Genomic DNA, 57,289 nt, shown 5'->3' on the forward strand with positions numbered 1-57,289 from the left:
CGGTGGGCTCCTTAACTACTGATCGGTGCGTGGTGAGGGTGGAAGTCAGACAGCGGTCTTCTCGGGCTCGGCCTGCTCTCCGTCCGCGAGAGCGGCAAGGAACCTCTCGGCGTCGAGGGCGGCGGCACAGCCCGTACCGGCCGCGGTGATTGCCTGGCGGTAGGTGTGGTCGACCACATCGCCGGCACCGAACACTCCGGTGAGGTTCGTACGCGTCGAAGGCGCGTCGACCTTCAGGTAGCCCTCTCCGTCCAGCTCCAGCTGGCTCTTGAAGAGCTCCGTGCGAGGGTCGTGCCCGATCGCGATGAACAGGCCGGTCACCGCCAGGTCCGAGAGTTCGCCGGTCTTGACGTTCCGCAGCTTCAGACCCGAGAGCTTCTGGTCGCCCTGGACCTCTGCGACCTCGCTGTCCCAGACGAACGAGATCTTCGGGTCGGCGATGGCACGCTCCTGCATCGCCTTCGAGGCCCTCAGGGTGTCGCGGCGGTGGACGACCGTGACGGACTTGGCGAACCGGGAGAGGAAGGTGGCCTCCTCCATCGCCGTGTCACCGCCGCCGATGACGGCGATGTCCTGGTCCTTGAAGAAGAAGCCGTCACATGTGGCACACCAGGAGACACCGCGGCCGGTGAAGGCATCCTCGTTCGGCAGGCCGAGCTTACGGTGCTGCGATCCAGTGGCGACGATGACGGCCTTCGCCTTGTGGACCGTTCCTGCGGTGTCCGTGACGGTCTTGATCTCTCCGGTCAGGTCGACGGCGACCACGTCGTCGGGAATGAGCTCTGCCCCGAAGCGCTCTGCCTGGGCGCGCATGTTGTCCATGAGCTCGGGGCCCATGATGCCGTCCTGGAAGCCGGGGAAGTTTTCGACATCGGTGGTGTTCATCAGCGCACCACCGGCGGTCACGGCGCCCTCGAACACCAAGGGCTTCAGCGACGCACGAGCGGTGTAGAGGGCTGCCGTGTAGCCGGCCGGCCCCGAACCGATGATGATCACATTACGGACGTCGCTCACGGCTTGTTTCCTCGTCTCTGGGCTGTGTCATCCGACCGGTGGGAGCTTCTGTCGGAACTCTCACCTCACCCAACGGATTTTAAGGGGCGAGCATTCCCGCTGTGCCTGAGCACACCGATGGAACTGACGGACGTGGTTCCCGGGCGGGCGCGGGCAGGCGCATACCGTACGAGATACCGCTCAGGACGGATACGGAGCGTCGACTGTCAGCCGCGGGTGTAGGAGTTCTTCAGCAGAATCTTCGCCGTGGTGGCCGAGGACGGATTGCCGACGCAGGTGGCGTCGACGATGTAGGCGGTCACACGGGTGTCGTCGGAGGGGTTGGGAAGCACCACCAGGAGAGCTTCTCGCCCTTTGTAGATGCCCTGTTCTGTGGCGAGTGCGGCGTCATCGCGGCCGATTCCCTCGCGGACGCATGCCGGGACCGTGGGTTGCTGGAAAACCCTGGGGCTGGCGGCTTCGGGCTCCGATTCCATTTCCAAGGTCTGCGGCATGCGGGAGGACGCGCCCTTCCGCTGGTTCTGCGCGAGGAGATCGGAGACCTGCTTCCCCAGCTCACTTTCGGTGAAGGTGTCCGAGGCCGTCTGCTGAACGACACCCGGGCCCGTCTCGTCGTTCTGGGACGTCAGGAACAGTGTGCCGAGTCCCAGAGTCGCAACGGTGAGCACGGTTCCCAGCACAGCCGCCTTGCGGCGGCCGCGTTGCATACGGTCCTTACGACCTGGACCGGTGGTGGAAGGGCGTGGGCGCCCTGAGGGGCGGCCCGTCGACGTCGATGTTTCACGTGAAACATGCGCACGGTCCTCATCGGACGGGGAAGGGGAGAGGCCGACCAGCTCTGTGGCCTTCTCGGACCCCGGTGCCCTGGCATGCAGGAGTGCTTCCGCGGCGAGCGCGGCATCGATACGGCGTGCCACTTCGGCAGGCGTACGGGGTGGACCCGGCACCGTGCCAAGCAGTCCCCTGATCTCCTCCAGTGACGCATGGACGTCTGCGCAGAGGTCGCACTCGTCCATGTGTCGGCGCACAGCGGCGGTTCGAGCGGGTGACAGGAGTCCCTCGGTGAGGTCGGAGATCTCCGCGACGTCCGGGTGCTCCGTCATGTCTGGTGTCGATGTCACGTTTTCCCACCTCCGCCCTTCACTGCCGCTGGGTCACTCGGGCTTGTAGCCGGCGGATCCGCTCGATGCGGTCCCGCTGCGGGTGGGACGGATGCCCCCTGCGTCCGGTTCCGTTCCCCCTCCCGCTTCCTGCTGTCACCGCTCCCGTCCGGCCGTAGATGGTGCAGAAGGGGAAGGAGTCTGGCTCTGCCTCGGGCGCAGCGGCTCTTCACCGTGCCGGTGGGCACATCGAGGATGCGGGCGGCCTCCGCGACGGGGTAGCCCTGCATGTCCACCAGCACGAGAGCCGCCCGCTGATCGGGTGGGAGAGTTCCCATGGCGGCTATGAGCTGACGGTGCAGATCGTTGCGTTCCGCGGGAGCCGAGGCGGACTCGTGGGGCTCCAACAACTGTTCCAGGCGCTCTGTGTCGTCGACCGGGGAGGTCTTCCGGGATGCAGCCTTGCGCGCACGGTCCAAGCACGCGTTCACCGTGATCCGGTGCAGCCATGTCGTGACGGCCGACTGGCCTCGGAAGGTATGGGCGGCCCGATAGGCGGAGACAAGAGCGTCCTGAACCGCGTCAGCGGCCTCCTCCCGGTCCCCCAACGTCCGGAGGGCCACCGCCCACAGCCGGTCCCGGTGTCGGCGTACCAGCTCGCCGAAGGCTTCGGGATCGCCCTCCACATGGCGGGCGAGGAGGTCCTGATCGCTTGCGTCGTGGTGCGTGGTGCCGTCCGGCATCGGACCCCCTCCCCTCGCTCGGTGAGACGTCAGCCGGTGAACTTCAGGTCGGTGATGGCCTGCTTGTAGCCGGCACCGCTGTAGCCGTCGGCGGGCGCGTTCGGGACGGCCGTGATCCACAGCAGTACGTACTGCGTCTTCACCGGGTCCGACGCCTTCACATTCAGCGATCTGTCACTGGTCGTGGCGGATCCGATCTCCTTCATGCCGTCGATTCCGGTCGAAGGCGTCAGCGAGTCGGTGGCGTAGAGGTGCACCGTCGTGTGGTCACCGGTGTACCGGAGCCCTATCGACGCCGCCGAGACCTCCTTGGCCGAGCCGAGGTCGTAGACGATGCCCACTCCGGGTTTGTAGGGCGCGAGTGCCGGGCCGGCGTTGTACTTCTTGGTCCGCCAGTAGGTCGACTCGTCGTTGTCGTAGGTCTTGGCCACATCACCGGGGGCCTGGGCCGCACCGGTCGCCACGTACTCCTGAGAGCCTTGGATCGTGAGTGGCTCGGCCGGCTTGGGTTTTTGGGGGCTCTTGTCGTTGCCGTCCGTCGTCTGCGTCTTGTTGGTGTCGTCCGCGCTGCCGCCCTGGTCGATGAGGGCGTCCGCGAGCTGCCAGCTGCCCAGACCGAGTGCGGCGATCAGCAGTGCCGACACGGCCCACTTCAGCGCCTTGCCCGTACGGCTCTGCAGCGGGGGCGGCGGGGCCGGCGCCGACTGGGTGACGCCCAGACCGGGTGCCGGACGCCCGTAGGAACCCTGCTGGTACGTCGTGCGCTGGTAGTCCGGCGGGGTGGTGAAGGCAGGCTCCGGTGGACGGATGCGGGGCATCTCGCCGATCGCCTTCACCAGCTCCTCCGGCGTGGTGCACGGGGACTCATGCCGGGAGGCGGTGGCGCCGTCGTTGGCCAGTGCGCGCATGGCGAGTTCGGACAGGCCGCGGTGGACACCGGCCCGCACCTGGTCGGGCGGGATCAGACCGATGTCCTTCGGCAGCCCTGACAGACCGTATGCGTCGATCTCGTACGGCCAGCGCTGGGTGAGTGCCGCGTACAGCAGGGCACCGATGGATTCGGTGTCGGTGCGCTGTGGGGTGTCGGAGCCGATGCCGCGCAGTGCCGCGTTCACGGCGAGACCCCGAATGCGCCACTGGCCTGTCGAGGTACGCAGGACCGCATTGGGGTTCAGGCGCAGATGGGCGAGTCCCTCGCGGTGGGCCGCGGCCATGGCGGAGGAGATCTGACTGGCCATCTGATAGGCGTCGTACACCTCGAGTGGGCCGGCCGCCAGGAGCGCGGTCAACTCCGTGGCGTCGGGGAGCCACTCGTGGACGACGTAGACGATGTCGTTCTCCTCGACGGCGTCCAGGACCTGAACGAAGCGAGGGTCGCCCAGCAGGGCGGAGGAGCGAGCCGAGGCGAGGACGGAGCGGGCACGGGAGTGGTCCGCGGGCAGAATGTGCACACCGACGGCGCGGCGGAGTTTCTCGTCCACGGCACGCCAACTGCTGAACCCGTCCAGACGGGTGACGCACTCTTCGAGACGATAGCGTCTGGCGAGCTTGTGACCGCTGTGCAGTTCGAGCGGCGACGGTGTCCCGGAACCCTCGGTCCCGGTGTTCTCCTGTGCCGCGTCGCTGTCCGTGTCCTGCTCCCGGTTCTTGACCACCCCGTCGGCCGTGGACTGGCCCGCCTGCGCGGTCAGCGGCTGCTCGCCGCTGTTGTCTGCCACGTCGACGGCAGCTGTGCTCCGTTCCGCCACCGTCGTTCCCTGCCTCCCCATTCATTGCGCGTCGGCCGACCGCCCTCGCGCGCCGTTCGACGCCAAAACCAATTGTGCCCACAGTCTGCCGCTATGCACGACACACAAGGGCTGACGATGGTTGTGCGGTTACCCGTGACTCAGCGTCCCAGGCGTCCGCGGACCATACCGACCAACGAGTTGACCTCCACGATGCGCATCCGGCGGGCGGCGACGAAGAAGACGCCGAACAGGACGGCCCCACCGGCCAGCAGCGCGGCGAACGAAGCTCCGGCGCCCTGACCGAGGCTGTGCCCGATGCCGTAGCAGACCGCACCGCTGAGCAGCGCGGCCGGAACCGAGGCGATGCACAGCCGGGCGTACGTCCGCAGCACCCGAGCGCCGTCCAGGTCCCCGCCCAGCCGCTTGCGCAGCCGGCGCCAGGCGACACCGACGCCGGCCGCGTAGGCAAGGCCGTAGGCGGCGGCCATGCCGACCACGGCCCAGCGGGCCGGGAGGACGAAGAAGCAGACGGCCGAGGCGATCGCGTTGACCGCGGCCACGATGACCGTGTTGTAGAAGGGGGTCCGGGTGTCCTCATAGGCGTAGAAGGCACGCAGGACGACGTACTGCACGGAGTAGGGGATCAGACCGAGGCCGAAGGCCATCAGCATGTAACCCATGTTGGTCGCTGCGCCGGTGCCCGAGGAACCGAAGATCAGGGTGCACATCGGGATACCGAGGGAGATGAAGCCGAAAGCGATCGGCACGATCGCGACGGCCGTGGTGCGCAGGCCTTGGGAGATGTCGTCCCGGACGGCACCGCTGTCGTCCTCTGCCGCCGAGCGGGAGATACGGGGCAGCAGGGCGGCCATCAGCGAGACGGTGATGATGGCCTGGGGCAGGCCCCAGATCAGCTGGGCGTTGGCGTAGGCGGCGAAGCCGGTGCCCTGGGCATCGGAGTTCAGGCCGGCCGCTGTGGACAGCTGGGTCACGACCAGCGCGCCCGCCTGGTTGGCGAGCACGAACAGGATGGTCCACTTGGCGAGCTTCGCCGCCTTCCCCAGACCGTGACCCTTCCAGTCGAAGCGCAGACGGATACGGAATCCCGTCTCGCGCAGGTACGGGATCATGGCCAGGGCCTGGACGACGAGGCCGAGCAGGATACCGATGCCGAGGAGACGCTGGCCTTCCGGCGGAATGCTCGTGACGGTCATCTGCGAGTCGGCGGCGGTGCCGTAGACGTAGATGAACGTACCGAGTGTCACGATGATGACGATGTTGTTGAGGACCGGGGTCCACATCATCGCGCCGAACCGGCCGCGCGCGTTGAGGATCTGCCCCATCACCACGTGTACGCCCATGAAGAAGATCGAGGGCAGGAAGTAGCGGGTGAAGGTGACGGCGACCTCGTTGGCCGCGGAGTCGGAGGCGACCGGGTTGGACAGCGCACGCACGAGGAGCGGCGCGGCGAGCCACGCGACGGCGGTGAGTGCGGCCAGGGCCGCCATCACGAGGGTCAGCAGTCGGTTGGCGTACGCGATGCCACCGTCGGCATCGTCCTTCATGGCGCGGACGAGCTGCGGCACGAAGACGGAGTTGAGGCCGCCGCCGACGGTGAGGATGTAGATCATGGTCGGCAACTGGTACGCGACCTGGAACGAGTCACCGAGAAGACCCAGACCGAGCGCTGAGACGATCAAGGCGGAGCGGATGAATCCGGTGAGGCGGGACACCATCGTGCCCGCCGCCATCACGGCACTGGACTTCAGCAGCCCTCCGGCCCGGCCGCCCTTCTTCGCGGGCGGCGCGGCAGCCGGTTCCGGTGCGGGAGACTCGGCGGCAGGCGGTGGTGTGGCTCCCGCGTAGTGACCGGGTGCCGCGGAGGCCGGGCCGGGTACCGGAACCGATTCAGGGGACTGCCGGCCGGCCACCGGCTGGTAGCCGGGACGCCCACCGCCGTGCTGTTGGGTGTAGCCACCGTCCTGCTGCTGATCGCGGAGCAGGTGGGCGAAGGCGTCCGGCTCACGGCGCTTGTCTCCGGCCTGGCCGACCAGGTCGTCCACGCCCACGAACTGTGTCGTGCGCGGATCATCCCCGTACGGGAGGTACTGGGTCGGAGCGTCCGGTTCCGGTGCCGGGGCCTGGGCCCATACCCGAGGGTCGGGCGCGTGGGGCGACTGGGGAGGCTGCCCGTACAGCGGCTGCTGAGGGGCGTACGTGCCCTGTGGGGGCGGGGGGTGCGCCGCGCGGTCGTACAGGGCCTCCGCGACCGGGTCCTGGGCGGCGATGTCCTGCGCGCGGTAGGGATCCTGGTCGTAGGTGTCCTGGAGATACGTATCAGCGGGCGGCTGCGGAGCCTGGTCGTGCCCGGGCGGCGGACCCTCGGGCGGGTCCGACTCGGGATGGCCCGAGTTGCCCGCGGCACGGCCGCGGTCACCGTCGTACGGCGCGTTCATGGTTACCCCACCTCATCGTCCCTGGCCCACCCGGCCACGACATCCTCAACGGTCCACTCTCTCACCCGTGCCGGACGGGTCTGCGCTTTCCGGTGCGGTGTCCGGTACCGGGTCACTCGGCTGCTCCGGGGCGTCCGTTTCCGAACAGTCCTCCGACTTCTTGGTGAGACGTACCGCGGGGGCGCCCGGGTTCTGCGGACCTTCGCTGCCCCCGTCCGGCGCGCGCTTCTCCTCCAGGACCTCGCGGGCCGCGGCACGCTTGCGCTGGGTGTACATCCTGAAGCCGGCAAGGACGAGCAGCAGGACACCGCCGCCGATGACCAGCATCACCGTGGCGGTGATCTCGGTGACCTTGACGTCGAAGGTGACCGGCTCGCCGTACTTCTGGCCGTCCTGCGTGTACAGCTGGGCGATCACCGTCGCCCGGCCGTTGGCGTTGGCGGACGTGGTGAACTTCACCGACTGGCTGTGACCGCCCGAGACGGTGACCGGCTGCTCTCCGTAGGCGGCCCCCTCGATCTCGAGGCGGGTCGGGTTGGTCGAGGTGAGACGCAGCGTCAGGTGCTCGACGCCCTGCACCAGGTTGTTCTGGACGGTCACGGGGATCGTGGCACTGCGGCCGGACAGTTTCGTCTCCGACTTCTCGATCAGCTTCACCTGGTCGAGGAGTCCGTCGAGGTACGCCTCGACCCCACTGCGGTAGGTGGCCGCCTCGGCGACCTGGCCGCGCCATGAGACGGACATCCCCCGGTTCAGGGCCCGGCCGAACGGGGTCACCACCCGGGACGGGTCGGAGAGGATCACCTGGAACTTGTCGAGCTTGTCCTGTGTCCTCGCGATCTGCTCGAACGCCGACTGCGGCAGTTCCTGCTTGCGCAGCGAGGAGGGATACGAGGAGGCCGAGGGAACCTCGGTGGTGGCGGCGGGGTCCGGCTTCGCCTTCGCGGCGGCGGTGAGGTCCTGGGACTCCGACCAGTTTCCGTCCTGGACGGCCTTCAGCACCTCGGCCATCGTCTGGGCCTGGCTCGCGGAGGGAGTGCGCTGCGGAGCCACGACGATGCTGCGCTGCCGACCGGTCTGGAGGCTGAGCGTCAGGCTCTGTGCCAGGAACCGCTGCACCGTGGACGTGGTCGTGGAGGCCTTGGTCATATCGCCCTGGAACAGGGTGGACAACCGGGCGTCCGCGACCACCGCCGTGGTGCCGCCCCCGATGGGGCGTGCGGCCGAAGGCGTGTAGGACAGGTCACCGGTCTCCCGGAAACTGTCGCTGCGGGCGATCACCTTGTCGGCGCCGGCGGATGTGGCGACCTTGACGATGGAGGGGTCCACCGCACCATTGACGGGCCAGGCGAAGTCGGTGGTCGGTTTCACGTGGAGTATCGGCTCGACCGTGTTGACGACGACATCCGTGGCCTCCTTGAGATGACTCAGGGAGCCGGTGACCGACGTGCCGTTGTGGGCGAGGGAGGCAAGATCCGGGTCGCCGAAGGGCAACGCGACGACCTCGTTGTCCGCCACCGCGCTCTGCACCTGGGCGAGCCATCTCTTGGCGACAGCCTGATGACGGCCCGCCGTGGTGGTGTCACCCTCGCTTCGGACTTCGTAGCTCTCGGTCATCGCGTCGACGGATGCCAGCAGGTCCGGATCGACCACCCAGGTGACATCGAGATCCTTGCCCAGTGCCACCATCCGGTCCAGACGGCCGCCCGGGGAGATCTCCTTGGCCAGGACGTCGTCGCGGAGGACCGGGGTCTGCTGTTCGTCGGAACCGGTCTCCGCCGTCGTGTGGACCGTGGAGATCAGCGGCCACAGAAACGTCGTTCTCGTCTTTTTGTCGGCTTCCTCGGGCTGCCACGGCAGGAACGTGTGCCGGACACCGAGGGTCTGCTGCCACGGCTGGGCGGAAGTCTGTCCGGAGAGGGCCACCGCCAGCTGGTAGACGCCGTTCTTTCCGAGGCTGAGCTCGTCCGTCGGCACGGAGATACGGAAGGGCTGTGAGACGCCCGGAGCGAGGCGTTCGAACTCCTGGGAGTACTTGTCGTCGATCTCCGGGCCGACGGCGCCCTGGACGTCGTCACTGTTCCTGGCGACGGTCTCGATCCCGGAGCGGGTGTTCAGCAGGGGACCCACCCGCAGGCCGACGTGGGCGTCGGTGACCGCTTTCCCGCCCTTGTTGGTCACCGTGCCGGACACGGTGACGGTGTCTCCCTCGGTGGGGGTGCTCGGGGTGAGCGAGTTCACGGAGACGGAGACCGAGCCCGCACCGGAGGGAGCCTGCCGGGTGCTCTGCGCGGTGGCGCCCGCCGGAGACGCGGCGGGCAACTGGAGCAGGCCGGCCAGCAGGGGTACTCCGGCGAACAGGGTTCCGGTGCGCCGCAGCCAGCGGCGGGCAGGTGAGGCACTCGTCCCCTGGAAGTCTGCCGCCTCGGCCACGCGCTCGCCCGTCCCTTGTCGTCGTCAGTGGTCGTCGGAATGTACGTCCACGCATGGTAACGAGGAGCGGAGGGGCTGAGTGCCGCGGACCGGTCCACACGATCGGGGGGAGCGCCGCACTGCCCTCTATGTGGCTGTATAAGGGGAGCGCGTCCCGTCCTGCGGGTACAGACCTCGTGCGGGTCTCGCCGGAGGTGACCGTGCCTGACCCAGGGGGAGCCTCCGGCCGCCCGAGCCACGTACCCTTTTCTGTTGTGCCGAACGCCAACGAACAAACCAGTGCCCTGAGCCAGGTGCAGGACCAAGCGGTCAACGAACTGCTGCGGGTCGCCCCTGTCGCCGACGACCTCGCCCGCCGCTTCCAGGAGGCCGGGTTCTCACTCGCCCTGGTCGGCGGTTCGGTCCGGGACGCTCTGCTCGGCCGGCTCGGCAATGACCTCGACTTCACGACTGACGCCCACCCACAGGACGTCCTGAAGATCGTTCGTCCGTGGGCGGACGCCGTCTGGGAGGTGGGGATCGCCTTCGGCACCGTCGGAGCCCAGAAGGACGTCCGCGTCGGAGACGTTGACCGAAGCTTTCAGATCGAGGTGACGACCTACCGCTCGGAGGCGTACGGCCGCACGTCACGCAAGCCGGAGGTGGCGTACGGCGACTCCATCGAGGAGGACCTCGTCCGTCGTGACTTCACGGTGAACGCGATGGCCCTCGCGCTTCCCGCGAAGGAGTTCATCGACCCGCACGGTGGCCTGGACGATCTCGCGGCCGGTGTGCTGCGCACACCGGGCACCCCCGAAGAGTCCTTCTCGGACGATCCGCTGCGGATGATGCGAGCCGCGCGCTTCGCCGCTCAGCTCGATTTCGAGGTGGCTCCCGAGGTGGTCACGGCCCTGCGGGAGATGGCCGGACGCATCGACATCGTCTCGGCCGAGCGGGTCCGGGACGAGCTGAACAAGCTGGTCCTGTCCGCTCACCCGCGCAAGGGGCTGACCCTGCTCGTCGATACCGGGCTCGCCGACCACGTGCTGCCCGAACTGCCGGCCCTGCGTCTGGAGAGCGATGAGCACCACCGGCACAAGGACGTCTACGAGCACACGCTGATCGTCCTGGAGCAGGCGATGGCGCTGGAGGACGCCGGCCCCGACCTGACACTGCGCCTTGCGGCTCTGCTGCATGACATCGGCAAGCCGCGCACGCGCCGTTTCGAGGGCGACGGCCGGGTCTCCTTCCACCATCACGAGGTGGTGGGCGCGAAGATGACGAAGAAGCGCATGACGGCCCTCAAGTACTCCAACGAACTGGTGAAGGACGTCTCGCGCCTGGTCGAGCTCCATCTGCGTTTCCACGGCTACGGCACGGGAGAGTGGACGGACTCCGCCGTCCGTCGCTACGTCCGGGACGCGGGGCCGCTCCTGGATCGGCTGCACAAGCTGACCCGCTCGGACTGCACGACACGCAACCGCCGCAGGGCGGCCGCGCTGTCCCGTGCGTACGACGGTCTGGAGGAGCGCATTGCCAAGCTCCAGGAGCAGGAGGAACTGGACTCCATCCGCCCGGACCTCGACGGCAACCAGGTCATGGAGATCCTCGGCGTCAAGCCCGGACCGGCGGTCGGTCAGGCGTACAAGCACATGCTGGAGCTTCGTCTGGAGAACGGTCCGATGGGGCATGACGCGGCGGTGGCGGCCCTCAAGGAGTGGTGGGCCGAGCAGCAGGGCTGAGAGTGGGGAACGGGGGTCACGTTTCACGTGAAACATAGCCCCCGTCGGCATGCGTGGGGGGGGGTTCACGTGAAACACCCCCCCCACGCACGGTCTGAGCGAAGGTGTTACTTCACTTCCTTGAGGCAGAGGACCACGTTGTGGCTGCTGCTGCCCGTCTGGTAGTACGAGATCGTCGCTTCCGCGACAGCCTCGCACTTGCTGTCGTCACTGGTGTTGTCGAACTTTTCGACGACCTTGTACTGAGCATCGCCTGAAGAGCAGTCGACCGTCTTGAGGTCCGGACTGGACTGTGTGCCCTCGTTGTGCATGCAGCTGCCCACGGACGTGGTCTCTGCGTCTGTCTGCCCGAAGAACCACTTGCCCAGGGCTATGAGGACCGCGACGACGATGAGGCCGAGGACGCGCAGCAGCTTCTTGTTGAAGCGCCCGGCGGGAGTCGGCGGGGGGACCGGGGCGCCCTGTGCGGGGAAGCCAGGCTGACCTGCCTGCTGGGGGAAACCGCCCTGGGGCGGCTGCGGAGCCTGGCCCTGGGGCTGGCCGTAGGGCTGCTGCTGGCCCTGGGCGAACGGGTTGCCCTGAGGTGGCGGAGTGGTCACTTGGAGGTCCCCCTGGAACGTGAGTGCGTGGCGCGAAAGACGCGTTGATAAGACGCACGTAAGGTATCGGCTGGTACTGACAACGCCACGCCGTGCTGGAGCTCTGTGGCATTGATGTGACACTTACTGGCGCTCAAAGCGGGCGATAGCCACAGCTACTGCTCCGTAGATAACGGCGATCGTTACCACCAGTGGGACCGACCGGCCGTCCGGTGGCAGCATCAGGGCGGCCACCGCGGCGGCACCGACGAAAGCCACGTTGAACAGGACGTCGTAGAGGGCAAAGATCCGGCCTCGGAAACCGTCCTCGACGGAGGACTGGACGATGGTGTCCGTGGCGATCTTCGCGCCCTGGGTGGTCAGCCCCAGGACGAACGCCCCGATCAGCAGAGGGCCGGCGGCGAAGGGCAGACCGAGCGCGGGCTCCAGGACCGCGGCGGCCGCCGCGCACAGCATGATCCAGCGGCCGGGCCCGAACCGCCCCGCGGCCCAAGGAGTCACGACGGCCGCGACGAAGAAGCCGGCGCCGGACACACCCAACGCCAGTCCCAGAAGAGCGAGTCCCTCGTCCGCGGTGTCGGTCAGGGCGTACCGGCACAGCATCAGCAGCATGACGAGCATGGCGCCGTAGCAGAACCGCATCAGGGACATCGCGGTGAGCGCCCAGGCCGCCTCCCTGCGTGGAGATGCGGCAAGGTGGCGCAGACCTGCCATCAGATCGCGGGCGGTGCCGGTGAGCGCCGTGGCGAGCCGTGGATGTACCAGCGCCCGGTCAGGACCGAGCAGTTCCTTCGCGATGCGCAGCGACGCCAGGGCCGCGCACAGATACAGTGCCGCGCCCACGAGCACGACGGCGGCGTCGGAGTCCGCGACGACCAGGCGCACGACGAAGGCCAGACCGCCGCCCGCGGTCGCCGCGAGGGTGCCGGCCGTCGGCGAGAGGGAATTGGCGACGACCAGTCGTTCGGAGTCCACCACGCGCGGCAGGGCGGCGGACAGGCCGGCGAGGACGAAGCGGTTGACGGCGGTGACACACAGGGCTGAGACGTAGAGAAGCCAGTCCGGGACCTGGCCGAGGATCAGGACGGCGGTCACCGAGGCCATCAGCGCGCGCAGCAGGTTGCCGTACAGAAAGACCTGACGGCGGCGCCAGCGGTCCAGCAGGACACCGGCGAAAGGGCCGACCAGGGAGTAGGGGAGCAGCAGGACCGCCATCGCGGAGGCGACGGCCACGGCGGACGTCTGTTTCTCCGGCGAGAAGACCACATAGGCGGCGAGGGCGACCTGGTAGACACCGTCGGCGCCCTGGGAGAGCAGCCGGACGGCGAGCAGGCGTCTGAAGCCCTGGAAACGCAGCAGGACGCGCAGGTCACGGACGACGGCCATGAGCCACAGCCTCACATACGGGGAGGGTCCCCGGGGCACACGACCCGGGGACCCTCAACTGCCCACAGTGGGGAGGTTCTAGTGCTCGACCTCGCCCTGGATGAACTGCTCGACCTTGACGCGGGCGTCGTCGTCGAAGTACTGCACCGGAGGGGACTTCATGAAGTACGACGAAGCCGACAGGATCGGGCCCCCGATGCCGCGGTCCTTGGCGATCTTCGCGGCGCGCAGGGCGTCGATGATGACACCCGCGGAGTTCGGGGAGTCCCAGACCTCGAGCTTGTACTCCAGGTTCAGCGGGACATCGCCGAAGGCGCGGCCCTCGAGGCGCACATAGGCCCACTTGCGGTCGTCCAGCCAGGCGACGTAGTCGGACGGGCCGATGTGCACGTTGTTCTCGCCGAGGTCCCGGTCGGGGATCTGGGAGGTGACGGCCTGTGTCTTGGAGATCTTCTTGGACTCCAGGCGCTCACGCTCGAGCATGTTCTTGAAGTCCATGTTGCCGCCGACGTTCAGCTGCATCGTGCGGTCCAGGACGACGCCGCGGTCCTCGAACAGCTTCGCCATGACGCGGTGCGTGATGGTGGCGCCGACCTGGGACTTGATGTCGTCACCGACGATCGGTACGCCGGCCTCGGTGAACTTGTCCGCCCACTCCTTGGTGCCGGCGATGAACACCGGGAGGGCGTTGACGAAGGCGACCTTGGCGTCGATGGCGCACTGGGCGTAGAACTTCGCCGCGTCCTCGGAGCCGACGGGCAGATAGCAGACCAGAACGTCGACCTGCTTGTCCTTGAGGACCTGGGTGACGTCGACCGGCTCCTCCGCGGACTCCTCGATGGTGGCCTGGTAGTACTTGCCGAGACCGTCGAGGGTGTGACCGCGCTGGACCGTCACACCGGTGCTGGGGACGTCGCAGATCTTGATGGTGTTGTTCTCGGAGGCGCCGATGGCGTCAGCGAGGTCGAGGCCGACCTTCTTGGCGTCCACGTCGAAAGCGGCGACGAACTCGACGTCGCGGACGTGGTAGTCGCCGAACTGGACGTGCATCAGGCCCGGGACCTTGGACGCCGGGTCGGCGTCCTTGTAGTACTCGACTCCCTGTACCAGCGATGCGGCACAGTTGCCCACGCCGACGACGGCTACGCGAACCGAACCCATTCCGGTTGCTCCCTGTGTAGTACGAGTGAGGCCCTGAGCGGGACTCACGTGGCGGTGTCGTCGGGCGAATCCGGCCGGGGGCGGTCCCCCGGCCGGGGCAGGTCGCCCGACGCTCCAGATGTGGTGTCCTGTCGAGGGGACGCCCCGGAAGCGGGACCCTTGAGGTCTCGCCCGGCCCGCTCGCTCTCGATGAGCTCGTTCAGCCAGCGCACTTCCCGCTCCACGGACTCCATCCCGTGACGCTGGAGCTCGAGCGTGTAGTCGTCGAGACGCTCCCGGGTCCGGGCCAGTGAGACCCGCATTTTCTCCAGGCGCTCCTCCAGCCGGCTGCGGCGGCCTTCCAGCACACGCATGCGTACGTCACGTGATGTCTGTCCGAAGAAGGCGAACCGCGCGGCGAAGGTCTCGTCCTCGTACGCGTCGGGGCCCGTCTGGGAGAGCAGCTGTTCGAAGTGCTCCTTACCCTCGGCCGTCAACCGGTAGACGATCTTGGCGCGACGGCCCGTGAGGGGAGCGGCGAGGGCGTCCTCTGTGGTGTTTCCCGGTTCCTCGATCAACCAGCCGTTGGCGACCAGCGTCTTGAGGCAGGGGTAGAGCGTCCCGTAGCTGAAGGCACGGAACACACCCAGTGACGTATTGAGTCTTTTGCGCAGCTCATAGCCGTGCATCGGAGACTCGCGGAGCAGGCCGAGTACGGCGAACTCGAGGATCCCGGAACGCCGGCTCATCGTCGCCTCCTCTCTGCCGCGGTCGTGCGGTGACGGTCTCGTGGCCGGCTCATCGCCGTCCTTATGCCGAGCTGATGTATCGACTCGATACATCACGACGATAGAACGGCCATCCGGCTGGGACAAGGGGGAGGGTGGTGAACGGGATCACATCACCGGTTCGATCGGAGCAAGTTGCCTGATTTGAGCCGAACTTCTGCGCTCGACAGGTTTTGGTGATGCGTAGTCTGTGCGCCATGCACAACACACCGGGAACCGAGTGACGCCTGGGGGCGTCCTCGTCCCCGGTGCAGTACGGGATGAATGCGGAACCCACCGCATCCGTACTTCGGGGGGACCGGAAACCAGCTGCCGTTTCCAGGCGCGCGAGATGCGCCTGCCCGAGGAGTAGTCGTTCGATGAGCGAGCACCGTCGCAAACCACCGCAGCCGCAGGGTGGCGGACGTGCCGCGGCCCGACGAGGCCAGTCAGGCTCGTCCTCCGGCCGCCGCGCGGCGCCGCGCGGCGCCACCGGGTCTCCGTCCGATTCCTATGGGTCGGACTCCCGCGACTCGGGTGGTGAGGTCCACAGTCATGGAAGCCGCGCCGAAGCGCGACGCGCGGCGCAGAGAGGCGGGGGCCGCCGGGCCGGTTCCACCGGGCCCGGCCGAGGCCGGGCGGCACCTTCCGACCAGAAACGGATCATCGACTATCCGCGCCACGACAAGTACGGCTGGCGCCGCTGGATGCCGTCCTGGAAGTTCGTCACCGGCCTGTGTATCGCGTTCTTCGGCAGCATGGTGGCTGCCGCGGGGATCGGGTACGCGATGGTGGGCGTTCCTGACGAGGCCAAGACCGCGAAAGCGCAGAACAACGTCTACTACTGGTCCGACAACTCACAGATGGTCGCCACGGGTGGTGAGCGCAACCGCCAGATCATCGAGATCGAAGAGATCCCCAAGGCGATGCAGCTAGCGGTCATCTCCCAGGAGAACAAGACGTTCTACGAGGACAGCGGCATCGACCCCAAGGGCATCGCCCGCGCCGTGTTCAACATGGCCAGGGGTGGCAACACGCAGGGTGGATCCACGATCACCCAGCAGTACGTCAAGAACGCCATGCTGGACGACCAGTCGCAGACCATCTCCCGCAAGGTCAAGGAGATGTTCGTCTCGGTCAAGGTGGGCACCACCAAGGAAAAGAAAGACATCCTTGCGGGCTACCTGAACTCGGCGTACTACGGGCGTGGGGCCTACGGGATCCAGGCCGCGGCGCAGGCCTACTTCGACAAGAAGGCCGTGAACCTCGACGAGGGCGAGTGCGCCTTCCTGGCGGCGGTCCTCAAGGGAGCCACCTACTACGACCCGGCCGGCGCCAGTTCCATCGACCCGGTCAACGCCAGCCCTGCGGCGAACAAGAAGCGTGCCCGGCTCCAGATGCAGGACACGCTGAACAAGATGGTCGAGTACGGGCATCTGGATCCCGCGACCAGAGCCAAGTACACCAAGCTGCCCGAGGTGCAGAACCCCCGGTCGAACACCGCGCTGAGCGGGCAGATCGGTTACCTCGTGGACCTCGCCAAGGCGTACATCGTCAACAACAGCGAGGAAACCGGCATCACCGCCGACTTGCTGGAGCAGGGCGGCTACTCGATCTACACGACCTTCGACAAGAAGAAGGTCAAGGCACTCGAGGAGTCGGTCCAGAAGGTCTACAAGAAGAACATCAAGCCCGAGGAGCGCCCCGACAAGGACACCCACGTCCAGTTCGGCGGAGCCTCGGTGGACCCGGCGACCGGCGCGATCGTGGCCATCTACGGCGGTGCCGACGCGACCACGCACTTCACCAACAACGCCGACGCGACCGGCGCCCAGGTCGGCTCGACGTTCAAGCCGTACGTGCTGGCGGCCGCCATGAAGTGGGGTGTCCGGGACCCCGACGGCGATCCGGACCAGGCCCAGGACGAGCGGACGCAGGTGTCCGAGAAGAGCCTGTACAGCGGCCAGAACAAGCTCAAGATCAAGGAATACGACGGTTCGGTCTGGCAGAACGAGAAGGGCGAGCAGTGGCAGCAGGTCAATGACGGTGACCAGACGTACGGCACTGCGCCCGACTACAAGATCGACCTCCGTGAGGCGATGCGGGAGTCGGTGAACTCCTCCTTCGTCCAGCTCGGCGTGGATGTCGGCCTGGACAAGGTGAAGGAGTCCGCGGAGGACTCCGGGCTTCTGGAGAGCAGCCTCGCCGGAACGAACTACCCGTCGTTCTCCCTCGGTACCTCGAGCCCCAGCGCGATCCGGATGGCGGGTTCGTACGCCACCTTCGCGGCCAGTGGTGAGCAGCGTGACCCGTTCTCCGTCAAGAGGGTGACGAGCAGCAAGGACGGCACGGTCTACACGCACAAGATCCAGACCGAGCGGGCGTTCACCTCTCTGGTCGCGGACAACGTCACGGACGTACTGAAGACCGTCGTCGAGGAGGGAACCGGCACCAACGCCCAGCTCGAGGGCCGTGAGGTGGCGGGCAAGACCGGTACCACGGACGGCAACAAGTCCGCCTGGTTCGTCGGCTACACCCCGCAACTGTCCACCGCGATCAGCATGTTCCGGTACCCCGACGACGAGACCATCAAGAACCGCGAGTTCCTGAAGATGTTCGGCACGGGCGGCCAGGACAAGATCCACGGCGCCTCGTTCCCGTCCGAGATCTGGGCGGACTACATGGAGGACGCGCTGAAGGGCCAGAAGTCGGTGCCCTTCCCGACGCCGAAGCCCATCGGCGAGATCGTCAACGACACTCCGTCGCCGACCCCCACTCCTTCGCCCACCGAGACCGAGGAGGAGACGCCGTCGCCGTCTCCGTCGACGTCGGAGCCGGAGCCGGAGCCCAGCACCCCCACCCCGAGTGAGACCGAGACCTGCAGGCCGCTCGACTTCCGCTGCAAGGGGGAGGACGACACGGGTGGTGCCGGACCGGGCGGTGCGGACGCCGGTGGGACGGACGGCGGGGTGACCAGTTCACCGTCGCCCTCGGAATCGGAAGAGGAAGGCGTCAACCGCGGCAACGGCAACGGAAACGGCGGCGGAAACAACGGTAGTCTCTTCGGAGGCCCGGCCGGCTAATCGCCCGCTTGCCCGACCTGGGTGTTTCACGTGAAACGAGGGCCGCCGTACCCCACGGGTACGGCGGCCCTCGGCGTAGTCCTGGCACGTACGGCAGGATGTGCGGCATGCCCAGTGGAGAATCGACGCAAGCGAGCGTCCGCGAGCCGGAGCCGGTGGAACCGACCCGGGAGGACGAGGTCGCCGAGGCCGGCAGCGAGCTGATCGGTGGTCCGCTCGGGCGGCATGCCCTCCTCGGGGCGTCCTGGTGGAGTCCGGTCCGGGTGATCGTGCTCGTGGCGATCGGTCTGTTCACCCTCGGCCTGGTACAGAAGGCGCCCTGTTACAACGGCGCGTGGTTCTTCGGCGCCGGTTCCCAGTACACGCACGCGTGCTACTCGGACATCCCGCACCTCTACCAGGGGCGGGGCTTCGCCGACGGTCTGGTGCCGTACTTCGACCAGCTCCCCGGTGACATGCAGTACCTCGAATACCCGGTGCTGACCGGTGTGTTCATGGAGGTCGCCTCCTGGCTCACGCCCGGCAGCGGCAGCATCCAGGACCAGGAGCAGTGGTACTGGATGGTCAACGCCGGGATGCTCATGGTGTGCGCGGCCGTCATCGCCGTCTGTGTGACCCGCACGCACACACGGCGGCCCTGGGACGGTCTCCTGGTCGCTCTGGCGCCCGCCTTCGCCCTGACCGCGACGATCAACTGGGACCTGCTGGCGGTCGCCCTGACGGCCGCGGCGATGCTCATGTGGTCGCGTGGCCGTCCCCTCGCCTTCGGGGTCCTTCTGGGGCTTGCCACGGCCGCCAAGCTCTACCCCGTGCTCCTTCTGGGGCCGCTGCTGGTGCTGTGCTGGCGCGCCGGCCGCTGGCGGGAGTACGGCACCGCCCTGGGCGGTGCGGTCGTCGCCTGGGCCGTGGTGAACGGGCCGGTGATGTTCTTCGCCTTTGACGGCTGGTCGAAGTTCTACACGTTCAGCCAGGAACGGGGCGTCGATTTCGGCTCCTTCTGGTTGATCACCGCCCACAACTCGTCCGACCCGCTGAGCACCGACACCGTGAACACACTCGCCACAGCACTGATGTTGCTGTGCTGCGTGGGTATCGCCGCACTCGCTCTCATGGCTCCCCGCCGACCGCGCTTCGCGCAGCTCGCCTTCCTGGTCGTCGCGGCGTTCATCCTTACCAACAAGGTCTACTCACCCCAGTACGTCCTGTGGTTGGTGCCCTTGGCCGCCCTGGCCCGGCCGAAGTGGCGGGACTTCCTGATCTGGCAGACCTGCGAGGTGGCCTACTTCCTCGGCATCTGGATGTACCTCGCGTACACGACCAGTGGAGACGACCACAAGGGACTGCCCGTCGACGGTTATCACTGGGCCATCGTTCTGCATCTGCTCGGGACGCTCTATCTGTGCGTCATGATCGTGCGCGACATCCTGCTGCCCGAGCGGGACCCGGTGCGCCGCTCCGGTGACGACGATCCTTCGGGAGGGGTGCTCGACCGAGCCGAGGACGTCTTCGTCCTCGGCCCCGCCGCCCGACCCGCACAGCATGTCGCACACTTCGACGGGCCACGGGTCAAGTGGGGCGGGGCCGGCGCCACCAGCGGTTCACTCTGAGTGAACGACTGGTGACGCTCGCCCGGAGACAGGCGAGAGAGGCATGAGGAAGGCCGGGCACGGTACTACCGTGCCCGGCCTTCCTCGCTGTCCGGACGCCTGCTCAGACGCCTTCCCGCGTTCTGCGCTCGCCGCTCAGCTCGTCCCCCCACCGCCGCTCAACGGTCGAGGACCCGGTCGAACTGCGTGGTGGTGTGCCGCAGGTGGGCCACCAGTTCCTCGCCGACCTGAGGTTCCGACGCCTCCGCGGGCACGAACAGGATCGACACCTGCATGTGAGGCGGCTCGGCGAACCAGCGCTGCTTGCCGCCCCAGACGAACGGAGAGAGGTTCCGGTTCACCGTGGCGAGTCCGGCGCGGGCAACGCCCTTGGCGCGCGGCATGACACCGTGCAGCGCCTTGGGGGCCTCCAGACCCACCCCGTGCGACGTACCACCCGCCACGACCACCAGGAAGCCGTCGGACGCGGCCTTCTGCTGGCGGTAGCCGAACCTCTCCCCCTTGGCGATGCGCGTGACGTCCAGGACGGCACCGCGGTACTCGGTGGCCTCGTGGTCCCCCAGCCACAGCCGGGTACCGATACGGGCGCGGAAACGGGTCTGCGGGAACTGCTGCTGCAGCCGGACCAGTTCCTCGGCCTTGAGGTGACTGACGAACATCGTGTGCAGGGGGAGACGGGCGGCCCGCAGACGGTCCATCCAGCCGATGACCTCCTCGACGGCGTCCGATCCGTCGGTGCGGTCCAGCGGCAGGTGGATGGCGAAGCCTTCCAGCCGGACGTTCTCTATGGCGGAGTGCAGCTGGGGCAGATCCTGCTCACTGACGCCGTGCCGCTTCATCGAGGACATCACCTCGATGACCACCCGGGCGCCGACCAGACCGTACACACCGTCGACCGACGAAACCGAGCGGATCACCCGGTCGGGCAGCGGGACGGGCTCCTCGCCGCGCCGGTACGGCGTCAGCACCAGCAGGTCGCCACCGAACCAGTCCTTGATCCGGGCGGCCTCGTACGTCGTGCCGACGGCGAGGACGTCCGAACCCAGCCGGGTGGCCTCCTCGGCCAGCCGCTCGTGCCCGAAGCCGTAGCCGTTGCCCTTGCAGACCGGGACGAGCCCCGGGAACTGCTGCTGTACGTGCTTGTGGTGCGCCCGCCAGCGCGCGGTGTCGACGTAGAGCGTGAGCGCCATGGCCGGACCTGGAACCTTTCTGGTTGCTGCGGTGTGTCAGAGAGAGGGGAGCTGATGGATCGGACAGTGCGGCGGGGGCGGGCTCAACGGCGCGACATGTACATGTCGAGCGCCTTGTGGAGCAGCTTGTTCAGCGGGAAGTCCCACTCGCCGAGGTACTCGGCGGCCTGGCCGCCCGTCCCCACCTTGAACTGGATCAGGCCGAAGAGGTGATCCGTCTCGTCCAGCGAGTCGGAGATGCCGCGCAGGTCGTAGACGGTGGCGCCGAGCGCGTAGGCGTCGCGCAGCATCCGCCACTGCATCGCGTTCGAGGGCCGGACCTCACGGCCGATGTTGTCGGAGGCGCCGTAGGAGTACCAGACGTGGCCGCCGACGATCAGCATCGTGGCCGCGGACAGGTTCACGCCGTTGTGCCGGGCGAAGTACAGCCGCATGCGGTTGGGGTCCTCGGTGTTGAGGGCGGTCCACATGCGCTGGAAGTACGACAGCGGGCGCGGCCGGAAACGGTCGCGCACGGCGGTGATCTCGTACAGCCGCTGCCACTCGGGCAGGTCGTCGTAGCCGCCCTGGACGACTTCGACGCCGGCCTTCTCGGCCTTCTTGATGTTGCGGCGCCACAACTGGTTGAAGTTCTTGTGGACCTCTTCCAGGGACCGGTTCGCCAGCGGCACCTGGTAGACGTAGCGGGGCTGGACGTCGCCGAAGCCGGCCCCGCCGTCCTCGCCCTGCTGCCATCCCATGCGGCGCAGCTTGTCGGCGACCTCGAAGGCACGGGGCTCGATGAAGTCGGCTTCCAGGTCACGCAGACGCTTCACGTCCGGGTCCTGGATCCCCTTCTTGATGGTCACCGCCTCCCAGCGCCGGATGACCACCGGCGGGCCCATCTTCACCGAGAACGCGCCCTGCTGCTTCAGGTGCGCGAGCATCGGCTCGATCCATTCCTGAAGATTTGGCGTGAACCAGTTGATGACCGGGCCCTCGGGGAGATAGGCCAGGTAGCGCTTGATCTTGGGCAGCTGCCGGTAGAGGACGAGGCCGGCGCCGACCATCTCGCCGGTCCGGTCGTCGAACCAGCCGAGGTTCTCCGCGCGCCACTCCGCCTTGACGTCCGACCAGGCCGGGACCTGCATGTGACTCGCCGACGGCAGGCTCTGGAGGTACGCCAGATGCTGCTCTCGGCTGATGGTCCTCAGGGTCAGGGTCATTCGGGGCGCTCCTCGGGCTGGTGTGTCCCCATGGGATCAGGGGCTCCGGCTCTCGCGCGAAGCCTACTGCGCCTGGGAGCCGACCCGGTTGGGCGCACGGACCTTCGCCCCGGCCGGTCGTCGGCCGGGGCGCTCCACGGTATTCAGGCAGGGGTGCCCGGAATCAGTCGAAGAGCCCGCCGAAGAGGCCGCCGTGGGCCATGCCCAGGAAGAAGCCGACGGCCGATGCGCCCAGGCCCACGATGAGGCCGAAGCGCCCCCGTGTCGTCTGCGAGACCCACTGGCCGTACGCGCCGGTGAGAATTCCCACCAGGCCGGTCCAGGAGCTGAGCAGGTGCAGGTGGTGGAACATCGCCGTGATGAAGGACGTGATGCCCAGCACCAGGGTCACCGCGAGCAGGGTGTCCTGGAGTGGGTGGGACTTTCCGTCCGTGGCGAAAAGGCCTCCGGCGGTGTTGGGTCGCAATGCCTGTGCCATGGCACCTCCTGCGAAAGGCGGCGCATCGTAGCGCCGTACACACCCGATGTGTACAGACTGACGGGCTTCCGGGCCGGATTTCAACCGGAAGCCACTGTGCGGGTACTGTGTACCGTCTGCACCGGTGTCTGTCCGGACAGATCCAGTCAGGATCAGGGCAGGACCACGGTCCGCCCCGGTCGGCCTGGGAAACCGCCGCCCGACATCGATTGTCAGTGGCGGCTGTTCTACTGACAGACATCGTTGCGCAACGCATCACGACCCTCCTGCCACGGAACGACCGTGGCCGCTGAGTCCGAAGGAGGTGGGTTCCACATGCGTCACTACGAGGTGATGGTCATCCTCGACCCCGATCTCGAGGAGCGTGCTGTCTCCCCGCTGATCGAGAACTTCCTTTCTGTCGTCCGTGACGGCGGCGGAAAGGTCGAGAAGGTCGACACCTGGGGCCGTCGTCGTCTCTCGTACGAGATCAAGAAGAAGCCCGAGGGCATCTACTCGGTCATCGACCTGCAGGCCGAGCCTGCGGTCGTCAAGGAGCTCGACCGCCAGATGAACCTGAACGAGTCGGTCCTCCGGACCAAGGTCCTCCGCCCCGAGAACCACTGAGCGTCTCCGCTCAGTCGATCCCGGGATCCGAGTAGCAGTACCAGCAGCCAGCAGCAAACCCGCCGAGAGGTTCCCCCATGGCAGGCGAGACCGTCATCACGGTCGTCGGCAACCTTGTCGATGACCCCGAGCTGCGCTTCACCCCGTCCGGTGCGGCCGTCGCGAAGTTCCGTGTCGCGTCGACTCCCCGCACCTTCGACCGCCAGACGAACGAGTGGAAGGACGGCGAGAGCCTGTTCCTGACCTGCTCGGTCTGGCGTCAGGCGGCGGAGAACGTCGCCGAGTCGCTCCAGCGAGGCATGCGCGTCGTCGTGCAGGGCCGGCTGAAGCAGCGGTCCTACGAGGACCGTGAGGGCGTCAAGCGCACGGTCTACGAACTGGACGTAGAGGAAGTCGGCGCCAGCCTGCGCAACGCCACGGCCAAGGTCACCAAGACCACCGGCCGCGGTGGGCAGGGTGGTTACGGCGGTGGTGGCCAGCAGGGCGGCGGCTGGGGCGGAGGCTCCGGCGGCGGCCAGCAGGGCGGCAACGCCCCGGCCGACGACCCCTGGGCGACCGGCGGCGCTCCCGCCGGCGGCAACCAGGGCGGTGGTGGCCAGCAGGGCGGCGGCTGGGGCGGAGGCTCCGGCGGCGGCGGTGGCTACTCGGACGAGCCCCCCTTCTAGGGCGGGCCGTACCCACACTTCTTGATCACACAGGAGATACATCATGGCGAAGCCGCCTGTGCGCAAGCCGAAGAAGAAGGTCTGCGCATTCTGCAAGGACAAGGTCACGTACGTGGACTACAAGGACACGAACATGCTGCGGAAGTTCATTTCCGACCGCGGCAAGATCCGTGCCCGCCGCGTGACCGGCAACTGCACGCAGCACCAGCGTGACGTCGCCACGGCTGTCAAGAACAGCCGTGAGATGGCGCTGCTGCCCTACACCTCCACCGCGCGATAAGGGAAGGGTGACCGACTCATGAAGATCATCCTCACCCACGAGGTCTCCGGCCTCGGTGCCGCGGGCGACGTCGTCGACGTCAAGGACGGTTACGCTCGCAACTACCTGGTCCCGCGGAAGCTCGCGATCCGCTGGACCAAGGGTGGCGAGAAGGACGTCGAGCAGATCCGTCGTGCTCGCAAGATCCACGAGATCCAGACCATCGAGCAGGCCAACCAGGTGAAGGCCCAGCTCGAGGGCGTCAAGGTCCGCCTCGCGGTCCGCTCCGGCAACGCCGGTCGTCTCTTCGGTTCCGTCACCCCGGCCGACATCGCTTCCGCGATCAAGGCTTCCGGCGGTCCTCAGGTCGACAAGCGTCGCATCGAGCTGGGTGCCCCGATCAAGACCCTGGGCGCCCACGAGACGCACGTGCGTCTGCACCCCGAGGTTGCCGCCAAGGTCGACATCGAGGTCGTCTCGGAGTAAGTACTGCTCGCTGAAGCAGTGAGGTGGGGGCCGCACCCTTCGGGGTGCGGCCCCCACCGTCGTTTCCCGTGAAACACCGCCTTCCGCGGGAACCGCGTCAGCGCGTGGCGCCGGTGACGACCCACTGGCCCGAACGGGTACGGACCCACAGGGTCAGCAACCGAATGGTCATCATGAGCGTCATCGTGCCCCAGAGCGCGGTGAGACCGCCCCCGAACACGGGGACCAGCAGGGCGACCGGGGCGAAGACCGCCAGGGTGATCAGCATCGCCCAGGCCAGGTACGGCCCGTCGCCCGCGCCCATCAGCACTCCGTCCAGAACGAAGACGATGCCGGAGATCGGCTGGGACAGGGCAATGAGCGCCAGAGCGGGCAGCGCCGCGTCGATGACCGTGGAATCGCTGGTGAACAGGGGCAGGAAAACCGGCCGGGAGAGCATCACGAGCACGCCGAGAACGACTCCGACGCCGATGCCCCACTCCACCATGCGACGGCACACCTCACGGGCACCCTGTGCGTCCCCGGCTCCCAGATAGCGGCCGATGATGGCCTGCCCGGCGATCGCGATGGCGTCCAGTGCGAAGGCGAGCAGACTCCACAGGGAGAGGATGATCTGGTGAGCCGCGATGTCGGAGTCGCCGAGTCGGGCGGCGACGGCGGTCGTGATCATGAGGATGGCCCTGAGCGAGAGAGTGCGCACCAGCAGCGGTGCGCCGGCCTGGGCGGAAGCCCTGATCCCCGCGATGTCGGGGCGCAGTGAGGCGCCGTGTCGGCGTGCTCCTCTGAGCACCACGATCAGATAGGCGGCGGCCATGCCGCACTGGGCGATGACCGTGCCCCAGGCGGAGCCCGCGATACCGAAGCCGGCGCCGTAGACCAGCCCGACGTTGAGGATGCCGTTGGCGACGAAGCCGGCGACGGCGACGTAGAGAGGCGTCCTCGTGTCCTGCAGTCCGCGCAGAACACCGGTCGCGGCGAGCACGATCAGCATGGCCGGTATGCCGAGAGCTGAGATGCGCAGATAGGTGATCGCGTAGGGGGCCGCTGTGTCCGAGGCGCCGAAGAGGTCCACCAGGGCCGGTGCCGTGGGCAGGACGACAGTGATGACGGCGACACCGAGGAACAGGGCGAGCCAGATTCCGTCCATGCCCTGGCGGATGGCGGCAGGGAGATCACCGGCGCCGACGCGCCGGGCGACGGCGGCGGTGGTGGCGTAGGCCAGGAAGACAAAGACGCTCACGGCGGTCACCAGAAGGGCCGACGCGATGCCGAGACCGGCGAGCTGTGCGGTGCCGAGATGGCCGACGATGGCGCTGTCGGCCAGGACGAAAAGGGGCTCGGCGACAAGTGCGCCGAAAGCCGGGACGGCCAGCATGACGATCTCGCGGTCGTGCTGCCGTCGGACGGCGCGTGGGCGCGCGGGGGCCTGTGTCATGTGCACCAATCTAATCGTCCACAGGTAAGAGATGCAAAGCTCTATAGACCCTTACTTGATGGCGCAGGGTGTGTGCATGCGCACAGCGATCGAAGGGATCTTGGCCCGTCTGGGAAAGTTTTTCTTCTACACAGGCAGTGGACTAGGAAACCCCAGGTCAGCGTGGTCATCGCGGCGGCAGAGTTTCCTTGTTCACAGGGCTGTCCACCGGGTCGTGCACAGGTTTGGCGAACTTCTCCACAGCATTGACCCCGTTGTCCACAGGGTCTGTGGATAACCAGATTGGCTGACGGTGCATACGGGCCTACGGTGGTCCGGCGCCCGCTCCGTCCGCCGGTTGCCGAATGGCCGCAAATCCGGCGCGCGACAACCGGAGTCGGGCGTCCTATTTGTCAGCGCCGTGCCGTAGAAAGAGGGCCACGGCTAGGTCCGCTCGGCGGACGGGAGGAGGTGGCTCGGTGAGCATTTCCGAGCCCTTGGACGACCCGTGGGCCGACAGCGGCCCCAGCGATCGTCTGCCTGCCTCCCGCCGCCGTGACAACGGAGGCAGGGGCCGCGAGGACCAGCACGACCGCGGCCGGGACTCCGGAGCGTGGGAGGGCGAAGGTACCGCGTTCGAACGGGTGCCCCCGCAGGACCTGGAGGCCGAGCAGTCCGTTCTGGGCGGCATGCTGCTGTCCAAGGACGCCATCGCGGATGTCGTCGAGATCCTCAAGGGCCACGATTTCTACAAACCGGCTCACGAAACCGTCTACACGGCCATCCTCGACGTGTATGCGAAGGGCGAGCCGGCCGACCCCATCACGATCGCCGCGGAACTGACCAAACGCGGTGAGATCAACAAGGTCGGCGGGGCCTCGTATCTGCACACCCTCGTCCAGACGGTGCCCACGGCGGCCAACGCGGCGTACTACGCGGAGATCGTGCACGAGCGCGCCGTACTACGCCGCCTGGTCGAAGCCGGCACCCGCATCACCCAGATGGGATACGCGGCCGACGACGACGTCGACGAGATCGTCAACCGTGCGCAGGCCGAGATCTACGCCGTCACCGAACAGCGCACGAGTGAGGACTACCTGCCGCTCGGCGACATCATGGAGGGCGCGCTCGACGAGATCGAGGCGATCGGCTCGCGCAGCGGCGAGATGACCGGTGTACCCACGGGGTTCACGGACTTCGACTCGCTCACCAACGGTCTGCATCCCGGGCAGATGATCGTCATCGCCGCCCGTCCCGCGATGGGCAAGTCGACGCTCGCGCTGGACTTCGCCCGTGCGGCGTCGATCAGGCACAACCTGCCGAGTGTCGTCTTCTCACTCGAGATGGGGCGCAACGAGATCGCGATGCGCCTGCTGTCCGCCGAGGCCCGGGTCGCCCTGCACCACATGCGGTCCGGCACGATGACCGACGAGGACTGGACCCGTCTGGCGCGCCGGATGCCGGACGTATCGGCGGCGCCGCTCTACATCGACGACTCCCCGAACCTGTCGATGATGGAGATCCGTGCCAAGTGCCGTCGGCTGAAGCAGCGCAACGACCTGCGGCTGGTCGTCATCGACTACCTCCAGCTGATGCAGTCCGGTGGTTCCAAGCGGGCGGAGAGCCGCCAGCAGGAGGTCTCGGACATGTCCCGCAACCTCAAGCTGCTCGCCAAGGAACTGGAACTGCCGGTCATCGCGCTCTCCCAGCTCAACCGTGGCCCCGAGCAGCGCACCGACAAGAAGCCGATGGTCTCCGACCTGCGAGAGTCCGGTTCCATCGAGCAGGACGCCGACATGGTCATCCTGTTGCACCGTGAGGACGCGTACGAGAAGGAGTCCCCGCGTGCGGGTGAGGCCGACCTGATCGTGGCCAAGCACCGAAACGGCCCGACGGCGACGATCACGGTCGCCTTCCAGGGACATTACTCACGCTTCGTGGACATGGCGCAGACCTGATCGGATTCCTGCTGAACTGAGGGCATGACGACACCTCAGGAAGAACTGCTGGCCGGTACGCGTCGGGCGTTGCTGCACCGGATCGCCGTCGCCCAGGCCGAAGAGCGGGCCCCGTCTCTCGTCGCGACCGTGGTGCGGGACGGAGAAGCGGTGTGGGCGGGTGTGCGGACGTCGTTGGAGGGGAACGCGCCGGACGGGGACACGCAGTACCGGATCGGTTCCCTCACCAAGACCTTCACCGCCGTCCTGGTGCTCCGGCTGCGTGACGAGGGGGTGGTCGACCTCGGCGAGCCGTTGGAGAAGTACCTGCCGGGCACGGGCGCGGGGGAGGCGACCATCGCCGAACTGCTCGCGCACACCGGTGGTCTGGCGGCTGAGACGCCGGGCCCCTGGTGGGAGCGTACTCCTGGCTCCCTGCGGCCCGGCCTCGCCGACGTACTGGGCGAGCACCCCCTGGTGCACCCGGTCGGCAGGCGGTTCCACTACTCGAACCCCGGATACGCGCTGCTCGGCGCGCTCGTGGAGAAGATGCGCGGTGCTTCGTGGGAGGCCGTTCTCCGACGTGAAGTGCTCGAGCCCTTGAGTCTGCATCGGACAGGTGTGCGCCCGCAGGCACCGTATGCGGATGGCTGGGCGGTGCATCCATGGGCGGACGTGATGCAACGTGAGCCCGCCGAGGATCTCGGACGGATGGCACCCGCAGGTCAACTCTGGTCCACCACAAGTGATTTGGCGCGTTTTGCCGCGTTTCTGGCCCATGGTGACGAGCGGGTACTGGATATCGGGTCGTTGCGAGAGATGAGGAGGCCGGCGGCACCGGCGGAGGCGGCGGACGTGGCGAGCGGCTATGCGTACGGCCTGGGAATGGAGGTGCGTCACCGGGACGGGCGGGCCCTCATCGGGCACACCGGATCACTGCCGGGCTTCCTTGCCTGTCTTGTGATGAGCGTGGAGGACGACGTGGCCGCGGTGGTCCTGGCGAACTGCACGTCCGGACCGCTGCTGTTCCCGGTCGCCGCCGATCTCGTTCGGATCGTCGCCGAGGCGGAACCCCGTATCCCCGCGCCCTGGCGGCCGTTGCGGGAGGCGGACTCCGCTGTGCTGGAGCTGGTGGGGCAGTGGTACTGGGGGACGCTCGGCTTCGCCCTGCGGCTGTCGGCCGACGGGCTGGTGTCGCTGGAGCCGCTGTCCGGCAAGGGCCGTGGTTCGAGTTTCCGATCGAACGGCGACGGCACCTGGACAGGACTGGAGGGTTACTACGCCGGAGAGCTCCTGAGGCCCGTACGGCGGTCGGACGGATCGGTGAGCCATCTGGACCTCGGGTCCTTCGTGTTCAACCGCCGACCGTATGACGAGGAGGCTTTTGTACCGGGCGGAGCGGATCCCGAGGGATGGCGGGGCGTCGGGTAGGCCCGGTTGTGCGGAAGGTTGTGGAAGGAGCCTGTTTCACGTGAAACAGGCTCCTTGTCCGCCTTCACAGTGTGAGCTTGAAACCCACGTGGGAAGCCGAGAAGCCGAGCCGCTCGTAGAAGCGGTGGGCGTCGGCGCGGGTGCTGTCGGAGGTCAGCTGGACCAACTGGCAGCCCTGGTGACGGGACTCATCGATGGCCCACTCGATGAGCCGGGTCCCGAGGCCGCTGCCGCGCTCCTCGGTGTGGATGCGGACGCCCTCGATGATCGACCTCGTGGAACCGCGCCGGGACAGCCCGGGGACGATCGTGAGTTGGAGCGTGCCGACGACACGGCCCTGGCGGACCGCGACGACCAGATGCTGGTTCGGATCGGAGCTGAGTCGCTCCAGGGCAGCCAGGTACGGGCGATGGTCGTCCGGGGACTCACGTTGTGCGCCCAAGGGGTCGTCCGCGAGCATGTCGACGATCGCCGGGATGTCGCCGGCGACTGCGGGGCGTATCTCAAGATCTCCCATGGCCGCACCCTACGCAGACATGCGTCGAGGCGGTTGCCTCATGCAGGTACCGATACCGATGTCTTCAGTGTCTCCACTGCGCGGACCAGTGGGGCCAGTTCGGGGTTCTCCGCCGCCGCGTCGAGAGCCTCGCGCAGCGCGGAGTCATTGGTCGGCCGTGCTTTCTCCAGCAGCAGGAGACCGGCCTGCGTGACGTTGGTGTAGATGCCGCGCCGGTCCGTGGGGCACAGATAGCGCTCCAGCAGGCCGCGGTTCTCGAGCCGGGTGACCAGGCGGGTGGTGGCGCTCTGGCTGAGTACGACCGCGTCGGCCACCTGCTTCATCTGGAGATGCCCCCCGACGCCGTCGTGCTGTCGGCTCAGGACGTCCAGCAGGGAGTACTCCCGCACGCTCAGATCGTGCTGGGCCTGGAGCGCCCGCTCGATATGGGCCTCGATTCTCCCGTGCAGCAACGAGAGCGCGCACCAGCCCTGAGTGAGGGCGGTCCGTGCGGGATCCGTGGCGGTCATGGGCGTTCCCTCCGTTCAGGAGCTGCTGAGGCCAGGGTAGAGCAAGACCGAAATAGACCGCGCTTGCAAGTAACCCGCGCATGCAACTATTGTCCTTGCCTGTAAGGCGCATGCGCAATCAGTTGAAAGGTCTGTTTCCTTCATGCCTCTCGCGCTCCTCGCCCTCGCGATCGGGGCTTTCGGGATCGGAACGACGGAGTTCGTGATCATGGGTTTGCTGCCCGAGGTCGCAGGTGACTTCGGTGTCTCCATCCCCACCGCCGGCCATCTGGTGACCGGCTACGCCCTGGGCGTCGTGTTCGGTGCCCCGCTGATGACCGTGTTCGGCACCAAGGTCTCCCGCAAGCGGATGCTGATGATGCTGATGGGCCTGTTCATCGTCGGCAACCTGCTCTCGGCTCTGGCCCCCGTCTTCGGCGTCATGCTGCTCGGGCGGGTGATCGCCTCACTGGCCCACGGTGCCTTCTTCGGTATCGGCTCCGTGGTCGCGGCAGAGCTGGTCGCCCCCGACAAGAAGGCCGGGGCCATCGCCATGATGTTCACCGGGCTGACCGTCGCCAATGTCGTCGGTGTTCCCCTGGGCACTCTCGTCGGCCAGTCCGCCGGCTGGCGTGTCACGTTCGGGATCGTCGCCGCGCTCGGTGCCGTCGGTCTGGTCGGCATCGCCAAGCTCGTTCCCGACCTCCCCCGGCCGGAGGGCGTACGGCTACGTGATGAACTGGCCGCTTTCAAGAACGTCCAGGTCCTGCTGGCCATGGCGATGACCGTGCTGGGCTTCGGCGGTGTCTTCGCGGCCATCACCTACATCGCGCCGATGATGACGCGCGTCGCCGGCTTCGCCGACGGATCCGTCACCTGGCTGCTGGTCCTCTTCGGCCTCGGCATGGTCGGGGGCAATCTCATCGGCGGCAAGTACGCGGATCGCGCCCTGATGCCCATGCTGTACGTGTCTCTGGGCGCTCTCGCCGTCGTGCTGGCGCTCTTCACACTGACCGCGCACCACAAGGTCCTGGCGGCCGTCACGATCGTCCTGATCGGCGGCCTGGGCTTCGCCACCGTCCCGCCCCTGCAGAAGCGGGTTCTCGACCAGGCTCACGGCGCCCCCACCCTGGCCTCGGCCATGAACATCGGCGCCTTCAACCTCGGCAACGCCCTGGCCGCGTGGCTCGGGGGTCTCGTGATCGCGGCAGGGCTCGGTTACACCGCTCCCAACTGGGTCGGCGCCGTTCTTGCGGCGGGTGCCCTGCTGCTGGCCTTCGTGTCCGCCGCCCTCGACCACCGGGACAAGGCCTCCAGCGCCGGGGGCGCAGTCACAGGCCCGGCGCCCACCGGACAGCGGACCTCAGTCCCCCACTGATCCGAACGCCGGCGAGAACGAGCCCGGAACCGTCCTCACCCCCCGTCCTCGGCCGCCACCGGCCACCTCCTCACCACGACCACCGATGTCACCACGGCCACCGACGTCACCGTTGCAACCCGGCATCGCCCGTACACCAAGGAGTTACTTGCTCATGAGCACCACCACCGCTGTCGTCCCGCTCACCACCGCTGACGCCGAAGCCCTGGTCGCAGCCGCGCACCAGGCTGCCGAGGCCGCCGGGGTCACGGTCAGCGTGACCGTCCTGGACGCAGGAGGGCATCTGCTCGCCTTCCGGAGGGACGACCGCGCCGTGCTGATCTCCGGTGAGACCAGCACCCGCAAGGCGTACACCGCGCTTCAGCTGGACGCGCCCACCGCGGACCTCGTCGAGGCCGTGCAGCCGGGAGGGCTCTTCCACACCCTGCCCACCGCACTGGACCGGCCGCTGCTGTTCATCGCCGGTGGTGTGCCCGTCCGGCGCGGCGGCCGGCTGATCGGCGCGGTCGGCGTCGGCGGCGGTGCGCCGGAGCAGGATCACTCCTTCGCCACGGCTGCCGTGGACGCCCTCGCCTGACGGGCGGTCCCCCAGGGCACGCCGGTTCCCGGAAACTTCGGGAACCGGCGTCGTCGTGTCCGGAGACCTCAGCCGGCCGCGACCGTCACGGGGGCGAACCTTCGGGTCCAGTCCCCGGGCATTTCCGTGATCCCGTACGTCATGACCGCGTTGAAGGCGATGGATGCCAGACCGCGCTCCTTCGCCCAGGCCAGCAGCTCTCCATGCCGTACATCGATGTCCGTCCGCAGCGGCCGGTCGGTGTGAGCGGCGAGAGAAGCGAGGAGTGCCATGGCTGTAGGGGTGTCGAGGGCGATCAGCGGGCCCACGACATGGGTGTCCATATTGGGCCACGCGGCCGCGTAACCGATGATCCGGCCGTTCTCCTCGGCCACGCGCACCTGGTCGGCGAATGCGGGCAGCCGGGTGACGATGTGCGTACGGTCCGCCCCGAACACCTCCTCGTCGAGCCGGAGGAGGGCGGGCAGGTCCGCGGCGGTGGCGGTGCGGGTGAAGGCCCCTGGAAGCTCTGCCCCGCCCGGGACGAAGTGCCCGCGGAGCATTTCCGCCCGGCCGATGACCTTGAAACCGAGCTCTTCGTAGAGAGGGAGGCCGTTCGGTGTCGCGTGCAGTGTCAGGGGCGTGGCGCTCATCGCCGACATGACATGGCGCATCAAGTGGCGTCCGATGCCCTGGCGGGCATGCCGTTCGGCGACCAGGACCATACCGATGGCCCCGAGTGCGGGGCGCTCCTGAGGGCCGTACTCGGTGACGACACAGGCGGTGCCCAGACCGCCGTCGGGATCGTCGATCCCGTAGCCCTTCCCCGCGGAGAGAAGAAGCCCCCACTTGTGCTCCTCACGCGGCCACCCGCGATCCTCGGACAGGTCGGCGCAGGCCGGGAGATCGCGGAGGGTGAGGCGACGGATGGGCAGAGAAGCAAGGGAGGGTGTCGGCACGCAGGTCAGGCTGTCCGACGGAGGCTGTCGGTGTCCACCCGTTTCCGAGATCTCGGGAAGCCCACGCGCCGGTGTCCTCCGGGTGGTGCCCGGGGGTCATCCCAGGTCGGGAGCGTGCATGGCGCGTACACCCTCGATGTTGCCGTCCAGGTAGTGCCGTAGTGACAACGGGACGAGATGGACGGAGGCGATGCCCACGCGAGTGAACGGCACACGGACGATCTGGTACTCGCCGGTGGGCTCGTCGACCTCCGGGCCGTGTCGCAACGACGGATCCATGGACTCCAGACGGCAAACGAAGAAATGCTGCACCTTCACCCCGGTGGCGCCACCGTCCTCGCCGATGTGCTCCACCGTGTCGACGAAGCAGGGCACCACGTCGGTGATCTTGGCGCCGAGTTCCTCGTACACCTCTCGGTGCAGGGCGTCGACGACGGTCGGGTCCTCCGGCTCGACTCCTCCCCCGGGGGTGACCCAGTAGGGATCCACGCCGGGCTTGGTCCGCTTGATCAGGATCAGGTGATCACCGTCCAGCAGGACGGCACGGGCGGTGCGCTTGACCACGGGTCGGACGGTCATGGAGGAAATGTGGCCCAGCTTGTTCCACGTGAAACATCGCGACAGGCCGGCGGCCGGTTTTCCCGGATGAGCCGCGTGGCCGCAGGATCAGCACCAGTCGGTGGCTGTCTGCTGCAGCCACTCATGAGCACGCGCGACATGCGGCATTGCCAGCGTGCCGTTCCGGACCACCAGGAAGTACGTACGCAGCGGTGGCACGGCGGGCTCGTGCAGCGCGATCACCTCTCCGCGTTCGAGTGCGGACGTGCACAGGTACCGGGGCAGTACGGCCAGCCCGGCACCCGCGGCGACGCAGGCCAGCACCGCGCGTAGATCCGGAACGATGACGGTGCCCGGGGTGACAGGGCGGGAGTCGAAGACGGAGGCCCAGTAGCGGGAGACGAGGGGAAGCGACTCGTGCACCTCGATCACCGGGATCTGTTCCAGCGCGGACCTCCCGGTGCGGTGGAGCCTGTCGGAGCCGGCTTGCCGAGTCCAGCGGGGCGCGGCGACCAGGACGTGCTCCTCGTCGCAGAGCGCGGTCGCCGAGAGCAGCGTGCCCCGCGGCCGGACCGTACTGATGGCCAGATCATGCCGCCCCGCGGCCAGCCCTTCCAGGGTTTCCTCGGCGGTCCCGAAGGAGGTGCGTAAGGCGAAGCTGCGGCCGTTCTCGCGGGTCAGCGCGGTGAGCGCGGGCACCGCCCGCTCGGCAGTGAATTCGAGAGGCCCTGCCAGGTGCAGTGTCCGCGAGGAGGAGTCCTCTTCGAGTCCGGTCTCGGTGATCTCCATCAGAGCGTCGAGATGCGGCGCCGCTTTGTGGGCGAGTTCGTCTCCGATGGTCGTCGGTGTCACGCCGCGGGCCTGCCGCAGGAACAGGGGCCGGCCCAGCTGCCGTTCCAGGGTCCGTATCTGCGAGGTCACGGCAGGCTGGGAGAGGCCGAGCAGGGCGGCGGCCCGGGTGAAGGAGCCGGCTCGGTGCACGGTCACGAAGGTCCGCAACAAGGCCAGGTCCACGGCACGCCCTCCTCTTCGTCAGCCCCGTTGCCGCCCAGGCCCCACTATAAATATGTCGATAGGTCGCTGTCGCTACAGTGATTGGACACTGACATCGAGTCAACTAGCCTTGGTCGCGTGGTTCTTCGCGCGAAGAACCGAGGGCGGTCCGAGCCACGAGGGGGGAGGCTCGGACCGTCCGTCGTCCGGAGCGGGACGCCTGTCACCCGTCCGAACGGCCCCGTCAGGCGGCCGTTTCGTCCAGTGCGTGCAGTACGTCCGCCACCAGGTCGGCCGGATCCTCGGCGCCGACGGAGAAACGGATGAAGCCCTCCGGAACCGCGTCCCCGCCCCAGCGGCCGCGCCGCTCGGCCGTGGACCGCACGCCGCCGAAGCTGGTCGCGGCGTCCACGAGCCGCAGCGCGTCGAGGAAACGGTCCGCACGCGCGCGCGTGGGCAGTGTGAAGGACACCACGCACCCGAAGCGTTGCATCTGCTGCGAGGCGACCCGGTGCGAGGGATCGTCCGGCAGCCCCGGATAGCGCAGTCCCGTCACCTCGGTCCGCTCCCGAAGGGCTTGAGCGAGCGTCAGCGCGGTGGCGTTCTGCCGGTCGACCCGCAACTGGAGTGTGGCGATCGAGCGGTGCGCGAGCCATGCCTCCATGGGGCCGGGGATGGCACCGACGATCTTGCGCCAGCGACGCACGGCGGCCATCGCCTCGGCGTCGCGGCCGACGACGTACCCCAGGAGGATGTCTCCGTGGCCGGTGAGCTGTTTGGTTCCGCTGGCCACGGCGAAGTCGGCACCGAGCTCCAGCGGGCGCTGGCCGAGCGGTGTCGCGAGAGTGTTGTCGACGGCGACCAGTGCGCCGCGCGCATGTGCTGCTTCCGCGAGTCGCCGCACGTCGCACACGTCGAGCCCGGGGTTCGACGGTGTCTCGATCCACAACAGCCGCGCGCCGTCGAGGACGTCGAGCTGGGCGTCGCCGCCGGTCGGCGCGGTACGCACCTCGATGCCGTACGCCTCCAGCTGGGTGCGCACCAGGGGCAGCACCTGATAGCCGTCGTCCGGCAGGACGACCGTGTCCCCGGCGCGCAGCTGCGAGAAGAGCACCGAGGAGATCGCGGCCATGCCCGAGGCGAACACCAGGGTCTCGGCGCCGTCCTGCCCCGGAGCCTCCAGCTCTCCGATGGCCTGCTCCAGCAGCGTCCATGTGGGGTTCTCGTCCCGGCCGTAGGTGTAGGGGCCGGTGGGGTCGCCGGGCAGGTGGAAATGGGCGGCGAAGACGGGGCCGGGCAGGGTCGGTTCGTGCTTGACCGACTCGGGCAGTCCGGCCCGCACCGCGCGGGTGCCGTCACCGGTGAAGGGCCCTCTCGGGTCCGTCCCGCAGCCGCCGTCCGTCGTGGAATCGCTCATACCGATCGTCCTTCCGTCTGCTCGCGTACCGCGGTGAGCAGCCCGGTACCGGCCGCCTCCACCATCTCAAGACATGCGACGAAGCCGTCCGCACCTCCGTAGTACGGGTCCGGTATGTCGAGATCATCGCCCGCTTCGGGGTCGTACGAGCGCAGCAGGCGCACTTTGGCCGCGTCCTGTGGGGTGGGTGCCAGGCGGCGCAGTGCTTCGAGGTGGCCCGTGTCGAGCGCGACGACGAGATCGAGACGGGCGAACCACGACGGGTCGAACCGCCGGGCCGTGTGGTCCGCGGCGTAGCCGTTCTCCTCCAGGACGGCCACCGCGCGGGGATCGGCGCCGCCGCCCTCGTGCCAGCCGTGGGTGCCGGCGCTGTCCACCTCGACCGTGCCGTCGAGGCCGGCCTCCGCGACACGCGCGCGGAAGACGGCTTCGGCCATCGGGGAACGGCAGATGTTGCCGGTGCAGACGAAACAGACGCGGTACGTCAAGGTGCTCAGTCCCCGTCGGGCAGAACGACGTTGAGGGCCCAGGAGACGACCGAGATGACCAGACCGCCCAGCACGGCCGTCCAGAAGCCCTCCACATGGAAGCTCAGGTCGAACTGGTCGGCCAGCCAGGAGGTGAGCAGCAGCATCAGCGCGTTCACCACCAGGGTGAACAACCCGAGCGTCAGGATGAGCAACGGGAGGCTCAGGAGCTGCACGACCGGCTTGACCAGGAAGTTCACCACGCCGAAGAGCAACGCCACGAGTATGAGGGTGCCGATTTCCTTGCCCGTGCTGTCACCTGTGAGGGTGATCTTGTCGATCAGCCACACCGCCACCGCGAGGGCAGCGGCGTTGGCGATCGTCTTGACTACGAAATTCTTCATGTGTCTGATCGTTGCAGACAGGACCGGACATGAGCAGTGAGGCAGGGGCGGACAGGCTATGAAGGCATTCCGGCTGGACGAACTGGAGGCCGAACGCGCCGCCAACGATGGTGCTTACCTTCAGTTCCTGCGGGAGCGGAACATGTCGGTCGGCCTGTACGCCCTGGACGCGGGCGGGCAGGATCCGCAGCAGCCGCACAACCAAGACGAGGTGTACTTCGTCGTCAGCGGCAGGGCGGCGATCACCGTCGGCATGGAGACCACGCAGGTGGCACGCGGCAGCGTGGTGTACGTGCCGGCGGGTGTCGCGCACAAGTTCCATCACATCAGTGAGGACCTGCGGGTCCTGGTGGTGTTCTCTCCCCCCGAGAGCTGAGCCGCGCTCTCGGGGTTCCCTAGGGGACCGGTCAGGGGAGGACAAGGGATCCGAGACTCCCGGTGGGGCTCCTGGAGACCTAGCATCGAGTGCAGGACATCATTCACGCGACCCGGCACGAGGCGGGCGGAGAGGTAAGGACGAAGGCGATGCGAGAGATCTTCACGGGACTGCCGTGGTGGGTGAAGTGGATCGCGGTGCCGGTCATCGCCCTGGTCGTGTTCGGGGGGCTGATAGCGAGCGTGGTCGGCTTCGTGATCGGGCTGCTCTTCAAGGTGCTGGTGTTCGCCGCCCTGGTCGGCGGACTCATCTACGTCGTACGGAAGTTCACGTCGAGTTCATCGTCGCGCGGCGACTGGTGAGCCCCATGGGGAGCCGGTGAAGCGGTAACGAGCGACACCGGTTCCCTCGGCCGGGGGAAGTTTTCCGGACGGACCGTCCGTATGCGGTGACAGACGGTTAGAGTCCGGAACGCCACGCGGGGGCGATCCCCCGCGAGCGGCGTACACCCCCACCCGTGTTCCCCCACACGGGCTGCCCCCTCGCTTCGGGAGTGACCCTTGGCCACGGCTGACACCGTCACCGCACATCTGCTCGCCGTTCCCTGCCAGCCCCATGCGCGGGCAGTCGCAGAACCGGCGCCCCCCGCCACCCTCATCGGCTCCGTGCAGCGCGCGATGCGTCTGCTCGAATCCGTCGCCGGACATGAGCACGGAGCCCCGGCCAAACAGTTGGCCCGCGAGACCGGGCTGGCCCTTCCCACGGCGTACCACCTGCTGCGCACCCTTGTGCACGAGGGCTATCTGCGCCGTGACAAAGGTCTGTTCTTCCTCGGCGCCGCAGCCGAGCGGCTGAGCAGCAGCGGGGCCCCGCAGAAACGTCGCAGCACGGTCGTCGACGCGCTCGCGCGGTGGCGTGACGCGGTCGGGGCTCCCGTGTACTACGCGGTGTACCGCGAGGGCGAGATCGACCTCGTGTGCGTCTCCGACACTCCCGGCAATCCCGCGGTGCAGGAATGGGCGGACTTCCGGGAGACCGGCCACGCGCACGCCATCGGGCAGTGCCTGCTGTCCCAGCTCGGCGAGGCCGCCCGCCGCGACCACCTCGACCGCTTCCCCGTGCAGCCTGTCACGCCGTACACCGTGCGCGACGGGCACGGTCTTCTCCGGCGCCTGGAGCGGACCCGGCGCATGGAACCGGTGATCGAACGGCAGGAATACGCCCTGGGCACGGTGTGCGCGGCCATCCCGATCACGGCAGGCACCACGGCCGCGACGGTCGCCGTCTCCCTGCCCGCGCATCAGGCCGACCGGCTGCTCCCCGCCGCGCAGCGGCTGCAGGCGGAAGTGGGTCGTCTGCTCGGGCCGTTGGGGCCCTCTATCACCATCTGAAAACTCACTCCTTGTGATTCACCGTGTACGTTGAGCAAGATTCACTCAGTGTCAGGGGTCCATTCCCGGCTGGTCCGCAGCTAATGACGGGGTAGGCGATGCGCGAGTCCGTACAGGCAGAGGTCATGATGAGCTTTCTGGTGTCGGAGGAGTTGTCCTTCCGCATCCCGGTGGAGCTTCGCTATGACACCTGTGATCCCTACGCCGTGCGGCTGACCTTCCATCTTCCCGGTGACGCGCCTGTGACCTGGGCGTTCGGCCGAGAGCTGCTGATCGACGGCGTCGGCAGGCCGTGCGGTGAGGGGGACGTGCGGGTGTCACCGGTCGAACCCGACATGCTGGGAGAGGTGTTGATCCGGCTTCAGGTCGGTGGCGACCAGGCGCTGTTCCGTTCGTCGACGGCGCCGCTCGTGGCCTTCCTCGACCGCACCGACAAGCTGGTGCCGCTGGGCCAGGAGGGAGCGCTCGCCGACTTCGACGCCCACCTCGACGACGCGCTGGACCGCATCCTGGCGGAGCAGAGCGCCGGGTGAAGGGTTCCGCTACTCGGACAGCGGGTGGCGGAACCGTTCACCGCGTTCCGCCACATCGATGCAGGAACGCTTTTGCGCCCGTGGACGAGCCGCCCCGGTGGGCCGGCCACCCGGCGGCGGGGTCGCAACCGGTCATGTGGCGGCAGCAGGCCCTCCGGTGCCGCGCCGTGACGGGTCACCGCTTCCGGCGCCGGCCCCTCCCGCCCCGCGCCGGAGCCGCCCGGGCGCTCTCCTTGGGTGTCTGCGCCGCCGTACGGTCGGCCGAGACCACCAGGGCGGCCAGAGCCGTGGTGACCGGCACCGCGGCCACCAGACCGATCGAGCCGACCAGTGTACGCACGATCTCCTCCGCTACCAGCTCGCTGTTGGCGACCGTTCCCACACTGCTCTGCGCGATGGAGAACAGCAGCAGCAACGGCAACGCGGCGCCCGCGTAGGCGAGAACGAGAGTGTTGACCACGGACGCGATGTGATCCCGGCCGATGCGGATGCCCGCGCGGTACAGCTCCCGCCAGCCCATCGACGGTTTGGCCTCGTGCAGTTCCCAGACGGACGATGTCTGGGTGACCGTCACATCATCGAGCACACCGAGCGACCCGATGATGACGCCGGCCAGCAACAGGCCGCTCATGTCGATGTCGGGGTACAGGCCGTGGATCAGACCGGTGTTGTCGTCGGTGTTGCCGGTCAGCGCGGCCCAGTCGATGAAGACCGAGCCCAGAACGCCGATCAACAGCAGCGAGACCAGAGTGCCGAGCACCGCCACGGACGTGCGCGCCGACAGTCCGTGACAGAGATACAGGGCCTGCAGCATGATGGCGCTCGCCCCCACCACCGCCACGACCAGGGGGTTGGATCCCTGCAGAATGGCGGGCAGGATGAAGAAGTTCAGCACCAGGAAGCTGACCGCCAGCGCGATCAGTGCCATCACGCCGCGCAGCCGTCCGACGGCCACGACGGCGACCGCGAAGATACCGGCGAGCAGGGTCAAGGGGAGACGCCGGTTCACGTCGGTGACCGAGTACTGCAGGTCCTTCGGGGCGGAAGGTTCGTAGGCGACCACGACCTCCTGACCCTCGCTCAGCTGACGGGACTGGTCCGGCTGCACGATCTCGGTGAACGTGCGGCCCTGGTCATTGCCGCTGTCGACCCGGATCGTCGCTCGCTTGCACGTACCGTCCGCCTGCTGTTGCGCGGAGGAGCCCTCGGCCGTCGAGGTGTCGCCGGTCGGGACGCCTCCGGAAGCGTTGACGGAGGAACAGCTCACCTCGACCACCTTGGTGACCGTGGCCTGCTGCGTCTGCCGGTCGAAACCGACACCGGTGCGCTCGTGCCCCGGTGCACCGCCCGGCCACAGCACGACGAGGCCGATCAGCACCGCCGCGGTGAACGGGATGAGGATTGCCGCGATGACCTTGCGCAGGTGCTTCGAGACGGGGGCGGCGGGGCCGTGACTGTGACTGTGCCCGTGCGGGTGGCCGTGCCCGCTGCCGGAGTCCGGGCCGTGATCGTGTCCGTCGCCGCCCGGAGGGGGGCCGCTGTGGCCACCGCCGTGGCCGCCGTGACCGCCGCCGTCCGGGCCACGGTCGGGGCGGCCGCCACCCGACTCCGGGCCCCGGCCGTGGTCCTGCGCTTGTCCCGCTCCCGCATCCCGCCGCCCCTGCTCCTGTCCCGGGTGGCCGGCGCCGGGACCGCGCCCGAACCAGTCTCCGGAGCCGGGGCCGTCCCCCCGGCCCATGTTGTTGCCGACGGCGGGCTCTCTGCCACGGCCGCCGCCGTTTCGAGCGCCGGAGCCGAGGGGGGGGTCGGGCGGTGGGTACGGGGGATGTTGCGTCGAGGTCACCGCCCGATCATCGCAAGAACCACGAGGGCCCTCTGGTCACCGCGCCAGAATCGGCGCTAGCGTGGGGGCACCTTTTGTACACGCGGGAGCTCGGAGCACCGGGCTGAGAGGGCGCTGACCTCCGTCCCCACGACGTTTCACGGGGAACATCACTGCTGCACGAGTGATGTTCCCCACGGAACGCCGACCGACGGAAACCGCTGCGTCGACCGCTGAACCTGTTACCGGGTAATGCCGGCGTAGGGAGTAGGTCTCATGACCAACAAGGACGCACGCACGCCTGCCTCCACACAGAACCCGACGGAGACGTCGGAGCAGAAGGAGGCCGGGAAGTCCATCGGCTGGCACAAGGCGTACGTCGAGGGCTCGCGCCCCGATCTGCGGGTGCCGGTCCGTCAGGTGCACCTCACCAACGGCCAGTCGGTCACGCTGTACGACACCTCGGGCCCGTACACCGATCCCCTGGTCGACACCGATGTACGCAGGGGGCTGACGCCGCTGCGGGAGAACTGGATCATCGCGCGCGGCGACACCGAGGAGTACCCGGGCCGTCCCGTCCGTCCCGAGGACGACGGGATCAAGCACACCTCGCCGCGCGGCGGCCTGCGCAACCTCGACGCGGTGTTCCCGGGCCGGCCCCGTCAGCCGCGCCGCGGCCGCGCGGGTGAGGCGGTCACACAGCTGGCGTACGCACGCCGCGGCGAGATCACGCCCGAGATGGAGTACGTGGCCATCCGGGAGAACGTGTCACCGGAGTTCGTGCGTGAGGAGATCGCGGCAGGCCGCGCGGTGCTGCCCGCCAACGTCAACCATCCGGAGACCGAGCCGATGGTCATCGGCAAGCGGTTCCTGGTGAAGGTCAACGCCAACATCGGGAACTCCGCGGTGACCTCCTCCATCGAGGAGGAGGTGGAGAAGATGACCTGGGCGACCCGCTGGGGTGCCGACACGGTCATGGACCTGTCCACCGGCCGCAATATCCACACCACCCGGGAGTGGGTGCTGCGCAACTCCCCCGTCCCCATCGGCACCGTGCCGCTCTACCAGGCGTTGGAGAAGGTCGACGGCAGGGCCGAGGAACTGACCTGGGAGATCTACAAGGACACGGTGATCGAGCAGGCCGAGCAGGGCGTGGACTACATGACGGTTCATGCGGGCGTACGGCTGGAGTATGTGCCGCTGACCGCCCACCGCAAGACGGGCATCGTCTCGCGGGGTGGCTCGATCATGGCGGCGTGGTGTCTGGCGCACCACAAGGAGTCGTTCCTGTACGAGAACTTCGAGGAACTCTGCGAGATCCTCGCGGCGTACGACGTCACGTACTCGCTCGGCGACGGGCTCCGGCCGGGGTCGGTCGCGGACGCCAACGACCAGGCCCAGTTCGCCGAGTTGCACACACTCGGGGAACTCAACCGGATCGCGAGGCGTTTGAATGTGCAGACCATGATCGAGGGCCCGGGACATGTCCCGATGCACAAGATCAAGGAGAACATCGACCTTCAGCAGGAGATCTGCGATGAAGCCCCGTTCTATACGCTCGGCCCGCTGACGACGGACGTCGCGCCCGCGTACGACCACATCACCTCCGGCATCGGTGCCGCGATGATCGCCTGGTGGGGCACCGCCATGCTCTGTTACGTCACACCCAAGGAACATCTCGGCCTGCCCAACCGCGATGACGTCAAGACCGGTGTCATCACCTACAAGATCGCCGCCCATGCCGCCGACCTGGCCAAGGGACATCCGGGTGCGCAGGAGTGGGACGACGCGTTGTCCGACGCGCGCTTCGAGTTCCGTTGGGAGGATCAGTTCAACCTCGCCCTCGACCCGGACACGGCACGGGAGTTCCACGACGAGACCCTTCCGGCAGAGCCCGCCAAGACCGCACACTTCTGCTCGATGTGCGGGCCGAAGTTCTGCTCCATGAAGATCAGCCAGAGCATCACGGAGCGGTTCGGCGGTACCTCGCCGGAGGGCGCCTCGGCCGAGGAGATCGCCGAGGGGATGCTGCAGAAGTCGAAGGAGTTCGCGGAGGCGGGCAACCGCGTGTACCTGCCGCTGACGGACTGAACCGGCTGAACCGGCTGAACCGAACTGATTGAACGGGCGAGGGGGCGGGCTGTTCGGGCCCGCTCCTCTCGTCGCTCATGGGGACGGATCGGCAGACTGTGTGCCATGACAGCGCAATCAATGAGCAAGGGGTCCAATCTTCCCGTCGACGCCCCGGTGGTGCGTGTCGAGCTTGCCTGGACCGCCGGGGCCGGGGTGCCCGACATCGACGCGTCGGCTCTCCTGCTCACGGCGGCCGGACGGGTGCGGAACGACGGAGACTTCGTCTTCTACAACCAGCAGCGGCATGCTTCCCACGCCGTGACACATCGGGGAAAGCGGAACGCCGTCGGTGCAGCGACCGACACGGTCGAGGTCGACCTGCGCCTGCTGGAACCGGCCGTCGAGCGGGTCGCGCTGTGCGCGTCGTCCGACGGCGGGACCTTCGGCCAGGTCCCGGGGTTGGTGCTCAGGCTGATCGACGCCGGGGCGGGGACCGAAATCGCCCGGTTCGACATGGTGGCCGGCACGGAGACCGCGTTCATCGGCGGCGAGCTGTACCGGCGCCAGGGGAAGTGGAAGTTCCGCGCGGTGGGCCAGGGGTACGCCTCCGGGCTCGCGGGGCTGGCCACTGACTTCGGCATCACCGTGGACGACGCTTCCCCGACGGCCCCCGCCGCCGTGCCTCCGGTCGTCGCGTCCCCCGTCACGCCTGCCGCCTCCGCTCCGGGGTATCCCGCTCCGACGCCTTCGGTTCCGACGCCTCCGGTTCCGGCTGCTCCACCGGCCGCTCCGCGCCTCACCAAGGGAGAGGAGCAGTTGCCCGTGGACATGCGCAAGCGTCTGTCGCTGCGCAAGGAACAGGTGGCCGTCAGCCTGCGCAAGCACGGGGCCGCCGAGGTCACCGCGCGCGTCGTCCTCGTACTGGACGCCTCCGGCTCCATGGCACCCCAGTACTCCAAGGGAGTCGTGGCGGACGTCGTCGAGCGCATGGCCGCGGTCGCCGCGCAGTTGGACGACGACGGTGAGATGCAGGCCTGGACGTTCGCCTCGCATCCGGCACGGCTGCCGGACCTGCGGCTGGGCGAGCTGCCCGACTGGCTCCGGCTGCACGTGCGGGTGGGGGAGATGAGCCTGTTCCGGCGCGGGCGGAAGAAGGGTCTGGACCCGCGCCAGGTCGACATGCGGGAGGTCGGCATCCAGAACGAGGAACAGAAGGTCATCGCCGAGGTCCGCTCGTTCGTCGGGAACAGTCCCGCGGCGGCTCCGACGCTCGTGCTGTTCTTCTCCGACGGCGGGGTCTACCGGAACGCCGAGATCGAGCGGGAGCTCCGCGAAGCGGTGGAGGAACCCATCTTCTGGCAGTTCGTGGGGCTCGGACGGGCGAACTACGGCGTGCTGGAACGATTCGACACGCTGCCCGGACGCCGCGTCGACAACGTCGGGTTCTTCGCCGTCGACGACATCGGCACCGTGCCGGACCCGGAGTTGTACGACCGTCTGCTGTCCGAGTTCCCGCTGTGGATCACAGCTGCGAGCCGGGCGGGCATTCTATGACCAGGCGCATGACCTGATCCGGGCATACCTGACCCGGTGATGACCTGACCCGGGCGCCCGGCGCACGTCCCCGTCGCGGAGCCTCTCGAGAGGGCTCCGCCGGTGAGGGCGCGCCGGCCGACGACTCCGGAACCGGGCCGGTACTTCGGCTGCGTTCGCCTACTCGGGCTGGTGTTCCGGCCCTCCGAAGTCCGGGCTGCTGTAGTCCGGACTCGAGTAGCTCGGCCGCGGGCCGCGGGTAGGGCCCTGGCCGGGGCTGGTGAATCCCGGCCGGTGGTAGCCGAGGTGGGGGATACGGCTGGTCGGTTCGGACGGCGTCGCGTAGCGCAGTGCGGCTGCCGTGCCGGGATCCGTGAGAGCGTCCCGCAGGAACGGCATGATCCCCCGCTCCAGCAGTGCCTCGTGCCAGGTGTCCCTGGCCAGGGCCACCTCCTTGTCGGCTTCCAGGTACGGCCCGCTCCGGGCCGAGGGCTTGTTGCGCAGCGCGGTGAGGAGCAGACCCACGGCGGCGACCAGGATGGCGACCGCGGTCACGGCGACGAACGTCCAGCCCGTGGTGAGCATGGTCCGGGCGAAGGTCGCGCCGGGGTCGAGCAGGCGCAGGATGTAGCCGACGAGCAGGAATATCGCGGCCGCCGTTCCGGCCAGGACGGGTGCCAGAACGGCGATGACGGCGACCGCACCCGCACCGGCGGTCTCGGCGACCTCCCCCATGGCCGCGGCGAGCCCCGCTGCGCCGGGTTCCGGCTCGGAGGAGCCCGACCCGCGCACGGCCGGGGTGGCCGACGCCGGAGGCCGGCGCAGTTCCTCGCGGACCTTGATGTAGTGCTGGTACTCGGTCGCCGCGGCCGCCGTGATGATCGCGGTGGCATTGAGCGCCATGGTGCGCAGTTGTTCGGAGTTGAGCCGCTGACCGACGGCGGCCAGTTCCGGGCGGTGTGGTGCGGAGCGCAGTACCTCGTCGAGAATCCGCTCGTATTCCTGGCGGTCCTCGGGCAACAGGTGCTGCGGAACGCTGTTCATGTGCATCCCCCGATGCTCCGTAGGGCTTGTGGCTCGGCATGCCGACGAGCCGTTGGGCAGAAACGGAGGGGAGCCTGCTACGGATAAGCCGATGGTAGAGCGCTGACGGTGCGCCGTGACAGGGGGTTTACCGAAATTGACTGCTGCCCGGCGGGGTCCCGGGCCGGCGACGCCCGGCCCGGAGCCCGCTCACTTGGCGAGTGGCAGCTTCTGGACCAGCAGTTTTCCGGCCATCGTCACGCCGCCGTCCATCGCGATGGCCAGTCCCTCGGCGTAGACATGCGGACCTTCGACGACGGGGCCGCTGTCGTCCCCGCCGTCCTCGGAGCCGACTTCACCCAGCAGGTACGGAATGGGGCTGTGGCCGTGAACGACCCGGGTGCCGCCGTACGTATTCAGCAGGGAGCGCACCGCTTCGGCGCCGCCCTCGTCGCGGAAGGAGAACCGCTTGGTGAACTTGCGGAACAGGTCCCAGACCTCGTCGGCGTCATTGCGGGTGATCGTTTCGCGGACGGTGTCGTTGACCTCTTCGATGGAGTGGCCGTAGTCGAGGTAGGCGGTGGTGTCGGAATGCAGCAGGAGATGGTCGTCGACGGCCTCGACGGCGTCCAGGCGGGCCATCCACTGCAGGTGGTGGTCCTGGAGCCGGTCCATGTCGGCTTTCTGCCCGCCGTTGAGGAGCCAGGCCGCCTGGAAGGTGGCGGTGCCCGCGCCGGAGTTGACGGGGGTGTCGCCGAACCGCTTGGCGCCGAGCAGCAGCAGTTCGTGATTGCCCATCAGGGCCTTGCAGTAGCCGCCGGCCGCGGCGGCCTCGGCGGACAGCCGCATCACGAGATCGATGACGCCGATGCCGTCCGGTCCCCGGTCGGTGAAGTCGCCGAGGAACCACAGCCGGGCGGGGCCGGCGCACCACTGGCCCGCGGAGTCGATGAGGCCCTGCTCCTGGAGGGCGGCGATCAGCTCGTCGAGGTATCCGTGGACGTCACCGACCACGTACAGCGGACCGGGCCCGGTGGGGGGCTGTGGGGCGGAGACGGACGCGGGGTCGACGATCACCTGCACAGTGTCACCCCGGTTGATGACCGGGAGGTCCCGACGCGTGGGTGTGTACCCCTCCGGGAGGCTCTCCGAGGGCGGCGGGGCCGCCGCCGCGTCACCGGGGTGCATGCTGTGGGCGTACGGACCGGTCTCGTGGATGTACGCGGGCACCCGGAAGTCGCGCACCGTCGGTGTGCGCTCCGCCCCGGGTCCCTGACCGGCCCCCTGAGTCATCGACCCCTCCACCATCACGCCGCAACTGCACCGCGTCGGACTGCCTGGTCGCAGCGGCCCGCGGTGTCGTGGGCCCATCATAGGAACGCGGATCGTGCCATGTGATGACCCAGGGGTGGTGAATCGGAGCAAGACGCCGGTTCATCGCGGCTTTCGCCCCATTTGGTCAGGTCTTCGCCCGCAGTGAGGCCACCCGGCCGCGCCGACTCCTCCTGGGACCGCGTCCGTCCGTACTCGGACAGCCGGCGCTCCCGTGAGCGGCGGCTCCCGGAGGGGAGTCGGCGCTTCACTCCTCCGGGAGCGGTTCCTTCACACCTCCGGGAGCCCGGCCCGGTCGCCCTTTCCGGGGATCCGCGGTTCTTCTGCCGGTCAGGCCGGCGACCGCGGCGGGCTGACCGTCGTGCGCGGTGGCCGGCGCTGCGACGAGGTGCGCACGATCAGCTCGGTGGGTATCACCTGCGCCACCGTGTGTTCCGGATCGACCCCTTCGATGGCGTCGATGAGCAGCTGGACCACAGCCGTGCCGATGCGTCGTGGTTTGAGCGAGAGCGTGGTGACGGGCGGCTCGGTGTTCGCGTAGACGGTGGACTCGCTGCAGCAGACGAGCAGCAGGTCGTCCGGGACGCGCAGGCCGTAGCGGCGCGCGGCGGCGAGCAGATCGGTGCCGTTGGGATCGAACAGCCCGTAGACGGCGTCGGGACGGTCGGGGCGGGCGAGCAGCCGGTCGGCGGCGACGGCGCCGGCGCACGGATCGTGTGCCGGGTAGGACTCGTAGACCGGGTCCTGGCCTACGCGCTCGCACCAGTGCAGATACGCGGTGGTCGACAGGTGGGTGTAGGTGTCGGTCGTGGTCCCGGTCAGCAGGCCGATGCGGCGGGCGCCCGCGGCGGCCAGATGGTCGAGGATGCCGAGCACCGCGGCCTCGTGGTCGTTGTCCACCCAGGCCGTGACCGGGAGCGAACCGGCCGGGCGGCCGTCGGAGACGACCGGTAAACCCTGCCGGACCAGTTCACTGACGACCGGATCCTGGTCCGAGGGATCGATGACGACCGTGCCGTCCAGAGCGACGTTGGACCACACGTCGTGTCGGGAGGTCGCGGGGAGGATCACGAGGGCGTAGCCGCGGGCGAGCGCGGCGGAGGTGGCGGCACGCGCCATCTCGGCGAAGTACGCGAACTCGGTGAAGGTGAAAGGTTCTTCCCCGTAGGTCGTCACGGTCAGGCCGATGAGTCCCGACTTGCCGGTACGGAGCGTGCGGGCGGCGGCCGAGGGACGGTAGCCCAGCCTGTCGGCGACCTCGCGGACGTGGCGCCGGGTGGCGTCCGGGAGCCTGCCCTTGCCGTTGAGGGCATCGGAGACGGTCGTGATGGAGACTCCGGCGGCGGCGGCCACGTCCCTGATGCCCGCTCGACCCGGCTTGCTGCCTCGGCGTGAGGTTTCCGCGCGGCTCACCTGGTGCTTCCCTGCTGCTGTCATGGCGAGCCGATAGTAGGGCTCATGTGGTGGGGTAGGGCGGACGCATATGCATGCGTTGACAGGCACGTTTCTGCATGATCATTAAAGGGTAAGTTCCTTGCAAAGCAAGGATGTTGAACGTTCCAATGCCAAGACCTGACGTGTCGGCGCATGCAGACCTGCCGAGGGGGCGATGTTGCGAAGAGGTCTCAACTCACCTGCACGGGGGATGCGCGCCACGGCGCGAGCCACCGGCGCGTAGATATATGTGCGGCGCGCCCCCCGGTCCGGACGCCCTTTGCGCGCCTTCACGTGGTGAGGCCCCTGTTGCTGGAGGGGCGGATGATGCGGAGGCGACTCCTGCTGCCGCTGCCCGCACACGCAGCGGCGTTTCCAGGCGGCGGAGCCCCCACGCAGCGGCATCTCTACTCCGTCGCGTCGAATCCTCATAAGGTGAGCAGTATTGGATGTCGGCGGCGGTCATGGGCCGCCGGTCTTCGGAGGAGGACTGCGGTGAGCGAGACGAGCCCCAAACTGCGCGCCGAGCTGGAGGGGATCCCCACGTACAAACCGGGCAAGCCGGCGGCGGCCGGTGGCCCGGTGGCCTACAAGCTGTCCTCCAACGAGAACCCGTATCCGCCGCTGCCGGGGGTGATGGAGGCCATCGCCTCCGCGGTGTCCTCCTTCAACCGCTACCCCGACATGGCCTGCACGGCCCTGATGGCGGAGCTGGCCGAGCGCTTCGCCGTCCCGGTCTCCCACCTGGCCACCGGCACCGGTTCGGTGGGCATCGCCCAGCAACTGCTGCAGGCCACCTCGGGCCCCGGTGACGAGGTGATCTATGGCTGGCGCTCGTTCGAGGCGTACCCGATCATCACCAGGATCAGCGGTGCCACCCCCGTGCAGGTGCCCCTGACCCCGGGGGATGTGCACGATCTCGACGCGATGGCCGAGGCGGTCACCGACCGGACCCGGCTCATCTTCGTCTGCAACCCCAACAACCCGACCGGCACGGTGGTCCGGCGGGCCGAACTGGAGCGCTTCCTCGACCGGGTGCCCCGCGATGTCCTGGTGGTGCTCGACGAGGCCTACCGTGAGTTCATCCGTGACCCCGAGGTGCCGGACGGTGTGGAGATCTACCGGGAGCGGCCCAATGTCTGTGTGCTGCGGACCTTCTCCAAGGCCTACGGGCTGGCCGGACTGCGCGTGGGTTTCGCGATCGCCCATGAGCCGGTGGCCGCGGCGCTGCGCAAGACGGCGGTGCCGTTCGGTGTGAGCCAGCTCGCGCAGGATGCGGCGATCGCCTCGCTGCGTGCCGAGGACGAGCTCATCGGCCGGGTCGGTTCGCTGGTGTGTGAGCGCAACCGGGTCATGGACGCGCTGCGTGCTCAGGGCTGGAAGGTGCCCGAGAGCCAGGCCAACTTCGTGTGGCTGCGGCTGGGGGAGCGCACGGCGGCGTTCGCGCAGGCGTGCGAGCAGGCAGGCGTGGTCGTCAGGCCGTTCCCCGGGGAGGGGGCGCGGGTGACGGTCGGCGAGACCGAGGCCAACGACATCTTCCTGAAGGTGACGGAGGCCTTCCGCAAGGAGCTGTAGCCGCCCGGGGTCCCGGAGCGCCTCGGCCTCGCGGCCGTGACAGCCGGCCGACGGATCAGCCGTCGGCCGGCTGTCGGCGTTCTCCCTCTCGGCGGCGTGTCGTCTCCGTGCCGCTTCCGGACCTTTTCGTGTCGCCCCATGCCGCCCCGTCCCCACAAAGCACTGCCCAAGGGGTTGACGTCACAGGGGACCCCCCTTCCGAATGTGAAAAGCAGTAGGCCATAATTGCTTGTGAATGTGAACGCGTTCACAAGCGCATCCTGTTTCTTCCGAGATGTGGGGGACGAACGGGATCAAGCGGCCGCTGTGGCACAGCGATGTAAGGAGCGACGACGTGGACCTGGCTTTGGCGCCGGAGACCCTGGCGCGATGGCAGTTCGGTATCACCACCGTCTACCACTTCCTCTTCGTTCCCCTGACGATCTCCCTGGCCGCCCTCACTGCCGGGCTGCAGACCGCCTGGGTGCGCACCGAGAAGGAGAAGTACCTCAGGGCGACGAAGTTCTGGGGCAAGCTCTTCCTGATCAACATCGCGATGGGCGTGGTCACCGGCATCGTGCAGGAGTTCCAGTTCGGCATGAACTGGTCCGACTACTCGCGGTTCGTCGGTGACGTCTTCGGCGCCCCGCTCGCCTTCGAGGCCTTGCTCGCCTTCTTCTTCGAGTCCACCTTCATCGGCTTGTGGATCTTCGGCTGGGACAAGCTGCCCAAGAAGATCCACCTGGCCTGCATCTGGATGGTCTCGCTCGGCACCCTGCTGTCCGCCTGGTTCATCCTCGCGGCCAACTCCTGGATGCAGCACCCGGTCGGCTACCGGATCAACGAGGAGAAGGGCCGCGCCGAGCTCACCGACTTCTGGTTGGTGCTCACCCAGAACACCACGCTCAACCAGGTCTTCCACAGCTTCGCGGCGGCTTTCCTGACGGGCGGCGCCTTCGTGGTGGGCATCGCGGCCTTCCACCTGATACGCAAGAAGCACATCACCGTGATGCGGACGTCGCTCCGGCTCGGCCTGGTCACCATGGCGGTCGGCGGGCTGCTCACCGCGGTCAGCGGGGACACCCTCGGCAAGGTCATGTACGAGCAGCAGCCGATGAAGATGGCCGCCGCGGAGGCACTGTGGGACGGCGAGGGGCCGGCACCGTTCTCCGTGTTCGCGTACGGAGACGTCGACAAGGGGCACAACGAGGTCGCGCTGGAGATCCCCGGGCTGCTGTCCTTCCTCGCCCACGGCGACTTCGAGTCGCACGTGCCCGGGATCAACGACACCAATGAGGCCCTGCAGGAGGAGTTCGGGCCCGGTGACTACCGGCCCATCGTCCCCGTCGCCTACTGGAGCTTCCGCTGGATGATCGGCTTCGGCATGGCGTCCTTGTCGCTCGCCCTGCTGGGACTCTGGCTCACGCGGAAGAGGTTCCTGCTGACGGCCACCCTGCGCACCGGAGAGGACGAGGTCCCGCATCTGGTGCTGCTGAAGAAGCCGCTCGGGGCACGGCTCACCCGGCTGTACTGGCGCCTGGCGCTCTGGACGATGGCGTTCCCGCTGATCGCCAACGCCTGGGGATGGATCTTCACCGAGATGGGCCGGCAGCCCTGGGTCGTCTACGGCCTGATGCAGACCCGTCACGCGGTCTCCCCCGGTGTGTCCCAGGCCGAGGTCATCACCTCGATGAGCGTCTTCACCCTGCTCTACGCCGTCCTGGCCGTCATCGAGGTCAAGCTGCTCGCCAAGTACGTCAAGGCAGGTCCGCCCGAGCTGACCGAGGCAGACCTCAACCCGCCCACGAAGATCGGCGGCGATCCCCGTGACGCCGACAAGCCGATGGCCTTCTCGTACTAGGCCGAGGGAGCCACAGTCATGGAACTGCACAACGTCTGGTTCGTTCTGATCGCCGTCCTGTGGATCGGCTACTTCTTCCTGGAGGGCTTCGACTTCGGGATCGGGATCCTCACCCGGCTGCTCGCCCGCGACCGTACCGAGAAGCGGGTGCTGATCAACACCATCGGGCCTGTCTGGGACGGCAACGAGGTGTGGCTGCTCACGGCCGGTGGCGCGACCTTCGCCGCCTTCCCCGAGTGGTACGCCACGCTCTTCTCCGGCTTCTACCTGCCGCTGCTGGTCATTCTGGTCTGCCTGATCATCCGGGGTGTCGCCTTCGAGTACCGGGCGAAGCGGCCGGAGGAGCGCTGGCAGCGCAACTGGGAGACGGCGATCTTCTGGACCTCGCTCATCCCCGCCTTCCTCTGGGGCGTGGCGTTCGGGAACATCGTGCGCGGAGTGAAGATCGACTCCGAGTTCGAGTACGTGGGCAACGTCTGGGACCTGCTCAACCCGTATGCCCTGCTGGGCGGCCTGGTCACGCTGACGCTCTTCACCTTCCACGGTGCGGTGTTCGCGTCGCTCAAGACCGTCGGTGAGATCCGGGGACGGGCGCGGCAGCTGGCACAGCGCGTGGGGCTGGTCACGGCCGTGCTGGCACTGGTCTTCCTGCTGTGGACGCAGGCCGACGGTGGTGACGGGGCGAGTCTGGTCGCGCTGGTGGTCACGGTCGCCGCGCTGGTCGGCGCCCTGATGGCGAACCGGGCGGGACGCGAGGGATGGTCGTTCACCCTGTCCGGCGTCACCATCGTGGCCGCCGTGGCGATGCTCTTCCTGACGCTCTTCCCGAACGTCATGCCGTCCACGCTGAACGCGGACTGGAGCCTCACCGTCACCAACGCCTCCTCCGGCGCCTACACCCTGAAGATCATGACCTGGCTCGCGCTGATCGCCACGCCGTTCGTCATGCTCTACCAGGGCTGGACGTACTGGGTCTTCCGCAAGCGGATCGGCACCCAGCACATCGCCGATCCCGTGCATTGAGGTGTGTTTCACGTGAAACCAATCGACCCGCGACTGCTCCGCTACACCCGCGCCACGCGATTCTTCCTGGTGGCGGTCGTCACCCTGGGCGCCGTCGGCGCGGGGCTGGTGATCGCTCAGGCCGTGCTCATCGCCGAGGTGGTGGTGGGCGCCTTCCAGCACGGTCTGGACCTGGCCGAACTCGGCACTCCCGTGATGCTCCTGGTCTGTGTCGCGGTCGGCCGCGCCCTGGTCGGCTGGCTCACCGAGCTGGCCGCGCACCGGGCGAGCGCGGCGGTCAAGTCGGAACTGCGGGGCCGACTGCTGGAGCGGGCCACGGCACTCGGCCCGGGGTGGCTGACCGGGCAGCGGACCGGTTCGCTGGTCGCCCTGGCGACCCGTGGGGTCGACGCCCTCGACGGCTACTTCTCGCGCTATCTGCCCCAACTGGGGCTCGCTGTGGTCGTCCCGGTGGCGGTGCTGGCGCGGATCGTCACCGAGGACTGGGTCTCGGCGGCGATCATCGTCGTCACGCTGCCGCTCATCCCGGTCTTCATGATGCTGATCGGCTGGGTCACCCAGTCCCAGATGGACCGGCAGTGGGAGCTGCTGTCCCGGCTGTCCGGTCACTTCCTGGACGTCGTCGCCGGGCTGCCGACGCTGAAGGTGTTCGGGCGGGCCAAGGCGCAGGCGGAGTCGATCCGGCGGATCACCGACGAATACCGCCGGGCGACCATGCGGACCCTGCGGATCGCCTTCATCTCCTCCTTCGCGCTGGAACTCCTCGCCACCCTCTCGGTGGCGCTGGTCGCCGTGACGATCGGCATGCGGCTCGTGTACGGCGAGATGGACCTGTACACCGGCCTGGTCATCCTGATCCTCGCGCCCGAGGCGTACCTGCCGCTGCGACAGGTCGGTACGCAGTACCACGCCGCGGCGGAAGGGCTGGCCGCCGCCGAGGAGATCTTCTCGGTCCTGGAGACACCCGTGCCGACGCCGGGCACCGGCGCGGTACCGTCGGGCGCCCTGTCCTTCGAGGGCGTGACCGTCCGCTATCCCGGACGGTCGACGGACGCGTTGTCGAACGTGTCCTTCTCCGTCGAGCCAGGGGAGACGGTCGCGCTGGTCGGGCCGAGCGGGGCCGGCAAGTCGACGTTGCTGAACGTGTTGCTGGGCTTCGTGCGGCCGACCGAGGGACGGGTGCGGATCGGGGAAGCCGATTTCTCCGGTGTCGATCCGGCGCAGTGGCACAGCCGGGTGGCCTGGGTGCCGCAGCGGCCGCACCTGTACGCCGGGACGATCGCCGAGAACGTACGCCTGGCCCGGCCCGGCGCGGACGACGACGCCGTCCGCCGTGCCCTGCGGGACGCGGGTGCCCTGGAATTCGTGGACGCGCTGCCCGAGGGTGCCGACACCGCGTTGGGGGAGGACGGAGCGGGGCTGTCCGCAGGACAGCGGCAACGGCTCGCGCTGGCCCGCGCCTTCCTTGCGGACCGTCCCGTGCTGCTGCTCGACGAGCCGACGGCCGCGCTGGACGGGGCCACCGAGGCCGAGGTCGTGGCAGCTGTACGGCGGCTGGCGGCCGGTCGGACCGTGCTGCTGGTGGCACACCGGCCGGCCCTGCTGGCGGTGGCGGATCGCGTGGTGCGGGTGACGGAACCCGCTGCCGGCGACCGGGCGCGGCCCGGACCGGCGGATCACGACGGCGTCGACCAGGAGCCTCCGCTCACCGAACACGCTTCCGGTGCCGCTCCCGCCTCCGCCGAAGGCGCGGCGGGGTCCGGACCGGAGGACGCCCTGACAGAAACCGGCGCAGAGACCGGCGCGCGCGGAGTGCTGGCCCGTGTCCGTGCTCTGTCCGGTGCCCGGCGAGGGCGGCTCACGTTCGCGCTGGTGCTCGGCAGCATCGCGCTGGGCAGCGCCGTGGGCCTCATGGCGACGTCCGGATATCTCATCTCCCGGGCCTCGCAGCAGCCCCCCGTGCTCTATCTGATGATCGCCGTGACGGCGACGCGGGCCTTCGGCATCGGACGAGCCGTGTTCCGGTACGCCGAGCGACTCGTGTCGCACGACGCGGTGCTGAGGACGCTGGCCGACACCAGGGTCGCCGTGTACCGGCGGCTGGAGCGGCTGGCCCCTGCCGGACTGCGAGGAACACGCCGGGGCGATCTGCTCTCCCGGCTGGTCGCCGACGTGGACGAACTGCAGGACTACTGGCTGCGCTGGCTGCTTCCGGCAGGTGCGGCGGTGGCCGTCTCGGCCCTGTCCGTCGGCTTCACGGCCTGGCTGCTCCCCGAGGCCGGAGCCGTGCTCGCGGCCGGGCTGCTCGCGGCGGGAGCCGGTGTACCGGCGATCACGGGCGCCGTGGCCCGGCGTGCGGAGCGCCGGCTGGCGCCCACCCGCGGAGTCCTCGCGACCCGCGTCACCGACCTGCTCACCGGAACCGCGGAGCTGACGGTCGCGGGCGCCCTGCCCAGGCGGACCGCGGAGACACGACGGGCCGACGGAGTGCTCACCCGGATCGCCTCGCGCGCGGCCACCGCCACCGCCCTCGGAGACGGACTCACCGCACTGATCTCGGGTCTGACCGTCACGGCCGCGGCCCTCGTCGGCGTGCAGGCGGTGTCCGCCGGCCGGCTGGACGGCGTGGCGCTGGCCGTTGTCGTCCTCACCCCGCTGGCGGCCTTCGAGGCCGTACTCGGACTGCCGCTCGCCGTGCAGCACCGGCAGCGAGTGCGCAAGAGCGCCGAGCGCGTGTACGAGGTACTGGACGCCCCGGTGCCCGTACAGGAGCCGGAACGACCCCGGCAGGCGCCCGCGTCGCCGTTCCCGCTCGTGGTCAAGGAGCTCGAGGCCCGGCATGCCGGGCAGGAACGGGACGCGCTCGCCGGACTGGACCTGAGGCTGGAGCAGGGCCGCAGGATCGCGGTGGTCGGCCCGTCCGGCTCGGGCAAGACGACGCTCGCACGGGTGCTGTTGCGGTTCCTGGACGCGAGGGCGGGCTCGTACACGCTGGCCGGTGTGGACGCGTACGCCCTGGACGGCGACGACGTGCGACGGCTGGTCGGACTGTGCGCGCAGGACGCCCACCTCTTCGACAGCTCGGTGCGCGAGAACCTGCTGCTCGCGAAGCGGGACGCCACCGAGGGTGAACTGCGCGACGCGCTCGCCCGTGCCAGGCTGCTGGAGTGGGCCGACAGCCTGCCCGACGGCCTGGACACCCTCGTCGGCGAGCACGGGGCACGGCTCTCCGGGGGGCAGCGGCAACGCCTGGCACTGGCCAGGGCGTTGCTCGCGGACTTCCCCGTGCTGGTGCTGGACGAACCCGCGGAGCACCTCGACCTGCCGACCGCGGACGCGCTCACCGCCGATCTGCTGGCCGCCACCGAGGGCCGCACGACCCTGCTCATCACCCACCGGCTGGCCGGACTGACGGCGGTGGACGAGGTGATCGTGCTGGACGAGGGGCGCGTGGTGCAGCGCGGAGCATACGAGGAACTGGCAGCCGTGGCCGGACCGTTGCGGCGCATGCTGCGGCGCGAGGCCGAGTCGGACCGGCTGGCGGTGGCGAACTGACCGGGACACGGAGACCGGGACGCCACAAGCGTGACCGTGAAGGGCGCGTGTGACAAGGCGTCAACCCTGACGGGCAGGGCCCCTTTTCGGCGGTATCACTGGTCCATCCGGGTCGCACGCTCCCCCAGGCGTACGACATGAACAGGACCGGGTGCCCGAGCGGCGCGAGGATCGCTGTCATGCGCCTCACCCGCCGCCGTCCGCTGCTCGTCGCCGTGCCGCTGTGCGCGCTCGCCGTGCTCGCCGCCCGGCCCACCGACGGCGAGGTGCCCCAGGCCCCCGGCCACGGCCTGGGATCCGGCGTCAGTGCACAGGTGGTGCGGCTTTACGAGGAAGCGGCCGCGGCGACCCTGAAGTACGAGGCGGGCAGGCGCGAGGCCGACCGGCAGCGGGCCGAGGCGCAGCGGCTGGAGGATCTGCTCGACCGGGAGCGGGCGGAGTCCGCTGTCCTGAGCGAGGACCTGGGCCGGATCGCGCGGTCCCAGTACCGCACCGGCGGTGGGGTGCCGCTGACCGCGCACATCCTCCTCGCGGACGACCCCGAGGAGATGATGCGAGGCCAGCGGGCCCTGTGGAAGGCGCATGTGGCCCT

At 68.5% G+C, this 57,289-nt stretch carries 49 protein-coding genes (2 of these 49 cut by a window edge); 22 read left to right on the forward strand and 27 right to left on the reverse strand.

Translation table 11 applies throughout. The annotated features are described in order from the left end of the window. The 7 genes from trxA to ACTWJ9_RS16560 form a co-directional block, all read right to left on the reverse strand. Position 1 carries a 1-nt sliver of a thioredoxin gene (gene trxA / locus ACTWJ9_RS16530; RefSeq protein WP_202275015.1) on the reverse strand. It extends 332 nt beyond the left edge of the window, so just 1 of its 333 coding nucleotides falls inside the window; its start codon straddles the left edge of the window (only 1 of its three bases is visible, at position 1); its stop codon lies off the left edge, out of view. 44 nt (positions 2–45) lie between these two features. Further along, complete coding sequence (gene trxB, locus ACTWJ9_RS16535; RefSeq protein ID WP_279334993.1) at positions 46–1,014, reverse strand: thioredoxin-disulfide reductase; 969 nt, start codon at positions 1,012–1,014, stop codon at positions 46–48. 206 nt (positions 1,015–1,220) lie between these two features. After that, entirely contained in the window at positions 1,221–2,135 is a 915-nt protein-coding gene (locus ACTWJ9_RS16540) for an anti-sigma factor family protein (protein ID WP_279334994.1), read from the reverse strand. Beyond that, positions 2,132–2,857: an RNA polymerase sigma factor SigM gene (gene sigM / locus ACTWJ9_RS16545; RefSeq protein WP_279334995.1), complete on the reverse strand. Its 726-nt coding sequence runs from the start codon at positions 2,855–2,857 to the stop codon at positions 2,132–2,134. The genes ACTWJ9_RS16540 and sigM overlap by 4 nt, the downstream gene beginning before the upstream one ends. A 29-nt stretch (positions 2,858–2,886) precedes the next feature. Continuing rightward, complete coding sequence (locus tag ACTWJ9_RS16550) at positions 2,887–4,605, reverse strand: protein kinase family protein (RefSeq protein WP_279334996.1); 1,719 nt, start codon at positions 4,603–4,605, stop codon at positions 2,887–2,889. A gap of 140 nt (positions 4,606–4,745) precedes the next feature. Next, positions 4,746–7,043, reverse strand: coding sequence for a murein biosynthesis integral membrane protein MurJ (gene murJ, locus ACTWJ9_RS16555; RefSeq protein WP_443294370.1), 2,298 nt, complete (start codon positions 7,041–7,043; stop codon positions 4,746–4,748). A gap of 45 nt (positions 7,044–7,088) precedes the next feature. Continuing rightward, a complete protein-coding gene (locus ACTWJ9_RS16560; RefSeq protein ID WP_443294371.1) occupies positions 7,089–9,476 on the reverse strand; it encodes a DUF6049 family protein in 2,388 nt (795 codons plus the stop codon). A gap of 254 nt (positions 9,477–9,730) precedes the next feature. On the opposite strand from ACTWJ9_RS16560, the gene ACTWJ9_RS16565 reads away from it, so the two are divergent. Continuing rightward, positions 9,731–11,197: a CCA tRNA nucleotidyltransferase gene (locus ACTWJ9_RS16565; protein WP_279334999.1), complete on the forward strand. Its 1,467-nt coding sequence runs from the start codon at positions 9,731–9,733 to the stop codon at positions 11,195–11,197. 107 nt (positions 11,198–11,304) lie between these two features. Here ACTWJ9_RS16565 and ACTWJ9_RS16570 read toward each other — a convergent pair whose 3' ends face one another. The 4 genes from ACTWJ9_RS16570 to ACTWJ9_RS16585 all read right to left on the reverse strand — a co-directional run bounded on the left by ACTWJ9_RS16570 (position 11,305) and on the right by ACTWJ9_RS16585 (position 15,071). Beyond that, the gene (locus ACTWJ9_RS16570) at positions 11,305–11,796 is read right to left on the reverse strand and encodes an LppU/SCO3897 family protein (protein ID WP_443294372.1); all 492 of its coding nucleotides are present in this window, start codon (positions 11,794–11,796) and stop codon (positions 11,305–11,307) included. Positions 11,797–11,919: 123 nt separating this feature from the next. Further along, complete coding sequence (locus ACTWJ9_RS16575) at positions 11,920–13,182, reverse strand: MFS transporter (protein ID WP_443294373.1); 1,263 nt, start codon at positions 13,180–13,182, stop codon at positions 11,920–11,922. A 78-nt stretch (positions 13,183–13,260) separates the two neighbouring features. Continuing rightward, positions 13,261–14,343 carry an inositol-3-phosphate synthase gene (locus ACTWJ9_RS16580; RefSeq protein WP_387035383.1) on the reverse strand — a complete coding sequence of 361 codons (1,083 nt, stop codon included), beginning with the start codon at positions 14,341–14,343 and terminating at the stop codon, positions 13,261–13,263. Between the two features lie 44 nt (positions 14,344–14,387). Then, positions 14,388–15,071, reverse strand: a complete 684-nt coding sequence (locus ACTWJ9_RS16585; RefSeq protein ID WP_279335003.1) for a PadR family transcriptional regulator — start codon at positions 15,069–15,071, stop codon at positions 14,388–14,390. Positions 15,072–15,469: 398 nt separating this feature from the next. Between ACTWJ9_RS16585 and ACTWJ9_RS16590 the strand changes: the two genes are divergently transcribed. Beyond that, entirely contained in the window at positions 15,470–18,172 is a 2,703-nt protein-coding gene (locus ACTWJ9_RS16590; RefSeq protein ID WP_279335004.1) for a transglycosylase domain-containing protein, read from the forward strand. Between the two features lie 98 nt (positions 18,173–18,270). Next, positions 18,271–19,779, forward strand: coding sequence for a glycosyltransferase family 87 protein (locus ACTWJ9_RS16595; protein WP_387035386.1), 1,509 nt, complete (start codon positions 18,271–18,273; stop codon positions 19,777–19,779). Positions 19,780–19,937: 158 nt separating this feature from the next. On the opposite strand, the gene ACTWJ9_RS16600 is transcribed toward ACTWJ9_RS16595, so the two are convergent. The 3 genes from ACTWJ9_RS16600 to ACTWJ9_RS16610 all read right to left on the reverse strand — a co-directional run bounded on the left by ACTWJ9_RS16600 (position 19,938) and on the right by ACTWJ9_RS16610 (position 22,652). Further along, entirely contained in the window at positions 19,938–20,969 is a 1,032-nt protein-coding gene (locus ACTWJ9_RS16600; RefSeq protein ID WP_279335006.1) for an alanine racemase, read from the reverse strand. Positions 20,970–21,052: 83 nt separating this feature from the next. After that, positions 21,053–22,174 (reverse strand): lipid II:glycine glycyltransferase FemX, encoded by a 1,122-nt coding sequence (locus ACTWJ9_RS16605; protein ID WP_279335007.1) that lies wholly within the window; start codon positions 22,172–22,174, stop codon positions 21,053–21,055. A 163-nt stretch (positions 22,175–22,337) separates the two neighbouring features. Next, a complete protein-coding gene (locus ACTWJ9_RS16610) occupies positions 22,338–22,652 on the reverse strand; it encodes a hypothetical protein (protein ID WP_279335008.1) in 315 nt (104 codons plus the stop codon). A gap of 315 nt (positions 22,653–22,967) precedes the next feature. On the opposite strand from ACTWJ9_RS16610, the gene rpsF reads away from it, so the two are divergent. From rpsF to rplI, 4 genes are all read left to right on the forward strand, one after another. Next, the gene (gene rpsF, locus ACTWJ9_RS16615) at positions 22,968–23,258 is read left to right on the forward strand and encodes a 30S ribosomal protein S6 (RefSeq protein ID WP_062188887.1); all 291 of its coding nucleotides are present in this window, start codon (positions 22,968–22,970) and stop codon (positions 23,256–23,258) included. 77 nt (positions 23,259–23,335) lie between these two features. Then, positions 23,336–23,923, forward strand: coding sequence for a single-stranded DNA-binding protein (locus tag ACTWJ9_RS16620; RefSeq protein WP_279335009.1), 588 nt, complete (start codon positions 23,336–23,338; stop codon positions 23,921–23,923). A 43-nt stretch (positions 23,924–23,966) separates the two neighbouring features. Then, a complete protein-coding gene (rpsR, locus tag ACTWJ9_RS16625) occupies positions 23,967–24,203 on the forward strand; it encodes a 30S ribosomal protein S18 (RefSeq protein ID WP_003949403.1) in 237 nt (78 codons plus the stop codon). An 18-nt stretch (positions 24,204–24,221) separates the two neighbouring features. After that, positions 24,222–24,668 (forward strand): 50S ribosomal protein L9, encoded by a 447-nt coding sequence (gene rplI, locus ACTWJ9_RS16630; RefSeq protein ID WP_279335010.1) that lies wholly within the window; start codon positions 24,222–24,224, stop codon positions 24,666–24,668. A gap of 97 nt (positions 24,669–24,765) precedes the next feature. Here rplI and ACTWJ9_RS16635 read toward each other — a convergent pair whose 3' ends face one another. Then, complete coding sequence (locus ACTWJ9_RS16635) at positions 24,766–26,103, reverse strand: MATE family efflux transporter (RefSeq protein WP_279335011.1); 1,338 nt, start codon at positions 26,101–26,103, stop codon at positions 24,766–24,768. A 458-nt stretch (positions 26,104–26,561) separates the two neighbouring features. On the opposite strand from ACTWJ9_RS16635, the gene dnaB reads away from it, so the two are divergent. Beyond that, positions 26,562–28,040, forward strand: coding sequence for a replicative DNA helicase (dnaB, locus tag ACTWJ9_RS16640; RefSeq protein WP_279335012.1), 1,479 nt, complete (start codon positions 26,562–26,564; stop codon positions 28,038–28,040). 24 nt (positions 28,041–28,064) lie between these two features. After that, positions 28,065–29,450 (forward strand): serine hydrolase domain-containing protein, encoded by a 1,386-nt coding sequence (locus ACTWJ9_RS16645; protein ID WP_279335013.1) that lies wholly within the window; start codon positions 28,065–28,067, stop codon positions 29,448–29,450. A gap of 64 nt (positions 29,451–29,514) precedes the next feature. Here the strand turns inward: ACTWJ9_RS16645 and ACTWJ9_RS16650 are convergent, their stop codons facing one another. Together ACTWJ9_RS16650 and ACTWJ9_RS16655 are read right to left on the reverse strand one after the other, a co-directional pair. Further along, positions 29,515–29,967 (reverse strand): GNAT family N-acetyltransferase, encoded by a 453-nt coding sequence (locus ACTWJ9_RS16650; RefSeq protein ID WP_279335014.1) that lies wholly within the window; start codon positions 29,965–29,967, stop codon positions 29,515–29,517. A 38-nt stretch (positions 29,968–30,005) separates the two neighbouring features. Beyond that, positions 30,006–30,476, reverse strand: coding sequence for a MarR family winged helix-turn-helix transcriptional regulator (locus ACTWJ9_RS16655; RefSeq protein WP_387035391.1), 471 nt, complete (start codon positions 30,474–30,476; stop codon positions 30,006–30,008). A 142-nt stretch (positions 30,477–30,618) separates the two neighbouring features. Between ACTWJ9_RS16655 and ACTWJ9_RS16660 the strand changes: the two genes are divergently transcribed. Then, positions 30,619–31,833 carry an MFS transporter gene (locus ACTWJ9_RS16660; RefSeq protein WP_279335016.1) on the forward strand — a complete coding sequence of 405 codons (1,215 nt, stop codon included), beginning with the start codon at positions 30,619–30,621 and terminating at the stop codon, positions 31,831–31,833. Between the two features lie 154 nt (positions 31,834–31,987). Further along, the gene (locus tag ACTWJ9_RS16665; protein WP_279335017.1) at positions 31,988–32,410 is read left to right on the forward strand and encodes a GlcG/HbpS family heme-binding protein; all 423 of its coding nucleotides are present in this window, start codon (positions 31,988–31,990) and stop codon (positions 32,408–32,410) included. A gap of 68 nt (positions 32,411–32,478) precedes the next feature. On the opposite strand, the gene ACTWJ9_RS16670 is transcribed toward ACTWJ9_RS16665, so the two are convergent. The 6 genes from ACTWJ9_RS16670 to ACTWJ9_RS16695 all read right to left on the reverse strand — a co-directional run bounded on the left by ACTWJ9_RS16670 (position 32,479) and on the right by ACTWJ9_RS16695 (position 37,187). After that, entirely contained in the window at positions 32,479–33,348 is an 870-nt protein-coding gene (locus ACTWJ9_RS16670) for a GNAT family N-acetyltransferase (RefSeq protein WP_279335018.1), read from the reverse strand. 96 nt (positions 33,349–33,444) lie between these two features. Further along, positions 33,445–33,927, reverse strand: a complete 483-nt coding sequence (locus tag ACTWJ9_RS16675; RefSeq protein ID WP_109376553.1) for an NUDIX domain-containing protein — start codon at positions 33,925–33,927, stop codon at positions 33,445–33,447. A gap of 87 nt (positions 33,928–34,014) precedes the next feature. After that, complete coding sequence (locus ACTWJ9_RS16680; protein ID WP_279335019.1) at positions 34,015–34,920, reverse strand: LysR family transcriptional regulator; 906 nt, start codon at positions 34,918–34,920, stop codon at positions 34,015–34,017. Positions 34,921–35,143: 223 nt separating this feature from the next. Further along, complete coding sequence (locus tag ACTWJ9_RS16685; protein WP_443294374.1) at positions 35,144–36,316, reverse strand: cystathionine gamma-lyase; 1,173 nt, start codon at positions 36,314–36,316, stop codon at positions 35,144–35,146. Then, positions 36,313–36,804 (reverse strand): low molecular weight protein-tyrosine-phosphatase, encoded by a 492-nt coding sequence (locus ACTWJ9_RS16690; RefSeq protein ID WP_279335021.1) that lies wholly within the window; start codon positions 36,802–36,804, stop codon positions 36,313–36,315. The genes ACTWJ9_RS16685 and ACTWJ9_RS16690 overlap by 4 nt, the downstream gene beginning before the upstream one ends. Positions 36,805–36,809: 5 nt before the next feature. After that, positions 36,810–37,187, reverse strand: coding sequence for a phage holin family protein (locus ACTWJ9_RS16695; protein ID WP_279335022.1), 378 nt, complete (start codon positions 37,185–37,187; stop codon positions 36,810–36,812). Between the two features lie 58 nt (positions 37,188–37,245). Between ACTWJ9_RS16695 and ACTWJ9_RS16700 the strand changes: the two genes are divergently transcribed. From ACTWJ9_RS16700 to ACTWJ9_RS16715, 4 genes are all read left to right on the forward strand, one after another. Continuing rightward, the gene (locus ACTWJ9_RS16700) at positions 37,246–37,563 is read left to right on the forward strand and encodes a cupin domain-containing protein (protein ID WP_279335023.1); all 318 of its coding nucleotides are present in this window, start codon (positions 37,246–37,248) and stop codon (positions 37,561–37,563) included. A 149-nt stretch (positions 37,564–37,712) separates the two neighbouring features. Further along, positions 37,713–37,925 carry a DUF5326 family protein gene (locus ACTWJ9_RS16705; RefSeq protein ID WP_279335024.1) on the forward strand — a complete coding sequence of 71 codons (213 nt, stop codon included), beginning with the start codon at positions 37,713–37,715 and terminating at the stop codon, positions 37,923–37,925. A gap of 303 nt (positions 37,926–38,228) precedes the next feature. Next, the gene (locus tag ACTWJ9_RS16710; protein WP_443295892.1) at positions 38,229–38,954 is read left to right on the forward strand and encodes an IclR family transcriptional regulator; all 726 of its coding nucleotides are present in this window, start codon (positions 38,229–38,231) and stop codon (positions 38,952–38,954) included. Between the two features lie 98 nt (positions 38,955–39,052). After that, on the forward strand, positions 39,053–39,487 hold the full coding sequence (locus ACTWJ9_RS16715) for an SsgA family sporulation/cell division regulator (protein ID WP_279335025.1): 435 nt from the start codon (positions 39,053–39,055) through the stop codon (positions 39,485–39,487). A gap of 175 nt (positions 39,488–39,662) precedes the next feature. Here ACTWJ9_RS16715 and ACTWJ9_RS16720 read toward each other — a convergent pair whose 3' ends face one another. Then, entirely contained in the window at positions 39,663–41,330 is a 1,668-nt protein-coding gene (locus tag ACTWJ9_RS16720) for a YibE/F family protein (protein WP_279335026.1), read from the reverse strand. A 255-nt stretch (positions 41,331–41,585) separates the two neighbouring features. On the opposite strand from ACTWJ9_RS16720, the gene thiC reads away from it, so the two are divergent. Together thiC and ACTWJ9_RS16730 are read left to right on the forward strand one after the other, a co-directional pair. After that, a complete protein-coding gene (gene thiC, locus ACTWJ9_RS16725; RefSeq protein ID WP_279335027.1) occupies positions 41,586–43,400 on the forward strand; it encodes a phosphomethylpyrimidine synthase ThiC in 1,815 nt (604 codons plus the stop codon). A gap of 105 nt (positions 43,401–43,505) precedes the next feature. Next, positions 43,506–44,936 carry a VWA domain-containing protein gene (locus tag ACTWJ9_RS16730; RefSeq protein ID WP_387035395.1) on the forward strand — a complete coding sequence of 477 codons (1,431 nt, stop codon included), beginning with the start codon at positions 43,506–43,508 and terminating at the stop codon, positions 44,934–44,936. Between the two features lie 159 nt (positions 44,937–45,095). Here the strand turns inward: ACTWJ9_RS16730 and ACTWJ9_RS16735 are convergent, their stop codons facing one another. From ACTWJ9_RS16735 to ACTWJ9_RS16745, 3 genes are all read right to left on the reverse strand, one after another. Beyond that, positions 45,096–45,965: a hypothetical protein gene (locus tag ACTWJ9_RS16735; protein WP_387035396.1), complete on the reverse strand. Its 870-nt coding sequence runs from the start codon at positions 45,963–45,965 to the stop codon at positions 45,096–45,098. A 183-nt stretch (positions 45,966–46,148) separates the two neighbouring features. Continuing rightward, positions 46,149–47,246, reverse strand: a complete 1,098-nt coding sequence (locus ACTWJ9_RS16740) for a metallophosphoesterase (RefSeq protein WP_279337990.1) — start codon at positions 47,244–47,246, stop codon at positions 46,149–46,151. Positions 47,247–47,600: 354 nt separating this feature from the next. Further along, entirely contained in the window at positions 47,601–48,707 is a 1,107-nt protein-coding gene (locus ACTWJ9_RS16745; RefSeq protein WP_279335030.1) for a LacI family DNA-binding transcriptional regulator, read from the reverse strand. A gap of 492 nt (positions 48,708–49,199) precedes the next feature. Here ACTWJ9_RS16745 and hisC point away from each other — a divergent pair, with 492 nt between their 5' ends. From hisC to ACTWJ9_RS16770, 5 genes are all read left to right on the forward strand, one after another. Next, the gene (gene hisC / locus ACTWJ9_RS16750) at positions 49,200–50,279 is read left to right on the forward strand and encodes a histidinol-phosphate transaminase (protein ID WP_387035398.1); all 1,080 of its coding nucleotides are present in this window, start codon (positions 49,200–49,202) and stop codon (positions 50,277–50,279) included. Between the two features lie 334 nt (positions 50,280–50,613). Beyond that, positions 50,614–52,119 carry a cytochrome ubiquinol oxidase subunit I gene (locus ACTWJ9_RS16755; protein WP_443294375.1) on the forward strand — a complete coding sequence of 502 codons (1,506 nt, stop codon included), beginning with the start codon at positions 50,614–50,616 and terminating at the stop codon, positions 52,117–52,119. A gap of 18 nt (positions 52,120–52,137) precedes the next feature. Beyond that, positions 52,138–53,142: a cytochrome d ubiquinol oxidase subunit II gene (cydB, locus tag ACTWJ9_RS16760; RefSeq protein ID WP_279335033.1), complete on the forward strand. Its 1,005-nt coding sequence runs from the start codon at positions 52,138–52,140 to the stop codon at positions 53,140–53,142. Between the two features lie 12 nt (positions 53,143–53,154). After that, positions 53,155–56,697 carry a thiol reductant ABC exporter subunit CydD gene (gene cydD / locus ACTWJ9_RS16765; protein ID WP_443294376.1) on the forward strand — a complete coding sequence of 1,181 codons (3,543 nt, stop codon included), beginning with the start codon at positions 53,155–53,157 and terminating at the stop codon, positions 56,695–56,697. A gap of 179 nt (positions 56,698–56,876) precedes the next feature. Beyond that, positions 56,877–57,289, forward strand: partial view of a M23 family metallopeptidase gene (locus tag ACTWJ9_RS16770; protein ID WP_387035401.1) — the 5' portion only. The gene runs 646 nt beyond the window's last position; only the first 413 of its 1,059 coding nucleotides appear in the window; the start codon lies at positions 56,877–56,879; its stop codon lies off the right edge, out of view.

This window comes from Streptomyces sp. GDS52 (genome assembly GCF_052246875.1).
Classification (GTDB): Bacteria; Actinomycetota; Actinomycetes; order Streptomycetales; family Streptomycetaceae; genus Streptomyces; species Streptomyces cathayae.

What these genes read in the sequence shown, in the direction of transcription:
- ACTWJ9_RS16610 (WP_279335008.1), bottom strand. Translation starts at nt 22,652, where the DNA reads ATGGCACAGGCATTGCGACCCAACACCGCCGGAGGCCTTTTCGCCACG.
- rpsF (WP_062188887.1), top strand. Translation starts at nt 22,968, where the DNA reads ATGCGTCACTACGAGGTGATGGTCATCCTCGACCCCGATCTCGAGGAG.
- ACTWJ9_RS16635 (WP_279335011.1), bottom strand. Translation starts at nt 26,103, where the DNA reads ATGACACAGGCCCCCGCGCGCCCACGCGCCGTCCGACGGCAGCACGAC.
- ACTWJ9_RS16655 (WP_387035391.1), bottom strand. Translation starts at nt 30,476, where the DNA reads ATGACCGCCACGGATCCCGCACGGACCGCCCTCACTCAGGGCTGGTGC.
- ACTWJ9_RS16665 (WP_279335017.1), top strand. Translation starts at nt 31,988, where the DNA reads ATGAGCACCACCACCGCTGTCGTCCCGCTCACCACCGCTGACGCCGAA.
- ACTWJ9_RS16700 (WP_279335023.1), top strand. Translation starts at nt 37,246, where the DNA reads ATGAAGGCATTCCGGCTGGACGAACTGGAGGCCGAACGCGCCGCCAAC.
- sigM (WP_279334995.1), bottom strand. Translation starts at nt 2,857, where the DNA reads ATGCCGGACGGCACCACGCACCACGACGCAAGCGATCAGGACCTCCTC.
- ACTWJ9_RS16590 (WP_279335004.1), top strand. Translation starts at nt 15,470, where the DNA reads ATGAGCGAGCACCGTCGCAAACCACCGCAGCCGCAGGGTGGCGGACGT.
- ACTWJ9_RS16685 (WP_443294374.1), bottom strand. Translation starts at nt 36,316, where the DNA reads ATGAGCGATTCCACGACGGACGGCGGCTGCGGGACGGACCCGAGAGGG.
- ACTWJ9_RS16740 (WP_279337990.1), bottom strand. Translation starts at nt 47,246, where the DNA reads ATGGTGGAGGGGTCGATGACTCAGGGGGCCGGTCAGGGACCCGGGGCG.
- thiC (WP_279335027.1), top strand. Translation starts at nt 41,586, where the DNA reads ATGACCAACAAGGACGCACGCACGCCTGCCTCCACACAGAACCCGACG.
- ACTWJ9_RS16650 (WP_279335014.1), bottom strand. Translation starts at nt 29,967, where the DNA reads ATGGGAGATCTTGAGATACGCCCCGCAGTCGCCGGCGACATCCCGGCG.
- cydB (WP_279335033.1), top strand. Translation starts at nt 52,138, where the DNA reads ATGGAACTGCACAACGTCTGGTTCGTTCTGATCGCCGTCCTGTGGATC.
- ACTWJ9_RS16695 (WP_279335022.1), bottom strand. Translation starts at nt 37,187, where the DNA reads ATGAAGAATTTCGTAGTCAAGACGATCGCCAACGCCGCTGCCCTCGCG.
- ACTWJ9_RS16595 (WP_387035386.1), top strand. Translation starts at nt 18,271, where the DNA reads ATGTGCGGCATGCCCAGTGGAGAATCGACGCAAGCGAGCGTCCGCGAG.
- ACTWJ9_RS16620 (WP_279335009.1), top strand. Translation starts at nt 23,336, where the DNA reads ATGGCAGGCGAGACCGTCATCACGGTCGTCGGCAACCTTGTCGATGAC.
- ACTWJ9_RS16585 (WP_279335003.1), bottom strand. Translation starts at nt 15,071, where the DNA reads ATGAGCCGGCGTTCCGGGATCCTCGAGTTCGCCGTACTCGGCCTGCTC.
- murJ (WP_443294370.1), bottom strand. Translation starts at nt 7,043, where the DNA reads ATGAACGCGCCGTACGACGGTGACCGCGGCCGTGCCGCGGGCAACTCG.
- ACTWJ9_RS16735 (WP_387035396.1), bottom strand. Translation starts at nt 45,965, where the DNA reads ATGCACATGAACAGCGTTCCGCAGCACCTGTTGCCCGAGGACCGCCAG.
- ACTWJ9_RS16645 (WP_279335013.1), top strand. Translation starts at nt 28,065, where the DNA reads ATGACGACACCTCAGGAAGAACTGCTGGCCGGTACGCGTCGGGCGTTG.
- ACTWJ9_RS16745 (WP_279335030.1), bottom strand. Translation starts at nt 48,707, where the DNA reads ATGACAGCAGCAGGGAAGCACCAGGTGAGCCGCGCGGAAACCTCACGC.
- ACTWJ9_RS16580 (WP_387035383.1), bottom strand. Translation starts at nt 14,343, where the DNA reads ATGGGTTCGGTTCGCGTAGCCGTCGTCGGCGTGGGCAACTGTGCCGCA.
- rpsR (WP_003949403.1), top strand. Translation starts at nt 23,967, where the DNA reads ATGGCGAAGCCGCCTGTGCGCAAGCCGAAGAAGAAGGTCTGCGCATTC.
- ACTWJ9_RS16675 (WP_109376553.1), bottom strand. Translation starts at nt 33,927, where the DNA reads ATGACCGTCCGACCCGTGGTCAAGCGCACCGCCCGTGCCGTCCTGCTG.
- ACTWJ9_RS16660 (WP_279335016.1), top strand. Translation starts at nt 30,619, where the DNA reads ATGCCTCTCGCGCTCCTCGCCCTCGCGATCGGGGCTTTCGGGATCGGA.
- rplI (WP_279335010.1), top strand. Translation starts at nt 24,222, where the DNA reads ATGAAGATCATCCTCACCCACGAGGTCTCCGGCCTCGGTGCCGCGGGC.
- ACTWJ9_RS16715 (WP_279335025.1), top strand. Translation starts at nt 39,053, where the DNA reads ATGCGCGAGTCCGTACAGGCAGAGGTCATGATGAGCTTTCTGGTGTCG.
- ACTWJ9_RS16600 (WP_279335006.1), bottom strand. Translation starts at nt 20,969, where the DNA reads ATGGCGCTCACGCTCTACGTCGACACCGCGCGCTGGCGGGCGCACCAC.
- ACTWJ9_RS16730 (WP_387035395.1), top strand. Translation starts at nt 43,506, where the DNA reads ATGACAGCGCAATCAATGAGCAAGGGGTCCAATCTTCCCGTCGACGCC.
- ACTWJ9_RS16605 (WP_279335007.1), bottom strand. Translation starts at nt 22,174, where the DNA reads ATGACCCTGACCCTGAGGACCATCAGCCGAGAGCAGCATCTGGCGTAC.
- ACTWJ9_RS16705 (WP_279335024.1), top strand. Translation starts at nt 37,713, where the DNA reads ATGCGAGAGATCTTCACGGGACTGCCGTGGTGGGTGAAGTGGATCGCG.
- ACTWJ9_RS16575 (WP_443294373.1), bottom strand. Translation starts at nt 13,182, where the DNA reads ATGGCCGTCGTCCGTGACCTGCGCGTCCTGCTGCGTTTCCAGGGCTTC.